The sequence below is a fragment of the Micromonospora kangleipakensis genome (assembly GCF_004217615.1).
Taxonomy (GTDB): Bacteria; Actinomycetota; Actinomycetes; order Mycobacteriales; family Micromonosporaceae; genus Micromonospora; species Micromonospora kangleipakensis.
In genome coordinates this window covers 1,071,204-1,125,435 of record NZ_SHLD01000001.1, presented here as the reverse complement: position 1 = coordinate 1,125,435, position 54,232 = coordinate 1,071,204, and the positions used below count along the sequence as shown (strand labels likewise).

The window sequence follows — 54,232 nt, the reverse complement described above, 5'->3', positions numbered from 1 at the left end:
CGGTGCCGCGCGTACCCCACGACGCCGCGCCGGGGGCCGGTAACGTGACGCCGTGACCACCGAGACCCCCGTACCCGTCGCCAAGCGCGTCCCGACCGAGCGCATCCACCACGGCGACACCGTCGTCGACGAGTACGCCTGGCTCGCCGCCAAGGACGACCCGGAGACGATCGCCCACCTGACCGCGGAGAACGCCTACACCGCGGCGCGCACCGCGCACCTGGAGGCGCTGCGCGCGGAGCTGTTCGAGGAGACCCGCCGGCGCACCCAGGAGACCGACCTGTCGGTTCCCACCCGCAAGGACGGGTACTGGTACTACACCCGCACCGTCGAGGGTCAGCAGTACGGCGTGCACTGCCGCCGGGCCGTCCGCGACGGCGAGACCGCGCCCCCGATCAGCGCCGACGGCGCCCCGCTGGACGGCGAGGAGGTGCTGCTCGACGGCAACCAGCTCGCCGAGGGGCACGACTTCTTCTCGCTCGGCGCGTTCGACGTCAGCCCCGACGGTCGCTGGCTGGCGTACTCGACGGACTTCGCCGGCGACGAGCGGTTCACCCTGCGGGTGAAGGACCTCACCACCGGCGAGGTGCTCGCCGACGAGGTGCCGAACACCTTCTACGGCACCGCCTGGTCCATCGACGCCTCCACGCTCTTCTACGTCACGGTCGACGAGGCGTGGCGGCCGAACCGGGTCTGGCGGCATACCGTCGGCACCGCGTCGGGCGAGGACGTGGTGGTCCACCAGGAGGACGACGAGCGGTTCTGGGTCGGCGTCGAGCTGACCCGCTCCGAGCGGTTCGTGGTCATCGACATCCACAGCAAGATCACCAGCGAGGTACGGGTGATCCCGGCGGCCAACTCCACCGGCGAGCCGGCCATCATCGCCCCCCGCCGGCAGGGCGTCGAGTACTCGGTGGAGCACCACGGGCACCGGTTCCTGATCCTGCACAACGACGGCGCGGAGGACTTCGCACTGGCGTTCACCTCGGCGGACGCGCCCGGCGACTGGACCCCGCTGATCGAGCACACCCCGGGCACCCGGCTGGAGTCGGTCGACGCGTTCGAGACCCACCTGGTCGTCTCGCTGCGCACCAACGGCCTGACCGGGCTGCGGGTGCTGCCGGTCGGCGGCGGCGACGCGTACGACATCGACTTCCCGGAGCCGATCTACAGCGTCGGGCTGGACGCCAACCCGGAGTACCGCACCAGCGAGGTGCGGCTGCGCTACACCTCGCTGGTCACCCCCGACTCGGTCTACGACTACGACCTGGTCACCCGGCAGATGGTGCTGCGCAAGCAGAAGCCGGTGCGGCCCGGGCCGGACGGCCGGCCGTACGACCCGGCCGACTACGAGCAGCACCGGGACTGGGCGCTCGCCGACGACGGCACCCGGGTGCCGATCTCGCTGGTCTGCCGGAAGGGCACCCCGCGCGACGGCTCCGCCCCCGCCGTCATCTACGGCTACGGGTCGTACGAGGCGAGCATGGACCCGTGGTTCTCCATCGCCCGGCTGTCCCTGCTCGACCGGGGCGTGATCTTCGCCGTGGCGCACATCCGCGGCGGCGGCGAGCTGGGCCGGCGCTGGTACGACCAGGGCAAGCTGCTGGCCAAGAAGAACACCTTCACCGACTTCGTGGCCTCCGCCCGGCACCTGGTCAAGGCCGGCTGGACGGCGAGCGACCGGCTGGTCGCCCGGGGCGCGTCGGCCGGCGGCCTGCTGATGGGCGCGGTGGCCAACCTCGCCCCGGACGCGTTCACCGGGATCGTGGCGCAGGTGCCCTTCGTGGACGCGCTCACCTCGATCCTCGACCCGTCGCTGCCGCTGACCGTCACCGAGTGGGAGGAGTGGGGCAACCCGCTCGACGACCCCGACGTGTACGCGTACATGAAGTCGTACACCCCGTACGAGAACGTGGCCCCGGTCGACTACCCGGCGATCCTCGCGGTGACCAGCCTCAACGACACCCGGGTGCTCTACCACGAGCCGGCGAAGTGGATCGCCCGGCTGCGCGCGGTCGCGCCGCAGGGCGACTACCTGCTCAAGACGGAGATGGGCGCCGGCCACGGCGGCCCCAGCGGCCGGTACGACGCCTGGCGCGAGGAGGCGTTCATCAACGCCTGGATCCTGGACCGCCTCGGCCGGGCCTGACGACCGCGGAGGGGCCCGGACCGCGGGCCCCTCCGGTCAGGCCAGCACCGACGCGAGCCGCGCCGGGTCGACGTTGCCGCCGGTGACCACGGCGACGGTACGCCCGGCCGGCAGTTCGTCGCGGTGGGACAACCGGGCCGCCAGGGCGACCGCGCCGCTCGGCTCGGCCACCAGGCGCGCGTCCCGCACCAGCCGACCGGTGGCAGCCAGGATCTCCTCCTCGGTCACCGTGACGATGCCGTCGAGACGGTCCCGCAGGTGGGCGAGGGTCAACGCGGAGAGCTGGGTCCGCAGCCCGTCGGCGACCGTCCGGTAGGTGCGCTCGACGTCCCAGACCACCAGCTCGCCGGCGGCGAGCGACTCCCGGGCGTCGGCGGCGAGCAGCGGCTCCACGCCGATCACGGCGGCCGACGGGCGGAGCGCCTTCACCGCCGTGGCCACACCGGAGGAGAGACCGCCGCCGCCCACCGGCAGCAGCACCACGTCCACGTCCGGCAGGTCCGCGACGATCTCCAGCCCGATGGTGCCCTGCCCGGCGATGATCCGCCGGTCGTCGAAGGGCGGCACCAGTGTGGCCCCGGTGCCGGCGGCGATCCGTTCCGCCTCGGCGAGCCGGCGGGCCGGCGGGACCAGGCGCACCTCGGCGCCGAGGGCACGGATCCGGTCCACCTTGACCCGCGGCGCCCCCTCCGGGACGACCACCGTGCAGGGGACGCCCGCGGCCCGCGCCGCGTAGGCGAGCGCCTGGCCGTGGTTGCCGGACGAGTGGGTCACCACGCCCCGAGCCCGGGTCGCCGGGTCGAGCCGGGCCACCGCGTGCGTCGCCCCGCGCAGCTTGAACGACCCGACGGGTTGCAGGCTCTCCGGCTTGAGCCACAGCTCGCCGTCCCACGGGGTCGGCAGCAGCGGGGTACGCACGACCGTCCCGGCGATGTCGTCGGCGGCCGCCCGGACGTCTTCGATCGAGACCAGCTCCATCGCCCCATCCTGCCCGTCCCGCCCCGGCGCCTAGACTGCCGGGGTGAGCGGGGCCGGGCGGTGAGCGACGAGGAGACGACGGCCGGAGCGGACGTACCGGCCGAAGGGGGTCCGGGTGCGGCCCGGCGCGGAACCGCCTGGGTGATCCTCGGCGTGGTCGCCGCGGCCCTGCTGATCTGCTGCTGCTCGGCCGCCGTCGGCGTGGCCGTTTCCTGGTCTGCGGGCCTCTTCGACGCCCGCTGACCCGCCCCCCGCCGGCCGCTCCGGCCACCGCCCGCCGGCCGGCCCGGACCCGCCCGCGCGCCACGTCGGCGGCCACCGACGCTTCGGCACGGGGCGGCGTCAGCGGGCGGTGGGGCCGGCCCCGACCAGCGCGGCGGCCTCACCGGTGCGCACCATCCGCTGCCAGCGCAGCCGGTTGCCGACCACCGCGGTGACCACCGACTGCACCACCACCAGGTACATCACCTGCCGGTAGACGAGCTGCTGGAGCGGCAGCGTCCACAGTGGGCCGAACCGCTCCCGGTCCAGGCGCAGCGCGTACGCGGCGGTGAAGCCCTGGAGCAGGAGCAGCCCCGCCCAGGCCAGGACCAGCGCCGACCAGGGCAGGAAGAGCAGCCCGTAGAGGGCGAAGATGTCGACCGCCGGGGCGGTCAGCGGCAGCAGGATCTGGAACACGGCCAGGTACGGCAGGCCCCGCCGCCCCAGCCTGCCGCCGGCGCCCCGCTCGCTCAGCGCGTGCCGGTGCTTCCACATCGCCTGCATCGTCCCGTAGCACCAGCGGTAGCGCTGCCGCCAGAGCTGCCGCAGCGACGAGGGCGCCTCGGTCCAGGCGATCGCGCCCTCCTCGTACACCACCCGCCAGCCGGCCCGGAGCACCTTCATCGTCAGGTCGGTGTCCTCGGCGAGGGTGTCGGCGGGGACGCCGCCGACGGCGAGCAGCACCTCCCGGCGGAACGCGCCGATCGCGCCGGGGATGGTCGGCATGCACTCCAGCACGTCGTACATCCGGCGGTCGAGGTTGAAGCCGATCACGTACTCCAGGTGCTGCCAGCGGCCGAGCAGCCGGCGCCGGTTGGCCACCTTGGTGTTGCCGGAGATCGCGCCGACCGTGGGATCGGCGAAGCCCTGCACCAGCCGGTGAACGGTGTCCGGCTGGAAGACGGTGTCCCCGTCGACCAGCACCAGCAGGTCGGCCCGCGCGGCCCGGATGCCGGTGTTCAGCGCCGCCGGCTTGCCGGCGTTGGCCTGCCGGATCACCCGTACCCCGCGCAGCCGCAGCCGCTCGACGATCTCCGCGGTGCCGTCGCTGGAGCCGTCGTCCACCACGATCACCTCCAGCGCCGGGTACGCGCTGGCGAGCAGCGACCGCACGGTGGCGGCGATGTTCGCCGCCTCGTTGTACGCCGGCACGATGACCGAGACCGGGGCGTTCACCTCGGGCCGGCGGTGGCGCGGCCGGCGGACCCGGCGGACGTGCAGCTGGGCGCAGAACACCTGCACCGCCAGCCGGGCGACGCCGAGCACCAGCGCGACGCCGAGCAGCAGGTTCATCGCCCCGGCCAGCCAGCCGGCGCCGCCCTGCGCCCAGCGCAGCGCGGTGCCGCTGAGCCGGGCGCCCGCGGTGGCCGGCACCGTCGAGTCCGGCGCGCCGATCCCCGCGGAGACGGTGGTGAACCGGTAGCCCTCGCGGGTCAGCCGGGGCAGCAGCTGGTCGAGGGCGGCCACGGTCTGGCTGCGGTCGCCGCCGCCGTCGTGCATCAGCACCACCGCCCCCGCCCCGCCCGGCGGGCTGGCGGCCCGGACGATGGCGGGCACCCCGGGCCGCTGCCAGTCCTTCGTGTCCCGGTCGGCGAGCACGCCCACGTGGCCGGTGCCGGCGGCGTCCCGCAGGGCCTGGTACTGCGGCCCGGTCAGCGAGGTGGTGATCGACGAGAACGGCGGCCGGAGCAGGGTCACCTCGCGACCGGTGGCCCCGGCGACCGCGCTGCGGGTCCAGGCAAGTTCGAACCGGGCCCGCCACCTCGACACCGCGGTCAGGTCGGCGTGGGTGAAGGTGTGCGAGCCGATCTCGTGCCCCTCGGCGAGGATCCGACGGACCAGCTCCGGGTGCTCGTCGACCCGCGCACCTACCACGAAGAACGTGGCGTGCGCGTGATTCCGGCGCAGCACGTCGAGCACCTGCGGCGTCCAGCGCGGGTCCGGTCCGTCGTCGAAGGTGAGCGCGACCGTCCGCGCGGGCATCCGCCGGGCCACCGGTGTCGGCCCGTCCAGCCGCAGCACCGGCCCGCCGTCTGATGCCTGGCGGGGGGCCGGCGAGGCGTAGGCGTCCGACGGGCCGGAGCCGCCGCCGACGTTGGTGACCAGCCCGTTGAAGCTCAGCGCCGCGAGCAGGACGAACAGACCGAGCAGGAGCAGCAACCAGTGCGCCCGGGGGTCGGGCCGGGCCACGTGTCTCGCCATCGTCAGGGCTTGCCCGGGGTCCGGCTGGGCTTGGCGGTGCGCCGGTCGGCGCCCTGGCCCGGCGGGCTGGTGGTGGACTGCCGGGGTGCCGGGGCGGTGGCCCTGGGCGTCGCGGTGGTGGCGCCGGCCGGTGTCGGCGACGGCGCCGGCACGGAGGTGCTGGTCGCCGGCGCCGGCTGCGGGCTGGACCCGCCCTCCTGACGCACCTCGCCGGGCGTGTCCACCCCGGCCTCGATCGGAGGGTGCTGCTTCGTCTCCGACCAGCCGGGCAGCGACACGGAGGAGTCGAAGAAGAGGCCGGCGAGGATCAGCCCGAGGCTGGCGAGCAGGCCGAGACCCATCGCCGAGCCGGCGATGACGGTGATCCGGCGACGCCGGCCGGTCCGGTCGACGAAGACCGGCGGCGCGCCGCCCGGCTGGTGCTGCATGCTGGTGATCTCCCGATGTTCCACGTTCGCCGGCCGGTCCGGCCCGGCCCCGGAGGGCCCGCCGGCGGGTCCTCCGCAGGCAACAGCGTGGCCGGGGGCGACAGCGTCACATCAGGTGGTCCGCAGCTCCTCCACCGCCGTGCTGGAGCACAGGAAGACCAGGCCGACCCCGACCGTCACCAGCACCGCGCCCAGGGCGCCGGCGCCGATCCAGGCCAGCTGTTCCAGCGGTACGGCCGGGAAGACGGTCACCTCGGGCACCCATTCGGTCCGGAGGTGCTGCGCCCGGGTCACCGGGTCGGCGCAGAGCTGCTCGCCGGCGTCGCACACCCCGATCATGCCGCCGCCACCTCGGGCCGGTCCGCCGCCGATGCCGCGGCTGAGGAGAAACCCGACGGCGAGCGCCACGCCGACCGCCGGCACCGCCGGGGCGATCGCCTGCCAGGCGATCGACCGGCCGATCGTGGCCCGGGGCACCCCGGTGGCGACGAGCCTCGCGTACGCCCGCCGCCGGGCGACGATCCCCTCGACCAGGGCGACGATCAGCCCGCCGGCGGCGATCGCCATCGCGACGCCGACGGCGAGGTCGACCAGGTCCAAGGTGCGCAGGTAGAAGCCGTTGTTGTCGCCCGACCCGGTGCGCCGGGCGAGTTCGACCCGGGCCAGCATCGACGCCCGCATACCCGCCGCCCCGGCGCCCACGACGACGGCCGCCAGCAGGGCGGCGAAGGTGCGGCTGCCAGCCCACGGATCGGCGGTCAACCGGCGGGACGCCAGCAGCGCGGCGGGGCCACGGCCGTACCGGTGCAGCAGCCGACCCGCCGTGTACGACAGCCAGCCGGTGCCGATCACCACGCCGACCAGCGCGGCCAGGCCGCCCCCGACGAGCAGCAGCGGCGGCAGCAGCAGCGGTGGCTGCCGGTGGCGGTCCTGATACCAGTCCAGCACCGGGTTGAGCGAGGCGAACGCGATCAACCCGGAGACGATCAGCAGGCCCGCCCACGGCCCGGGGGCGCGTTCCCGGACGGCCCGGCGCACCACCCCGAACGGGGTGGCGCTGACCCCCCGCAGCAGCACGGCGCTGACCAGCGCCGCCAGCAGCGGCAGCCCGACCACCAGCGCCACGATGACACCGGTCGGGGGCAGCACGTCGGTGGGCAGGGCCAGCCGGCCCCGCCGGTCCGGCCGGCCCAGCAGCTCCCGGCCGGCGAGGTACGCCCCGAGGCCGACCAGCGCGCCGAACAGGCTGGCGACACCGGTCTCCAGCACGGCGATCCCGGTCACCTGGCCGGGGGTCGCCCCGGCGAGCCGCAGCGCGGCCAGCCGGCGGTCCCGGGCCGGAGCGCCGAGCCGGGCGCACTGGCCGGCCAGCGCCAGCACCGGCACGGTGAGCAGCAGCAGCGCCAGCGCGGTGCCGCCGCGCAGCCCCGGTTCGCGCAGCAGCGCGTTGCTGTACTGCTCGGAGAGGTTCCGACCGTCGCAGCAGACCGGGGTCGGGATGGCCAGCACGGTGAACGCGGCCAGCCCAACGAGGGTGGCGAGCGTGGCGCTCAGCGCGGTCAGCGCCACCCGGGCGGTGTCGGTGCGGGTGCCGGCCAGGGCGAGGCGGGCCAGCGTGTACGGCCTCACCGGTGACCGCCCGCGAGCGGCGCGTCCAGCCCCAGGCCGGTGTGGTCGACCCAGCCGTCCCGGAGCACCACCTCCCGGTCGGCGTACGCGGCGATCCGCGGCTCGTGGGTGACCAGCACGACGGTGGTGCGCTGCTCGCGGGCGAGCCGGACCAGCTGGGTGAGCACCTGCTCGCCGGCGAGCGTGTCCAGCGCGCCGGTCGGCTCGTCCGCGAAGAGCACCCGGGGCTCGGTGACCAACGCTCGGGCGGTGGCGCAGCGCTGCTGCTGGCCGCCGGACATCTCGCCCGGCCGGGCGTCGGCGACCTCGGCCACCCCCAGCCGCTCCAGCCAGGTCAGCGCCGCCGTCCGCGCCTCCCGCCGCCCCGTGCCGGCGAGCAGCAGCGGAAGGGCGACGTTCTCCGCCGCGGTCAGCTCGGCGACGAGCTGGCCGAACTGGAAGAGCACCCCGAACTCCGTGCGGCGCAGCCGGGACCGGGCCGCCTCGGACCAGGTGTCGATCCGCGCGCCCCGCCAGGTGACCTCGCCGGCGTCGGGGCGGAGGATGCCGGCGAGGCAGTGCAGCAGGGTCGACTTGCCGCAGCCGCTCGGGCCGGTCACCGCCACGATCTCTCCCTCGGCCACGGCGAGGGTCACCCCGCCCAGCGCGGGCGTCCTGCCGTACGCCTTGACCACGCCGCGAGCTTCCAGGTGTGTCACGAGTGCACCTCCCGGTGCCAGTCGGCGACCCGGTCCAGGGTGGTGTGCAGCCACCGCAGGTCGGCGTCGAGGTGAGCGATGGCGAAGTCGGCCGCGACGACGTCGTCCAGGGTGGCCGAGGGGGCGGTCTTGACCGCGGTCAACTCACGCAGCCGTGCGGTGTGCGCCCGGCGCTGGGCGGTCAGGTACGCCCGGGCCCGGTCGACGTCGGCGGCCAGGAGCGCGACGACCACCTTGGCGAAGAGCGTGCTGGCCACGTACGGCAGGGGTGGCTCGACGGTGCTGAGCCAGTGCTCCAGCGCGGCCCGCCCCTCGTCGGTGAGCGCGTACGCGGTGCGGTCCGGACCGCCGTCGCGCTCCTGCCCGGCGGGGACCACCAGCCCGTCGCGCTGGAGCCGGGCGAGGGTGGCGTAGACCTGCCCGAAGGCGAGCGGCCGGGCCTGGGGCAGCCGCGCGTCGTGGGCCCGCTTCAGCTCGTACCCGTGCCGCGCCCCACCCGCCAGCAACCCCAACAGAACGTGCTGAGTGGACACCTCCGCCACTATTCGCTCAGCGAATACCCCCGTCAAGCCCTGCCCCGCGCGATCTTGCAGTTGGTGCCCCGACATACCGGGCAGGTACCGCAAATCGTGGGCCCTAACTGCAAGATCGCGCGGGTGGGGCGGGGCGGGGGCGGCGGGTGGGGGTCAGGGGTGCCAGGCGGGGTTGCGGCCGGTGCGGGCTAGGAGGCGGTCCAGGGGGGTGGCTTCGGGGGTGGTGGGGTGGGGTTCGGCGAAGGCGCCCATCTGCTGGCCGGTGTCGCCCATCCGGTCCATGAAGCCGTGCAGCGCGGCGAGGACCTGCGGCTCGACGTCCAGGCGCTGGCCGGTGGCCCGGGCCAGGTCCCAGGCGTGCACCGTCAGGTCGGTCAGGGCCATCTCGCCGACCGTCTCCTGCGGCAGGCCCATGCCGGGCGAGACGCCCTCGAGCGCGGCCGGGTCGGCCCACGCCTCGATCAGCCGCCCGGTCTCCGCCGCGAACCGGTCCCGCCAGCCCTCGGTCAGGTGGTCGGTCTTCGCCGACCAGTCGACCTCCCGTCTCCGCGCGAGCGCCTGGAAGTTGACCACCACGTCGTACAGGTGGTTGAGCAGGTCGCGCACCGCGTAGTCGGGGCACGGGGTGGGCCGGGAGAGCTGGTCGTCTGAGATGCCGCGGACCACCGCCACCGTCCGGGGTGCGGCGGCGGCCAGCAGGTCACTAGTCTTCGTGCTCATAGGGCCAGCGTATGAAGGTGGTCTTGAAGAAATGCGACAGCGACCGCGGCGGGACAGTCGGGGCATCCTCGACCCCGGCCGGCTGCTGCGGCAGGTCCGCTTCCGCCGCCGGCTGGCCGCACCGGCGCTGCACGCTTACGTCGAGCACTACTGGCTCATCGACTGGGAGCTGACCGAGCCCTTCGAACAGCGGGTGGTGCCGCACCCGGCGGTCAATGTGGTCTTCCACGGCCAGGAAAACGGCCCGGAGACCGCCGAGGTGGCCGGCCCCGCCAGCGAGCTCTTCGCCATCACCCTGCACGGCGTCGGCCGGGCCAGCGGCGTCCAGTTCCGGCCGGGGGGCTTCCGGCCCTTCTGGCGGCGTCCGGTCGCCGAACTGACCGGCCGGCGGCGGCCGCTCGCCGGCACCGGCCTGCCCGTTCCGGGCCCGGTCTGCCCCGGCGGTGACGATGACCGGTGCCGGCGGCTGGACGCCCTGCTCACCGGCTGGGGGCCTGCGCCGGATCCGCTCACCGCCGAGGCGACCGCGCTGGTGGAGGAGATCCGCGCCGACCGGAGCATCCTGCGCGTCGACGACTTCGCACGCCGGCACGGGGTCTCCACCCGGCGGCTCCAGCGACTCTTCCTCGACCACGTCGGGGTCGGTCCGAAGTGGGTGATCCGGCGGTACCGGCTCCAGGAGGCGATCGAGCAGGCCGCCGGCGGGCCGCTCGACTGGGCGGGGCTGGCCACCGACCTCGGCTACGCCGACCAGGCCCACCTGGTCCGCGAGTTCACCGCCGTCACCGGCATCTCACCCGCCGCGTACGCCCGCTCACTGAGCTGACCGGCCCGGGGCGGCGGTCAGCGGCGGCGGAGGGCGACCACGGCGACGTCGTCGTTGATCTCCGGCGGGACCAGCTCGACCAGGAGCCGCTGGCAGAACTGGTCCAGGTCGTCGTCCACCCGGACGGCGACCGCGCCCAGCGCGGCCATCCCCTCGTCGATGGTGGCGTCCCGCCGCTCGATCAGGCCGTCGGTGTAGAGGACCAGCGTCGCGCCGGCCGGCAGCACGAACTCCAGGTCCGGCGGGCGGGGCGCGCGGACCCCGAGCAGCGGGGCGGACTGCTCGACGAACTCCACCCGGCCGTCCATGCTGATCAGCGCCGGCAGGTGCCCCGCGCTGGCCAGCCGGATCAGGCCGCTCCCCGGGTGCAGCAGCAGCACGCAGATGGTGGCCAGCTCGTTCGGCAGCAGGGTAAGCATCAGCTCGTTGACCCGGTCCAGGATCACCCCCGGCTGGTGCCCCTCCACCGCGTACGCCCGCACCGCGTGCCGCAGCTCGGCCATCACGGTCGCGGCGTGCAGCGAGTGACCGGCAACGTCGCCGATCGCCATCAGCAGGTGCCCGTCGAGCATCACCAGCTCGTAGAAGTCGCCGCCCACCTCGGTCTGGGCGCTGGCCGGCTCGTACCGGACCGCCAGGTCCAGGCCGGCGACCTCGGGCAGCCGGCGGGGCAGCAGGCTGCGCTGGAGGGTGACCGCGATCCGGTGCTCCTCGTCGAAGGAGCGCTGCGCCTCGACCGCCGAGGCGACCGCCTGGGCGAGCTGTACCAGCACCGGCGTCCGTACGGTCTGGGTCGCGGTCGGCACCACCACGTAGAGCGGGGCCCGGTCCTCGCGCAGCTTGGCGGCGGCCACGGTGACCGTGCCGCCGGCCGGCCAGCCGATCAGGTCCCAGGCGGCGGGCTCGTCGACCCGGACCGTGGTGCCGATCGGCACCCCGGTGTCGTCGACCATCCACGGGACGATGCGCGGCTCGGCGTCCGGCCCGGCCGCCACGCCCGCCAGGCAGTCGCCGTCGAAGGTCTCCGCGACCACGGCCGCCGGGCTCTTGAAGATCTGCGCCGCGCCGGCCGCCGCCGCCTCCAGCAGCCCGACGAAGTTCGGGGCGGCGTGCATCTGCACCGTGGCGTCGGCGAGCGCGGCCAGCCGCTCGGCGAGCAGCTCGGCCCGCTGCCGCGCCTGGTAGTAGCGGAGCACCGCGTGCGCGGTGGCCACCAGCTCCTCCGGCTCGACCGGCTCGGCCAGGTAGGCGTCGGCGCCCCGGGTCAGCCCCTGCGCCCGGTCCACCACGTCGACCGCGTGCGCGGAGACGTGGATGACCGGCATCGCCGGGTGACGGTCCTTGATCCGTTCGCAGACCTCGAAGCCGCTCAGGTCCGGCAGCCGGACGTCGAGCACCACCAGGTCCACCCGATCGGTCTCCACCCGGGCCAGCGCCTCGGCGCCGTTCTCCGCCTCGATCGTCGCGAACCCGGCCCGGGTCAGCCAGCTGACCAGCAAATAGCGCTTGGCACGACTGTCGTCGACCACGAGCACGGTCGTCGCGCCGCCCTCCACCGTCACGCTCCGCCCACGGGCAGGGTGACGGTGAAGGTGCTGCCGCGGCCCGGCTCGCTGGACAGCTCCAACGTCCCACCGAGCAGCATCACCAGCCGGCGCGCGTACGGCAGGCCGAGGCCGGTGCCACCGACCCGGGTCGCCCCCGGCACCTGGTAGAACTCCTCGAAGACCCGCTCGTGCAGCTCCGGCGGGATGCCGACGCCGGTGTCCGAGACCGACAGCGACCAGCGGTCGTCCCGCCGCTCCGCGCGCAGCCGCACCTCGCCCCGCTCGGTGAACTTCAGCCCGTTGTGCAGCAGGTTGCGCAGCACCTGGGCGAGCAGCACCTCGTCGGAGCGGACGGTGGCCGGGTGCAGCGGCTCCTCCACCACCAGCTCGACCTCCGGTCGGGTGGCGAGCGCCCGCAGCGTGCCCCGGAGCTGCCCGTAGACCGCCCGCAGGTCCACGTCGGCCCAGTTCGGCTCGATCCGGCCGGACTCGGCCTTGGCCAGGTCGAGCAGCTCGTTGACCAGCCCGAGCAGGTCCGCCGCCGAGGAGCGGATCAGCCCCACCTGGCGGGCCTGCTCGGCGGTGAGCGGGTCGGAGGCGGAGTCGGCCAGCAGCCGGGACAGCCCGATGATCGCGGTGACCGGGGCGCGCAGCTCGTGGCTGACGTTGGCCAGGAACCTGCTCTTCGACTCGCTGGCCGCGCGCAGCTGGGCGGACTTCTCGTCCAGCTCGGCGTAGAGGGCCACCACTCCGCGGTTGGTCTCCTCCAGCTCCTCGGTGAGCTGGTTGTAGAGCGCCATCACGCCGCGGTTGGTCTCCTGGAGCTCGGAGTTGAGGACCTCCAGCTCGTCGCGCTGGCTGCGTACCTCGTCCAGGGCGGCGATCAGCTGCCCGTTCTGCTCGGCCAGCTCGTCCAGGGCGGTGCCCGGAGCGGTGCTGCCCAGCTCCGCGCGGAGCTCGGCCAGCCGTTCGGGGGTCAGCGCCGGGGAGTTGGCGGGGACACGTCGGGACATCCTCACGACCGTATCCCCCTCGTCCGCCACGACGCCCAGCATGTCCACCAGCCGCGCCACCGCGCCGGACTGCGGTTGGTAGCTGCCGTTCGGCAGGGGGCGCACCGGGGCGAGATCCACGTACAGCACGTGCCGCCCGGTGACGACATCGAACCCGATCAAGAAGGTGACATCCGCCCCGTCTGCGGTCCGCAGCAGGTCCCGGGCGACCTCGCTGAGCGCGGTGGCGATCCGGACCTGGTCCTGGTGTTCCAGGCCGACCGCCGCGGCGACCTCCCGACCGCGCTGCCGGACGACGAAGATGTCCTGTTCGACCCGCAGCGCCATCTGGAGCAGCGGGGGCGTGCCGACCGGCCCGGTCACGACCAGCCCCGGGCCACCAGGACGGAGGCGTCGTCGTGGCGGGTGCCGGCGTCCCGGAGCAGGGTGGCGGCAGTCACCAGGGGAGACTGCCCGAGCAGGCCGGGGTAGTCGGCGAGGTCCCAGCGGTCGACCACGCCGTCGCTGTGCATCACCAGCGTCGCGCCGGCCCCGAACGGGTACTCGTACTCCCGCACGGCGGGACGGTGGTGGCCGGCGATGCCGGGCAGCGAGACCAGCCCGCGACGCCGCTCGCCCTCCACCGCAATCATGGCTGAGATGTTGCCGAGGCCGGCGTACCGGAGCAAGCCCACGGCCGGATCCAGCTCGGCCACGGCCAGCGCGGCCCCCCGGGTGTGCCCGATGGCCCGGTGCAGGTGCTGCACCACCGTGGCCGGCGGGGCGGCCGGCGCGTCCCGGAACGCGGCGAGCGCCGCCTCCGTGGCGGCCGCCGCCAGCGGCCCGTGCCCGAGGCCGTCGCAGACCAGCACCTGGCGGCGCCCCTCGGCGATCCGGACGCCGTACCCGTCGCCGCTGACCTGCTCGCCGATGATCGGCCGGACCAGCCCGCCCGCCCAGGACGGCTCCGGCGCCGGGCCGGACCAGACCTGCACGGCGAGGACGGTGCCCCGACCGGGCCGCGAGTAGCCGTCGTACCAGGTCGCCTGCCGGGCGATCGCGCCCAGGCCGATGCCGAGCGTGCCGGTGGTGGAGTGCCCGTCCCGCGAGGAGACGGTCAGGTCGGCCATGCCGGGCCCGGAGTCGATCGCCACCAGCTCCACCCCGGCCCGCCCGGCCCGGCGCACCGGGCGGAGCAGCAGCACCCCCTCCTGGGCGTGCTTCACCAGGTTGCTGGTCAGCTCGGCGGCGACGATGGCCAGGTCGGCGACGCGGCGCTCACCCAGCTCCAGCTGCATGCCGAGGCGCTCGGCCGCCCGGCGTACGCCGCTGCCCGCGCCGCTGCTCTCCACCCGGAACCAGAGACCGTGGTCGGCGACCACGTCCCCGATCATCGGGACCACTTGACGACGGTGATCCGGGTGCCCTCGCCGACGGCGGTGACGACATCGAAGTGGTCCACGAGGCGGCGGGCCCCGCTCAGCCCGAGGCCGAGGCCGCCGCCGGTGGTGTACCCGTCGGTCAGCGCCATGTCGAGGTCCGGGATCCCCGGCCCGGAGTCGATGAAGACGATCTGCACCCCGCGGCGGCGGCCGTCCTCGACGCCTGCCACGTCGGCGGTGCCACCCCCGCCGTAGATCAGGGTGTTGCGCGCCAGCTCGCTGGCGGCGGTGACGAGCTTGGTCTGGTCGACCAGCGAGAGCTTGGCGGCCACCGCGACCGTACGCACCAGCTGCCGCACCCGGACGACGTCGTCGTCGCTGCGGATCGCCTGGGTCTGCGGCACCCCCAGGTCGACACCGGCGGTCATGTCGTGGCCGTCGTCTCGGCGTCCTCGTCGCCGTCGACCATGACCCACTCGTCGACGCGGGCGGCCGCGATCAGCTCCATGCCGCGCTCGACGTTCAGCGCGGTCCGGATGCCGTTGAGCGACAGACCCAGCTCGACCAGCGTGATGGCGACGGCGGGACGCATCCCGACCACCACCGTCTCGGCGTCCAGCACCTTGGAGATGGACGCGATGGTGGAGAGCATCCGGCCGACGAACGAGTCGACGATGTCCAGCGCCGTGATGTCGATGATCACGCCGTGGCAGCCGGTGGCGACGATCCGCTCGGCCAGGTCCTCCTGGAGCATCACGGCCGTCTGGTCGGACATGTCGACCTGGATGGAGACCAGCAGGATGTCGCCGATCTTGAGGACCGGGACCCGCTCCATCAGGCCTCCCGGCGCTGGTGGCGGCGGGCGTTGTCCACGCCGGCCAGTCGCAGCACGTGGCGCAGGGCGTCGGCGAGGCTCGCCTTGGTGGCGATGTCGCCGAACTCGATGCCGAGGGCGACGATCGTCTGGGCGATCTGCGGCCGGATGCCGGAGATGATGCAGTCGGCGCCCATCAGCCGGGCGGCCACCACGGTCTTGAGGATGTGCTGGGCGACCTGGGTGTCGACCGCCGGGACGCCGGTGATGTCGATGATCGCGTACGGCGAGCCGGTGTCGACCAGGGTCTGGAGCAGCCGCTCCATCACCACCTGGGCGCGGGCCGAGTCGAGCGTGCCGACCAGCGGGACGGCGACCACGCCCTCCCAGATCTTGACCACCGGGGTGGAGAGTTCGAGCAGCTGCTCGGCCTGGTCGGCGATCAGGCTCTCCCGGGTGCGGACGTAGCTCTCGAAGGTGAAGAGCCCCATCTGGTCGATCAGGGCGGAGAACGCCACGAAGTCGCGGAGACGGGCCGCGTCCTGGCCCTCCTCGATCAGCTCGAGCAGGACGTCCTTCACCGAGAAGACGCTGATCGCGGTCTCGGTGGCGCTGAAACCCTGCCGGGCCCGGCCCCGGGACAGCTCGGCGAGCACGGCGCGCAGCTCGCCGCCCGGCTCGGACGCGAGGTCGGTGAGGCCGTTCTCGGCGGCGTCGATCATGCTACGGTGCAGCTCCTGCACCTGGCGGGTGAGCTCGGCCTGGCTGAGGCGGCCGCGCAGCGACGCGCCGACGACTTCCGCCCAACGTCGGATCAGCCGCTCTTCGTTTTCCCTGAGCAGACGGGCGAGCCGACCACTTTCCTCGGCGCTCAACGCCATGCTGACCTCCCTGGACTGGCGAACCGGCCGGACTCTATCACCGGAGCTGGCCAGGCTACTTGCCGCACGACAAAGAATGATCGCCGGCACCCGTAACGGCTCCCGTTCTGCGTATCCCCCGCTCGGTGGGATACCGTTCCACCGAACACAGGAGGTCGACGAATGTCCCTGACGGTGCACACGGAACAGCGCGGCGACGTGGTCGTCGTGTCGGTCGCGGGCGAGCTGGACATGGCGACGGCACCGCAGCTGCAGGACCAGATCACGGATCTGCTGGACAAGGGACGCAGCCGCCTCGTCTTCGACCTGGCGAACGTGTCGTTCTGCGACTCCACCGGGCTGTCGGTGTTCGTCCGCGCCAAGAACAGCTGCGACGAGGCCGGCGGCGTGGTCCGGCTGGCCGCCCCGCAGCGCGGGGTGCTGCGCATCCTCGAGGTCAGCGGCCTGGTCGAGGTGCTGCACACCTACCCGACGGTGGAGCAGGCCGTCGCGGGCGACCCCACGCCGGCCTCCTCCTGACCCACGCTCCTCAGCGCTCGTCCTCGATGTAGCGGGGACGGGCGATCACCATGCCCGCCGTCGTCTGCACGACGAGCGCCACCAGGAGGAATCCGATCGGCGCGGTCCAGCCGCCGGTCGCCTCGTAGAGGATGCCGACCAGCAGCGGGCCGAGCGCGGCGATCACGTACCCGGTGCTCTGCGCGAACGCGGAGAGCGCCACGGTGCCCTCGGCGGTACGGGCGCGCAGCCCGATGGTGGTGAGGATCATCGGGAAGGCGCCCTGGCCGAGGGCGAGCAGCAGCACCCAGAGCGGCGCGAGGCCGTGCGGGGCGAGCGCCAGGCCGACGTAGGACGCGGTGGACGCGGCGGTCAGCGAGAGCACCAGCGGCCGTAGCGTGCGCAGCCGGCCGGCCAGGGTCGGCATCACCAGCGCGACCGGCACGCCGAGCGCGGTCACCCCGGCGAGCAGCAGCCCGGCGGCCTCGGGGCGGTAGCCGGCGTCCCGGAAGAGCTGCGCCAGCCAGCCCATGATCGCGTACCCGCTGAGCGACTGCGCCCCGAAGTAGACCGCCATCGCCCAGCCCAGCCGGGTGCGCCCGGGCCGGATCCGGGCCGGAGTGGCGACGGCGGCCGTCGGGGTCGCCGCCCGCCGGGCGGCGCGGGCCCGCAGCGCCAGCGGCACCCACGGGACCACGGCCACCGCGGCCAGCCCGGCCCAGACGCCCAGCCCGGCCCGCCAGGAGCCGAAGGCGTGCGCGACCGGCACGGCGGACGCGGCGGCCACCGTCGTGCCGATGGTCAGCGCCATCGTGTACGCCCCGGTGACCAGCCCGGTGCGGTGCGGGAAGTGCTGCTTGACCAGCATCGGCAGCAGGATGTTCGCCACCGCGATGCCGGCCAGCGCCAGCGCGCTGGTGAGCACGAAGACCGCGGCGGAGTCGGTCGCCACCCGGAGGACCTGCCCGACGCTGAGCGCGAGCATGGCCACGACCAGGACCCGGGCCGGCGCGTACCGGCGGACCAGCCACGGGGTGAGCGCGCCGAGACCGGCGAAGGCGATCGTGGGCAGGGTGGTGACGAAGCCGGCCATCGCGCCGGAGAGGGCCAGACCGCCGCGTACCTCGTCGAGCAGGGCGCCGAGGCTGGTCACCGCGGCGCGCAGGTTGAGCGCGACCAGCAGCATGCCGACCAGCACCAGCGCGCCCCCGGAGGCCGGGGAGGGCGTCCCGGCCGGCGCGGCGGCCGGCGCGGAGCCGGGCGTCACGTCGGCGATGGGCGTCGCCACCGCGACGGGCGGCTCCGCGACGGCGGCGGTCGTCCGGTCGGCGGCGGGGGCCTCGGTGCGGCTGGGTGGCGGGGTCATGACCTCGAACCTACAATCATGGGATGAATTTCGGCAGCAGGTGTAACCGGTGACACCGTCGGTCGATTCCGTCGTCGTGCCGCCGCGCGGCCAGCGGGTGCGGGAGACCATCGCGCAGCTCCGGGAGCGCATCCTCGGCGGCGAGTGGCCGGTGGGCGGCCGGATCCCGACCGAGCCGCAGCTGGTCGCCGCGCTCGGGGTGGGGCGGAACACGGTCCGCGAGGCCGTTCGCGCCCTGGTCCACGCCGGCGTGCTGGAGTGCCGTCAGGGCTCCGGGACGTACGTGGTGTCGACCGACGAGCTGGCCCCGGTGGTGGCCCGACGACTCACCGACGACCGGATGGCCGAGGTGGTCGAGGTGCGCCGCGCCTTCGAGGTGGAGGCGGCCCGGCTCGCCGCGCTGCGGCGTACGCCGGAGGACCTGGCGGCGCTCGACGCCGCGCTCGCCACCCGGGAGGCCGCGTGGCGCTCCGGCCGGGTGGACGAGTTCGTCGAGGCCGACGCGGCGCTGCACACCGTGGTGGTCGCCGCCGCGCACAACGCCATGCTCGCCGAGCTGTACGCCTCGGTCGGCGCCGCGCTGCGCAGCACCGTCGCGCAGGCCATGGGCGGTGCGCTGGAGCCCGAGCGGTACGTCGACCACGGTCGACTCGTGGCCGCCATCCGGGACGGGGATCCGGCGCGCGCGGCGATCGAGGCCGGCGCTTTTCTGGAGTCACCCTCGGGGGCATAGGTTGTCCGGGACCCAGAATCGGACAGCACGGGAGTACGGATGCTCAAGGGCTTCAAAGACTTCATCATGCGCGGAAACGTCGTCGACCTGGCAGTCGGCATCGTCATCGGCGCCGCGTTCACCGGCGTGGTCACATCGTTCACGAACTCGTTCCTGAAGCCAATCATCAAACTCATGGGCGGGGGCAAGGATCAGTTCGCCGGCACTTGGAGAATCGGTGACGGAAACTTCGTCACCTGGGCCGACTTCCTCAACGCACTGATCACCTTCCTACTCACCGCCGCGGTGCTGTACTTCCTGGTGGTCTACCCGATGAACCGGCTGGCCGAGCGCCGTCGGCGTGGCGAGGAGCCGCCGCCGAAGGCGCCGAGCGAGGAGATCAAGCTGCTCACCGAGATCCGGGACGCCCTGGTCGCGGGCGGTCACGCCACGCCCGGGCAGCAGCGCGGGGCGCTGGACGACGTGCTGGGGCGACGGAACGGGCCGCCGGTCGCCCGCTGACGTACCGCATGCACACCGGCCCCTGTGGGAATCCCGCAGGGGCCGTCCCATGTCGTACAGGTGTTCGATAGAGTCCCGCCATGGAACAGCGCAGGCACTGGTGGAACGGGAAGTGGGGGCGGCTGGCCCGGCGGGACGTCTTCCTCCGGGTGGACGGCGACCGCTGGCACGTCGAGCAGCGGGCCGGCGGCGCCGAGGGGGTCTCCCAGTTCTACGAGTACGCCAGCGTCGAGGAGGCCGAGGAGACCGTCCGGGCGCTGCTGGAGGGGCCGGACGGCTGGCGCGAGCTCTCCCCCCGCCCGCCGAGCGGCTGGACCCCGTCCGTTTAGCGCAGGCGCGGCCCGGGAACCGCGCCTGAATGAACCAGCAGGGTACGCAGCAGCAGGCCACCATCTCCCGGGTCACCACCGGCATGCGGGTGGTCGACTCGACCGGCGTCGAGGTCGGCACGGTGGATCTCGTCCAACGCGGCGACCCGACCGCGGTGACCGTCCAGGCGCCCACCGCCGACCCGGGCAGCAGCCTCGACGAGCTGATCGAGTCGGCGGCGGTGGAGGAGCCGGACGTGCCCGCCGACCTGGCCGCCCGGCTGCTCCGCAGCGGTTACCTGAAGGTCTCCACCGAGCTGGCCCGGACGGGCGCGGTCTACGTGCTCGCCGACCGGATCGCCACCGTCACCGACGACCAGGTACGCCTCGACGTCCCCGCCACGGAGCTGCCCGCGGAGGAGTGAGGCGGGCCGGCGCAACCTCCGCGGGCACGCTACGGAGCTGATGTGGTCGATGAATCACCGCGAATCCCCTACCGTGGGCGGGATGTGGATGGTGATCGGAGAGCAGCGCGGCACGCCGGCGGGTCCCGAGGAGCGGACGGCCCAGTTCACCCACATGGCCGAGGTGACCCGGCAGAGTCCCGGCTTCGTCCGGGGCTGGTGGGGCGCGGACGACGACGACCCGGCGGTCACCCACGTCCTCGTCATCCTCGACACCCGAGAGAACGCCCGGGCGTTGCGCCGGATGGTCGAGGAGAACGTCACCGGGGTCCGCCTGCGGACCGCAGCGGTCGGCGTCGAGGCGGCCGCCACGTCCTGACCCGGCCGGAACGGGGCGGGCCCCGGTCGCGTCACACCGGGGAGCGCCGCATCCGGCGGCGGGGCGAATGGGGACCCGGATGAGGAGAACAGCCGTGTCGCTGACCGTGGCGCTGGCCCTGTCGGCGCTGGCGGGTTGCGACGCCGGGAAGCCGGCGACCGGGGCCGACGGCACTCCCTCGGCGTCGCCGACCGGGGGCACGGCCCTGCCGTACGCGTCCCGGGTGCTGCCATACCGGCTCTACACCCACTGCGGCATCGACGAGGCCCGGATCGACGGGCACTGGTACGAGGCGGTCGATCCGCTCTCTGACGGCAACGGCAACCCGCCGCCCGGGTGGGGCAACCCGTTCCAGGCCGGCGAGGTGCACCTCGTCTCGCCCACCGAGGCGGAGTTCCGCGACCCGGCCGGGCACGTCGTACGCCTCCGGCTGCGCGCCGGCGCCACCGCCCCGAAGCGGATCTGCTCCTGACCGCCCGCGCTCACCGGGCCGGCCCGACCCGCTCCACCTCCGGGGCGTCGGCCGCACCGGGCTCGGGTCGGGGGTCGGAGACGGCCCGGCGGCGGCGGAACAGCAGCAGCATCAGCCAGCCGGCGACCAGCCCCCAGAACGCGCCGCCCACCCCGAGCAGGCTGACCCCGGAGGCGGTCACCACGAACGTCACCACGGCCGCCTCCCGTGCCTCCGGTGCGGTGACGGCGGCGGAGACCGCGCCGGCCAGCGCGCCGAGCAGCGCGAGCCCGGCCACCGCCTCCACCAGGATCGGCGGCGAGAGCAGCACCAGGGCGGTGGCCACGCCGGCTCCCAGGCCGAGCAGCGCCAGGCCGATCCCGGCGGTGACCGAGGCGATCCAGCGGCGGTCCGGATCCGGATGGGCGTCCGGGCCGGCGGCCAGCGCGGCGGTGATCGCGGCGAGGTTCACCGCGTGGCCGCCGGCCGGCGCGCCGAGCGCGCTGGCCAGGCCGGTCACCCGAAGGGCGGAGCCGAGCGGCGCCCGGTAGCCGTAGCCGGCGAGCACCGCCATCCCGGGGACGTTCTGCGCGGCCATGGTGACCAGGAAGAGCGGCAGCGCGAGGCCGACCACCGCCGGGAGCGTCCAGGCCGGCGTGGTCACCTCGACGGTGGGTGCCAGGTGCGGCCGGCCGGTCCCGGCGGCGGGGGCGGTGAACGCGATGGCCACCGCCGCCACCGCCAGTGCGGCCGGCACCGCCCAGCGGCGGGCGAACCGGTGCAGGACGAGCCAGGTGAGCACCACCGGACCGGCCAGCCGGGGCACCTCCACCAGCGCCCGCACCGGCGCGGTGCAGAGCGGCAGGAGCACCCCGGCGAGCATCGCGCTGGCGATCGGGCCCGGGATCGCGGCGACCGCCCGGCCGAGCGCGGGGATCAGCCCGGCCGCCGCGATCAGGAGGCCGGCGACCAGGAACGCGCCGACCGCCGCCGGCCAGCCGCCGGGCACCGGGCCGGTCGCGACCAGCAGCGCTGCGCCCGGGGTGGACCAGGCGACAGCCATCGGCAGTCGGTGCCGGAGCCCGAGCCAGACCGCGCAGAGGCCGGCGGCCACGCAGAGCACCAGCAGCCCGGAGGCGGCCTGCGCGTCGTCGGCGCCGACCGCCCGCAGCCCGGCGAGGACCACGGTGAACGAACTGGCGAAGCCGACCAGGGCCGTCACGACGCCGGCCAGCACCGGTTGCAGTCGGCCCGCCACCCGCTCCCCCTCCACCGGCCGTTCCGTTTACGGAACGGCGACGTGTAGCACCATAGCGGCATGGCGTCGCCCCCACCAGCTCGTGATCCCGCACCCGGCGCGGTCGGCCTGCGGGTCCGCGCCCTGCGCGAGGAGCGGGGGATGTCGCTCTCCACCCTGGCCCGGCGGGCCGGCGTCGGGAAGGCCACCCTCTCCGGCCTGGAGAACGGCACCCGCAACCCGACCCTGGAGACCCTGTACGCGGTCACCGCGCAGCTCGGCGTGCCGCTCACCGCCGTGCTCTCCGGGCCCACCGAGACGCCGACCGTACGCGGCGCGGCGGTGAGCGCCACCCTGCTGGAGGTCTTCACCGACAGCGACGCGACGTACGAGCTGTACCGGATGCGAGTCGCGCCCGGCCCGGGCCAGCTCTCCCCCGCCCACCAGGCCGGGGTCACCGAGCACGTCACCGTCTTCGCCGGCATGCTGCGCGCCGGGCCGGTGGACGCCCCGCTGACCGCGACGGCCGGCGGGCACCTGCGCTGGGCCTCCGACGTGCCGCACAGCTACGCCGCCGTCGGCGACGAGGAGGTGTGGGCGAGCCTGCTGCTGCGCTACCCGCGTGGCTGACCGGTCAGCCGCGCGGCGCGGCCATCGGCAGCCGGTGTCGTACGGCCCAGAGCGCCGCCTCCGTCCGCGACGCCGAGCCGGTCTTGCGGAGCAGGTTCGAGACGTGCACGGTGACCGTCCGCACCGAGATGCCGAGCGCCCGGGCGGCCTGCTTGTTGGACATCCCGGCGACCAGGCAGCCGAGCACCTCGATCTCCCGACCGGTCAGCTCGGCGTCCGGCGGCGCCGCCGGCCGCGGCACCAGGTGCTCCGGCAGCGGCTCGTGGACCAGGCCGTCCGGCCCGGACCCGGCGTGCGCGGCGAGCAGCTCGGTCAGCACGTACGGGTTGCCGCCGGTGCGCCGCCAGACCGCGGCCGCCACCGCCTCGGCGGGGCGCGTCCCGTCGTACACCTGGGTCAGCACCTCGGCCACCTCGGCGGCGGTGAGGGGCGCGAGGTGCTGGCGCACGGCGCCGCGTACCCCGCAGAGGCGGGCCAGCGCGCGGACCGTGAGGTCCGGCGCCACCGCGTCGGCCGGCGGGCGGCTCGCCACCACCAGCAGGGCCGGCAGCTCCGGGGCGGCGGCCAGCTCGCCGAGCAGGTTGAGGCTGGCCGGGTCGAGGGCGTGCAGGTCCTCCACCACCAGCACCGCCGGGCCGGCCCCGACCAGCAGCCGGACCGTGCGGACGGCGAGCCGGAGCAGCGTGCCCGGGGCGTACCGCTCGCGCGGCGCGGTGGGCTGCTGGGCGAGCCAGGCCAGCGCGTCCGGCGGCAGGTCCAGGCCGCTGGTGTCCCGGCCGCTGAGCACGGCCGCCAACCAGTCGTACGGGGCGGGGCCGTGCACCCGCGCGGCACCGGTGAGGACCACCGCCGGCCGCGGGGTGAAGCCCTCCAGGGCGGCCGCGACCAGCAGGCTCTTGCCCACTCCGGCGGCCCCGGTGATCACCGTGACGGTGGGCGCCGGCCGGTGGCCGGAGGCCACGGCGGCCCAGGCCCGGTCGAGCTCGGCCAGCTCGCCGGCGCGCCCGACCATGGACACCGGCATCATTTCTCACACCCTACGCAGTAGTGCGTAGAGACGGCGGCAGGGTCTTCTTGGCAAGCTTGACCCATGACGCTCATCCTCCGCTCGGCCATCCTCAACGACGTCGGCCTCGTCCGGACCAACAACGAGGACTCCGCCCTCGCCGGTGACCGCCTGGTGGCGGTGGCCGACGGCATGGGCGGGCTCCCCGCCGGCGAGGTGGCGAGCGAGATCGTCATCCGGATCCTGGACGAGCTGACCCCGCCGACCGTCCCCGACGAGGCCGCCGACGCGCTGCGGGCCGTGGTGAGCACCGCCAACCAGCGGATCCGGGCCGCCATCACGGTGGACCCGGCCCGCGACGGCATGGGCACCACGCTGACCGCCGCCCTGCTCGCCGGGGACACCCTGGTCCTCGCCCAGGTCGGCGACTCCCGCTGCTACCTGCTGCGGGACGGGGAGCTGACCCAGCTCACCCGGGACGACACCTTCGTCCAGGCGCTGGTCGACCAGGGCGCCCTCGCCCCCGACCAGGCCCGGCACCACCCGCAGCGGTCCCTGGTCACCCGGGCCGTGCAGGGCTCGGACGCGCCCCCGGCGATCGGGGTGCTCACCGTCTTCCCCGGCGACCGGCTGCTGCTCTGCAGCGACGGCCTCTCCGACTACGTCGAGGACCCGGCGATCGCCGCGGCGCTCGGCACCTACGGCGACCGCCAGCAGTGCGGCGAGCAGCTGGTCAAGCTCGCCCACCAGGCCGGCGCGCCGGACAACGTCACCGTGGTCGTCTCCGACGTCGCCGACGCCTGACCGTTCCCCGGACGGCGAAAGCGGTTGCGCCGGCCACCGGCCCGCGTTGGGATGAGGAGTGATCATCCGTCGGTTGGCCGCCGAGGGACGCCTGGCCACCAGCTTCCCGCTCCAGGCGTACGCCTTCGAGGCGTCGCCGCTGGCCGCGTCCCGGGTGGCGGAGTTCCGCGACTACCTCCCCTACAACGCCGGCAATCGGACGCTGGTCGCCGACGAGGACGGCACGGCGGTCGCCGCCGCCTCGGCGATCCCGATGCGGCAGAACCTCCGGGGCGCCGTCCTGCCGATGGCCGGCGTCGCGGGGGTGGCGACGCACCCCCTGGCCCGCCGGCGCGGCCACGTCCGGGCGCTGCTGCACCAGCTCCTCGACGAGATGCGCGACGAGGGGCATCCGCTCACCGCGCTGTACCCGTTCCGGGCGTCGTTCTACGAGCGCTTCGGCTACGTCGGGCTGCCCCGGGCCCGTACCGCGACGTTCTCCCCGGCCGACCTCGGGCCGCTGCTCCGCGCCGAGCTGCCCGGCGAGGTGGTCTGGGAGCGGGTCGGGGCGGCCTACCCGACCTGGCGCGCGTTCACCGAGCGCTGCCTGCACGAGCGGCACGGCTTCGCGGTCTTCCCCGACTTCCGGGCCGTCGGGCTGCGCGACCGGGACGACCGCTGGCTGCTCACCGCCGTGGTCGACGGCAGCACGGTCGGCGCGGTGACCTACCGGATCGACGACCACGGTGGCGAGCTGCTCGCCGACGACCTGCTCGCCACCGACCCGTACGCCCGGGCGCTGCTGCTGCAGTTCTTCGCCCGGCACGTCGACCAGGTCGAGCGGGTCCGGGTCCAGCTCCCCGCCGACGAGCTGCCCGAGCTGTGGCTCACCGACCTGGCCGTGCACGTCGAGGCGCGGGTGTCCCGGCCCGGGTCGCCCGCGCCGATGGCCCGCCTGCTCTCCCTGGACGCGCTGACCGGCCTGCCGACCGGAGCCGGCCGGGTCCGGGTCGACCTGGTCGGCGACCGATGGCTGGCCGGGTCGCACCTGCTCGACGGCGCCACCGGTCGGCTGGAGCTGCGGCCCGTCGGCTCCGCCGGGGGCGCCGTCCCGGCCGCGACGCTCACCGCCGCCGGGCTCTCCGCCCTCGCGTACGGGGTGCTCGACCCGGCCGAGGTCGACATCCGGGACCTCGGTGACGTGCCGGCGGACGCGGCGGCCGAGCTGCGCCGCATCTTCCCCCGGCAGGTGCCGTACCTCTTCGCCGACTTCTGACGGTTCCACCGCGGCGCCGTCAGGGTACGGTCCTGCGAATGCCGGAGTGGTTGCAAGCGGGGTTGTGGGGTCTGCTGGCCGGTTCGGCCCTGCTGATCGGGGCGGTCGCCGGGTTCTTCGCCCGGGTGCCCCGGAAGGTCATCGCGTCGGTCATGGCGTTCGGCGCCGGGGTGCTGCTCAGCGCGGTCTCGTTCGAGCTGATCGCCGAGGCGCACGAGCAGGGTGGCCTGCTGGCCACCGTGGTCGGCGCGGCGGCCGGCGCGCTGGCGTACACCGGAGCGAACGTCCTGCTGGCCCGGCGCGGGGCCCGGCACCGCAAGCGCTCCGGCGACGTGCAGCCCTCCGAACAGGAGCAGCCCGGCTCGGGTACGGCCATCGCGGTCGGCGCGCTGCTGGACGGCGTACCGGAGTCGGTGGTGATCGGCGCGAGCCTGCTCACCGGCGGCCCGGTCAGCCTGGTCACCGTGATCGCGGTCTTCCTGAGCAACGTGCCGGAGGGCCTGTCCAGCGCCGCCGGCATGCGCCTGGCGGGCCGTTCCCGGCGGTACGTCTTCCTGCTCTGGACGGCGATCGCCCTGGTCAGCGGGGCGGCGGCGCTGGCCGGCTACACGCTGCTCGGCGGCGCTCGGCCGGAGGTGCTGGCGACCATCACCGCGCTGGCGGGTGGCGCGATCCTCGCGATGATCACCGACACCATGGTCCCCGAGGCGTTCGAGGACGCTCACCTCCTGGTTGGCCTGATCACCGTCCTCGGCTTCCTGACCGCCTTCGCCCTCTCCCACACCTGACCCCGGGGTCCGGACCTGACCTCGCGACTCCCGCTTCGCCGACAACCGGTGTGACCGGACCGGGCAGGACCTGGGCGGCGCGGCGCTGCGGGTGCTCAGCCAGTACGAGAACCAGCGGCAACGGCGCCAACCCGGCGCGGCCGGCACCCCGGGCGGCGGCAGCGGATCGAGAACTCGACCCTGCGCCGCAACCCCAGCGACGGCTTCGAGGCGAAGGGCCACCCCGGCATCTTCTTCCTCGGCGCCCGCCTGTCCTGACCCCGCGGCCTCAGTAGGGGTTGCCGTGGCCCGGGGTGCGGGCCTTGCGGAGGCCGCCGGGGCGGCCGGGGAGGTCCGGATCCGCCGACATGGGCGGGGCGGCGGTGTGCGCGGTCCCCGCCATGCCGGCGAAGAGCTCCTTGAGCGCGGTCAGGGCGTCCATCCTCGGCGTCCAGCCCAGCTCGGTCTCGGCACGGTGGCTGGACATCAGCGGCGCGTTCAAACCCAGCTCCACCCAGCCGGCGTCGACGGGTTGCAGCCGTGCCCACCAGGTCAGCGCCGCCGCGACCCGCAGCACCGGCGCGGCGACCGGCACCGTCCAGCCGTGGAAGTGCCGGGCCACCAGCTCCGGGGTCAGCACCGGGTCCGCGGCGACGTTGAAGGCGCCGCGCGCCTCACCCAGCAGAGCCTTCGCGTACGCGTCGGCGACGTCGTCGGCGTGCACCGCCTGCATCCGCAGCCGGCGGTTGGTCGGGACCAGCGGGATCCGGCCGTACCGCAGGAGGCGGACGGGCGCCAACGGCCCGAGGAAGTAGCGGGTGATCTCGGTGCCGGCGTCCCGCTGGAAGGTCAGCCCCGGGCGCAACCGGACCACCCGCAGCTCCGGGTGCTCCCGCTCGACCGTGTCCAGCAGCGCCTCCACCTCGGCCTTGTCCCGGCTGTACGACGACCCGGGCACCCCGGTCGCCGGCCAGCGCTCGCTGACCGGGTGGTCCTTCGGGCCCGGCGCGTACGTGCCGACCGAGGAGGCGTACACCAGGGCGGGAACGCCGGCCCGGACGACCGCGTCGATGACGGCGCGGCTGCCGCCGACGTTGGTCCGGTGCAGGGTGCGCTGGTCGTGGCTGGGCTGGATCTGCCAGGCCAGGTGCACCACCGCTCCCGCCCCGGCGAAGATCGCCGCGAGCTGCTCAGTGGCGCCGGGCGCCCCGACGTCGCAGGAGTGCCACTCCACCCGGTCGTACGGCTCACCGACGTCGAGCCCCGGCAGTCGGCGGGCCACCCCGGCCAGCTCCAGCCCGGACTCCTGACGCAGCCGGCGCAGCAAGGCCGTCCCGACGTTGCCGCTGGCCCCGGCGATCACGATCCGCATACCGGCTGCCGTACCCGCTGAACCGGACTCCAACCCCGGGCCGGTCACGGCCGGGGCGAGTGGCGTACCCAGCTCTTCTCCTGCCGCCGGCGCCCCTGCATGGCGGCCAGGCAACGCGGGCAGATGAACCCGACCGGGTCGGCCTCGGTGAGCACGTCGGTCGAGGCGTAGTCGAACGGCACGTGCGGGAAGCGACGCAGCCGGGTACGACTGAGCGGCAGCCCGCAGACCGTCTGGTTCTGCCCCGGCAGCCAGGCGTGCACCTCGCCGCCGGGCTGCCGTACGCCGTCCACGCCGACCACCTCGCTCGACGCGGCCACCGCGGGCGTGCTGCTCATCCTCACGCCGGACACCGTTCCCCCGGTGGGCCGCCCCATGCTCCCTTTCACCAGATCGCCGACCTGGCGGTCTCCCGGCGGGTCGGACACCCCCACCTGGCCGACCTGGTGTGGATCACCCTTGGCGGGTGGCAGCCGGGGCGGCTCAGGCGCGGCGGGTCAGCAGGGCGCCGATCAGGCAGGCGAAGGCGGCCACGTTGGTGACGGTGCGGGCCAGGTTCCACCGCACCCAGGTCACCTCGAAGCGCTCGCGGACCGCCGCGAGGTCGGCGATCCGGTCCACCGGCCCGGCCGCGTCCAACTGGTCGTTGAGCGGCACGTTGCAGCGCATGGTGATCATCAGCGTGGCCAGGTAGAACGCCAGCGCCGCACCGGCCCAGGCCAACACCCGGCCGCCGACCGTGAGGTGCAGCGCGACCGCGAGGGCGGGCAGCAGCACCGCCCCGAGGAAGGCGGCCAGGAACCAGCCATTCAGGATCCGCCGGTTGATCCACTGCATGGTGCCGACGAAGCTCCGGTCGTCGGTCCCGGCCAGACCCGGCATCACCGAGCACGAGTACGCGAAGAAGAGTCCCGCCATCAGCCCGGTCGCCAGCGTCGCCCCGGCCAGCACGGCCGTACGCAGCAATGTCATGGCCCCAGCCTGGTCGGCCACGGCGCTGCGGGCCATCGTCGAGCGGCTCGCCCGCATGCGCGGGCGTCTCGGCGTCGGGTGTCGGACATCGACGGGCGGCGGGAAGCCGGAAGGCTCGCGCGAGCGGGTTCCGGTAGCCTGAGCGGGCGGGCCGCTAGCTCAATGGCAGAGCTGTGGACTTTTAATCCATAGGTTCAGGGTTCGAGTCCCTGGCGGCCCACTCCACACCGCCCCCGAGGTCTCAAGGGTAGATCCGCAGGTTGGCGTGCCGCAACGCCTTCTGCACGTCCTGTGGCTCGAAGCCGTTGCTCATCAGCGTGGTGGCAAAGAAGTGCCGCAGGCACCTGTCACGATGGTCCGCCTGGTGGCGAGGGCGGCGCGGATGGGCGCCGCCGGGCGCGGGTCGTGTCGGCGACCGCGACTGCGGTGAGGACTGCGGTTGCGGCGAGGGCGGCCATCAGCGGCGGTACGAGGAGCATCACCGGGGCCATGGCGGCCAGCACGAGCAGTCCGATCGGCCGATCCCGGGACACCCGGCCGAACACGGCGTACTCGAAGTGGGCACGTCCGGCCAGGAACAGCGCGGGTCCGCCGAGGATGACGGCGATCCAGCCCGGTGGGGTGTGTCCGAGCGGATGGGTGATGACGAATTTGTCGCCGACGGAGGTGACGACGATGCCGGCCACCATGACCATGTGGGCGTATGTCGCCGAGAGGGTGAGGCGGAGTGGGTCGGGGGATGCTTCGATGGCCGCGGCCAGTACCTCCCCGGCGCGGTAGATGTAGATCCGCCAGATCAGTACGGTGGTGGCGATCGAGACCACGAACGCTGCGGTCTGGTCCGCCGCGAAGTCGCTGCGACCGAGGGTCAACGCGGTGACCAGGATCAACTCGCCGAGTGCGATGATGAAGAACTGGCGGTAGCGCTCGGCCAGGTGCTCGGGCACGACCTGCCACTCCGACCTGGGCGAGCGGCCCAGCCCCGGCGTGGGCCAGCCGAGTGCGAATCCCGCGTAGTCCACGGCCACCGCCAGCGCCCACAGCACCCCACGCGCCGTACCGTGCGCGATCGCCCCCGCGATCCACGGCACTGCGGACACACCGAACCAGAACAGCGACCGTCCGATTCTGCGCTTCAGTTCGCGGCCCCGCAGGGCGAGCAGGAGGAAGAAGCCGCGGCCGATCTGGATGGCGACGTACGCGCCTGCGAAGATCAGGCCCCGCTTGCCGAACGCCTGGGGCGCCGCGGCGGCCATCACCAGACTGCCGCCCAAGGTCGCGAGGACCAGCAGCTGTATCGCCGGCCGCTGCGGGTCGTACCTGTCGGTTACCGCCGCCGTGATGGACCAGACCCACCACATGGCCAGCAGCAGCACCAGCGTCTGGAAGGCGCCGCGCCAGCTGAGATCATCGGCCAGCCCTTGGGAGAGCTGGGTGAGCGCGACGACAAACGCCAGGTCGAAGAACAGTTCCAGGAACGTCGCCCGCTGTGGCACCTCCGGTCTCCGCAGGAGCTCGCCCGCCTCACCCGCCATCCGCTCGCCCGTTCTGTCGGCTCCGCGCCAGCATTAAGGCAGTCGTACCACGCCATCGCGCCCCAGATGGCGACAAGAGCAAGGCGCCGGTCGGTGCGCTCGTAGCCGCTGTTGTCAAGCCTGCGCTCGAGCTGATAATCCGGCCGCCGGCCGGACTTGCCGATCCGGGGACGGGCCACCCCGGCGGCACCGATAATCCTCGAGGATGCAGCGCCGGGGGCCGTACGCCCGGCGGCCGGCGTGCAACGCGGCCCCGGCGTCGCCCGCGCGACCGGGTGTGACGGGCGGCGGGAGGCCGGGCATGACGACCGGAGACAGCACCGAGCTGGTGCGCCGGCCGAACGGGTCGACCCGGGCGACCCTGCTGGAGCTGCTCTTCGACGTCGTCTTCGTGGCCGCCCTGGCGCTGACCTCGATGCTGATCGCCGAGCGGGACTCGTGGGCCGGCGTCGGGCCGGTCGTGCTCATGCTGATGGCCATCTGGTGGACCTGGTCGATCACCTCGACCACCACCGACTTCTACGACCCCGACCAGCGTCCGATCCAGGTCATCCTGATGGTGACCATGCTCGGTGCCGTGTTGATGGCAGCGGCGCTGGCCTCCGACGCGCACGCGCTGATCTTCGCCGCCGGATACGTGACCCCGCACGTGGTGCGGGGTCTGGTGCTGGTGAGCGTGTTGCACCAGCACCGGCATCCGGCCGAGGAGCGTGCGGCGCGCTTCCTTGTCTGGTTCCTGGTCTCCGGCGTCTTCTGGGTCGTCGGGGCGCTGCTGCCGGACGCGCCGCGATGGACGCTCTGGACCGTCGCGGTGGCGATCGACTACGTCGCGGCTGCGGCGCGCTACCCCACACCCCGGCTCGGCCGGGTACCGGTCGGACAGTACGAGAAGACGACCGAGCACCTGGGCGAGCGGTACCAGCAGTTCGTCATCCTGGCGCTCGGCGACATCATCCTGGTACCGGCCCTGGAGATCAACGCCGCGGACTTCACCCGCGCACGGCTGGCCGCCTTCCTGGCCGCCTTCGTCACCATGCTGCTGCTCTGGCAGATCTACGTCCTGGGGGCCGGTTCCATCGTGCGGATGTCGTCGGCGCAGCTGCTCCGGCGGGCGACACGGCTGGCACCGTACACCCACCTGGTGATGTTGGCCGGCATCGTCTGCACCGCCGCCGGTTTCGACCTGGTCATCGACCGGTCCACCGGCGACACACCGGCGCGCTGGACCGCCCTGATCCTCGGCGGGCCCGCGCTGTTCCTGCTCGGGCGCACCCTGTTCACCTACCGGATCGCCGGCATGCTCCCGTGGCACCGGGTGCTCTGGCTGCTGGTGCTGGCGGCTGCGGCACCGTTGGTGGGCGGCTGGCCCCCGGTGCTGGTCACCACCCTCGTCGTGCTGGTGTTGGCCGGGGTGGTGGTCGGGGACGCCATGGGCGGGCGGTTGACCCGGGCCATGCTGCGGGGGCGCCCCGGCTGACCGCGGAGGTGGGCGGCGAGACGCTGGCAGCAGCGCCGACGCCCGTGTCGGTGTTGCTCGTGGCCAGCGAGCTGCGCGAGCTTGAAGACCGGCGGGTCCCTCTTCGGCAGCCGGTGCACGTAGGTTTCCAGGGTGTTGGCGTGCCTCAGCGCCTGCTGTACGTCCTGTGGCTCGACGCCGTTGCGGGAAACCCGAGGTGGGCGGGGTGATCGGATGAACCTGGAGTTCACCGGCGAGATGTGGTTCTGGAAAGGCCCGGCGCCGTGGCATTTCATCACGGTTCCGGAAGAGGAGTGCGGTGAACTGGCCGCGATGTCCGCGTTGGTGACCTACGGCTGGGGCATGGTTCCGGTCCGGGCGCAGATCGGGGGGACCGGGTGGGAGACGTCGCTGTTTCCGAAAGACGGGCGGTACATCGTGCCGGTGCGGGCGTCGGTGCGGAAGGCCGAAGGGCTTGAGGTGGGAGACATGGTGACGGTCCGCCTGGCCGTCGACATCTGACCAGCCGACGCCGGCATCGGCGCACCAGGGCTGACCAGCTCGACCGGCGGCTGAACCCGGCCGGCGACAGGGACGGTCAGTGGCGGATGCCGACGCCGCGCCTGATGTGCAGCACCCTGCGCGACACCGCTGACCCGCCGTGTCGTGTCCTTGATCCGGCTGCGCGCCCCGTTCACCTGATAGGACGGTGGTGCCACCGAGCGTCGAGGAGGTATCGCATGACCAGCAAGCGCGAGACCGTGGAGGTGGATCCGGTCGTGTTCCGCGCCGTCTACGACTCGCCCGCCTCGCTGCCGGGCCGGCACCGCTGGACGACGCCGGAGCCGGACGTACGCCGGCTGGAGAAGCTGCTCGGGATGCCGGCGCGCACTATCGGCGCGCCGCTCTGGGTCAGCGGCGACGAGCCGGACTGCCCGAAGTGCGGCCGGCGGGCCAACTGGTACGACATCGTCGCGTCGGCGCTGCACGGCGTGCACGACCGGGCGATGATCGCCCGGGTGATCCTCGGCGAGCGCAAGTACGTCAACACCGAGGTGCCGGACGCGATCCCCGGGGTGTACTGCGCCGACTGCCGCACCCCCATCGAGGGGCTGCGCAGCTTCAAGTGCCACAACTGGGCGTACGCCTTCGAGGCGCTGGAGGCGGTGGTCGAGCGGATGTCCGGGCTGACCGCCCAGCCGGGCCAGCGCCAGCCCGCCGAGCCTGCTGCCACCGACTGAGCGGAACCCCTGGACGAAGGTCAGGTGAAGGGCCGGACCTTCGCGCACTGCGTGCCCACCCGTCGATTCCTACTGTGCCGTGGAGGTGAACGGAGTATGAACATTTGGTGAGGTGATTCATGACTGACACCGTTATGACCGATGTTCCCGACATCAGCGTCGAGTGGTACCGCGACATCGTCGACTTCGCCGACGGCACGCCCCAGCCGGTCCACTGGTTCGCCAACCACTTCACCGAGGGGGCGGTCCTGCTGCTCGGCGTACTGCTGCTGCTCGCCGCGGCGACCCGGCTGCTCGGCGGTGACATCCGGGGGCGGGCGCTCGCCCTCGCCGCCCCGGTGTCGGTGCTCATGGCGTACGGCGGCAGCGAGGGGCTCAAGGACCTGGTCGCCGAGGACCGCCCCTGCCGCAGCCCGGCCGACCTGGTGATCGTGGCCGCCCACTGCCCGCCGGCGGGCGACTGGTCCTTCCCGAGCAACCACGCCACCATCGCCGGCGCACTGGCCGCCGCAACCCTGCTGCTGCACCGGCGGATCGGGCTGGTCGCCGCCCCGCTGGCGCTGCTCGCCGCGCTCTCCCGCACGTTCATCGGCGTGCACTACCCGCACGACGTGGCCGCCGGCCTGCTCCTCGGTGCCCTGTTCGGCACCCTGTTCACCCCGCTCGCGGCCCGCCCACTCGCCGAGGCCCTGCACTGGCGCGTCCGCCGCGCGGCCCGCCGCCCCCTGACCCACCCCGCCCGCCGCTGACGCCGCACCCCGCCGCCGCCTCGTTCATCACGGACGAACCGGGCACCACAACTCCTTGATCGAACGGGCGGTCAGGGGGTGAGGAGGAGCGTCAGGGGGGTGGCGATGATCAGGAACGGGCCGAAGGGGAGGTGGCTGGACCAGCGGACCCGGCGAGTCGCCAGCAGGGTGAGGGCGACCAGCGCGGAGAGGGCGAAGGCGAGCACCAGCCCGGCCAGCAGGACCGGCCAGCCGTACCAGCCGAGCAGCGCCCCCACGCTCAGCGCCAGCTTGGCGTCGCCGAGCCCGAACCCGCGCCGACCCAGCAGCAGGGTGGTCGCCGCGAACCCGAGCGCGAGGCCCGACCCGGCGAGCGTGGCGCGCAGCCATGGCGCCGGTCCGGGCCCGGTCAGCGCGGCCAGCCCGAGCAGCGCCCAGGTGCCGGCCGCCGCCGGGTAGCTGAGCCGGTCGGGCAGCCGGTGCACGGCCGCGTCGACCAGGGCCAGCGGCACCGCCCAGGCCAGCCACCAGGCCGTCGCGGCCAGCTCGGCGACCGAACCGCCGGCCAGCGCGAGCACCGCCAGCGCCGCGACCAGGGCCAGCTCGACCGCGCCCGGCGCCGCCCCGACCCGCGCACGGCAGCCCGGGCAGCGGGCCGCCGGCCCGAGCGCCGGCACCGGCCGGTCCAGGCCGATCGGCGCGCCGCAGCCGTCGCACCCGGTCCGGTCCGCGGACCCCGGCGGTACGGCGTACCGGGCCACCGCCAGCCGCAGCGGCGGTACGACCGCCAGGGCGGCCAGCAGGCGTACGGCCGGACGGGCGCTCGGCGCGGAAGCCTCCCCGGTGGCCGCCCGGTCGGCGGTCCGGAGCCCTCGACCGGTCATCGCGGGCCCCGCCGGACGGTCGCGGTGTGTTCCACTTCGGAGCACGGAGAGTGAAATTCTGCCGATCGGCGAGTGGCGGATGGCGCGGAAAGTGGCGTGCCGGTCGAGCGGACCCGGGTTGACGGCAGCGCCCGGCCGGCGACCGGCGCGACCCCTTCGACGGCCCGAAGGGCGGCGGGACGGATCGGACCAGAGGCACCGATGCCACCCAATCCACCGGCCGGCCGCCCGCCCGCCGGCCACCCGACCGCCGGACCGGTCGGTCCGTGCCGACCGACGGCCGCCGCCGGACCGGGCCGTCGCGTCACCCTCCGGACACCCACCCGTCATCACCACCCGTCATCACTGAGCGTGATCAAATGAATTGCCTCTGTTGCATCGGCGAGCGTCAGCCTATGCTCGCCCCTTGGGTACGACGCAACCCCCAAGCAATTGGCGTCGGAGGCCGACCGGAGACATCAGGTTTCGAATTTGTAAAAGATCCGTACAGATAAATGCAGCGGCAGCGACTTCAGGCCCGGCAGAGCACATCCGGGCGCGCTTCCGCCTGCCCGGAGCACGCCCGCCAGGCGGCTCCGGGCCGCCACCGAGGAGGGCCCGGCGTTGCGTACACGGCAATCCCGCCGATGGACATCCTGCCTGCTCAGCCTTGCCGTGCTGGGTACGAGCGCCGGCTGCGGCGCCGACCGGGAGACGGCGACCCGCCCCCCGGCGGACCACGACGCCACCCCGGTCGCCCATTCGGACGCCGCCGACGAGGCGGCGGGAAAGGCGGCCCTCGCCGCCTATTCCGGCTATCTCGAGGCGTCCCGGGCGGCGAGTGCGCACAGCGATCCGACGCATCCGGCATTGGCCCGATTCGTGGCGGATCCGCTGCTGACCCGGGTACGACTGGCAATTCGTGAGGCGAAGGAGCACGGCGCGATGCGTACCGGCACACTCGTTTCCAATCCCACCGTCGTTTCGGTCAGCCTGGCCGCCGACCCACCCACGGTGGAGATCCAGGACTGCCTGGACGCGACCGGCTACCGGCTGGTCTACGCCAAGGACCGGCGGGTGGTGCCGGGCTCCGGCGGGGGCCGCTACCTGGCGACCGCCACCGCGACCCGCTACCCCGACGGCCGGTGGCTGGTCAACCTCGGCGCCGCGCACCAGGACCAGCCGTGCTGACCTGGGGAGGAGGGGGCGTCCCGGCCCGGCCGATCGAGGCCGGGACCCCCCGCCGGCTGCTCGCCGCAGCCGGGCTGACGCTGCTGCTGGCGCTGACCGGCGCGCCCGCCTCCGCCGCCGGGCCCGGCGATCCGGGCGCCGAATGCCCGCCCGGGCAGACCGACTGCAACGTCTGGGACGACGACCCCGGCGTGCCGGGTGGGCCGGGCGGGCCGGGCGGCGGCGGGGACACCGGCGGTGGCGGCTCCGGCGGCACGGCGAAGTGCCGGTGGAACGGCCGGGTGATCCCCTGCTACGACGACATCCTGGGCTGGTTCAACACCGGCGACGGCTGCTACTACAAGGTCGCCGAGCCGCAGCCCCCCGCCCCCGACGGCAAGCAGTGGTACGTCCAGACCTGCAACGGCGGCGACCTCGGCGCGCAGACCGTGGTGCTGCGGGACGGCCCGCCGCCCGGCTACGGCGCCCCGCCGGACCCGGAGGAGCTGGCCCGGCGGGCGCTCGCCTCGATCTCGCTGCTCCCGCCCCGGATCGCGGTCGCTCCCCGGCGCAGCAAGGGGCCGGGCCTGGTCGGGCTGCCGGTCTGGATGTGGGCCGGCGGCGGCGCCAGCTACTTCGGCCCGCTGAGCGCGTCCGCCTCCGACCGCGGGCTCACCGTCCGCCTCACGGCCAGGGTGGACCGGATCGTCTGGAACATGGGCGACGGCACCCGGGTCACCTGCACCAGGCCGGGCACCCCCTACCAGGCGGACGGTCCCCGGGCCGGCCTGACCTCCCCGGACTGCGGCTACGACCAGGGCTACCGCCGGGCCGACACCTACCAGGTCAGCGCCACCACGTACTGGACGGTGCACTGGGAGGCGGGCGACGGCGACCCGAGCGGCGACATCCCCCAGCAGCGGAACAGCGGCACGGTCCCGGTGGAAATCGACGAACTTCAGGTGGTGACGCGGTGAGTCTGGTGACGCGGAACGGGACCCCGGTGGACGCCCCGGTGGCGCCCCCCAAGGTGGTCCGGCAGCGGCGGGTACGGCCCGGCCTGCTCGGCCTGGCGGTCCTGCTGATCGCCCTCGGCGGGCTGGGCGCGGCCTTCGCGGTCACCTCGGTCCGGGCGACCGGCAGCTACCTGGCGGTGGCCCGGCCGGTCGAGGTGGGCCGGCAGCTCAGCGCCGCCGACCTGGTCGCGGTGCAGGTCTCCGGTGGCCAGGGCCTGGCGCCGGTGCCGGCCCGCCGGCTGAACGAGGTGGTGGGCCTGCGGGCCGCCGTGTCGCTGACCCCCGGCACCCTGTTGACCCGGGCCCAGCTCACCGACGACCCGCTGCTCGGCCCCGGCCAGCAGCAGATCGCGCTCGGCCTGGAGCCGAGCCAGGTGCCGGCCCGCAAGCTGCACCCCGGGGACAAGGTGCTCCTGGTCAGCACCCCGGACTCCAACGCCGAGGGTCCGGCGCGCAGCGGCGGCACCCGGTTCGAGGCCACCGTGATCGACACCGCCACCCCGGAGAACGACGACGTGGTGGTCTACCTGGCCCTCGCCGTACGCGACGTGCCCGCCGTGGTGGTGCTGGCCGCCGACGACCGGATCGCGGTCGTGCTCACCGAGGCGGCCTGATGGCGATCATCGCCCTGGTCTCGGCGAAGGGGTCGCCCGGCGTCACCACCTCGGCCCTCGCCGCCGCGCTGAGCTGGCACCGGCGGCTCGTGCTGGCGGAGTGCGACCCGGCGGGCGGCTCGATCCTCGCCGGCTACCTCGGCGGGGCGCTCGACGGCCCCCGGGGCATCGGCGAACTCGCCGTCGGGGAGCTGCGCGACGGCAACCTGGACACCGCCTTCTGGTCCCAGCTGGTCGACCTGGACGCGCCGAAGCGGGAGCGGCTGCTGCTGCCCGGCGTGGTCGACCCGGCCCAGGCCGGCAGCGTCACCCCGCTGTGGCAGCGGTTCGCCGACTCCTTCGCCGGGCTGGAGAAGGGCCTGCCCCCGTACGACGTGCTGGTCGACTGTGGACGGCTCCAGGTCGCCGGTCCACCGTGGCCGGTGCTCCGGGCCGCCGCGGTGGTGCTGCTGGTCACCCGGGCCCAGCTGCCCGACCTCTCCGCCACCCGGGCCACCATCCGCGCCGTCGAGCGGGACCTCGCCGAGCACCGGGTGCCGCCGGGCACCCTGCGCCTGCTGGTGGTCGGGGACGGGCATGGCACCAGCGAGATCAGCAAGGCGCTGCGGCTGCCGGTGATCGCCCGCCTGCCACACGACCCGCGTACCGCGGAGGTGCTCAGCCTCGGCGGCACCGTACGCGCCGGACGGCCGTTGATGCGCGCGGCCGGCGCGCTGGAGGTACCGATCCGGGCGCTGCTGGAACGTCGACGGGCCCGGCTGGCCTGGCCGGTCACCCAGGGGGCGCCGCAGGCGCCGGTCCCGCAGGAGGCCCACGGTGCGGTTTGAGCCGGTCTCCCACGACCCGCGCGGGCAGCAGCCGGGGGCCACCTCCACGGCACCGCCGCTCCCCCCGCCGAACGGTCGGCACCACCACCCCGCGCCGCCCCCGGTCGCGGTCGGCCCGCCACACCGGGTGGCGCCGCCGCCCCGCCCCCGGGTCGACTTCGCGGTGGTCCGCGAGCTGCGCCGGGAGCTGAGCGAACGGCTCACCCTCTGGCAGCGCGGCCGGGAGTTCGACGCGGACGCCGAGGAGGTCGAGCGCGCCCGGCTCGCCGTCGCGGTGGTCTCCGCGTACGCCGACTCGGTGCGCCGGGCCGGCACCCCGATGCCGGCCGACGCCGAACGGCTCCTGCTCGACCAGGTGACCGCCGAGCTGGTCGGTCTCGGCCGGCTCCAGACGCTGCTGGTCGACGACACGATCGAGGAGGTGCACATCCTCGGCTGCGACCAGGTGCGGATCACCCGGCACGGCGGCGGGGTGGACTGGGTCGAGCCGATCGCCGACAGCGACGACGAGCTGGTGGAGATCCTCCAGGCGGCGGCCCGCCGGGCCGGCGCGACCGAGCGTTCCCTGTCGACCTCGAAGCCGACGCTCGACCTGCAACTGCCCGACGGCAGCCGGCTCGCCGCGGTCTTCCTGGTCAGCCACCGCCCGTACGCGGTGATCCGCAAGCACAACACGCTGGACGTCAGCCTGGAGGAGATCGCCGGCAGCCGGCCCGACCTGGACGAGATGATCGATCCACTGCTGCGCGACTTCCTCCGCGCCTCGATGCGGGCCGGGCTGAACATCATGGTCGCCGGGCTGGCCGGGGCCGGGAAGACCACCGTCATCCGGGCGCTGATGGACGAGATTCCGGCCGACGAGCCGTACGTGCTGCTGGAGGAGAGCCGGGAGCTGCTGCCGGCCCGCCGGGGGCAGAAGCACCGGGCGGTGATGAGCTTCGAGTCCCGGGAGGGGCACGGCGAGCGCGGCCTGGACGGGCGGCCGGCCGGCGAGGTGAGCATCGCCGACCTGATCCCGGTCTCGCTGCGGATGGGCGTGCTGCGGATCATCGTCGGCGAGGTCCGGTCCCGGGAGATCGTGCCGATGCTCCAGGCGATGACCACCAGCCGCGGGTCGATGTGCACCATCCACGCCCGTACGCCGGCCGGGGTGAGCGAGCGGATCATCGAGCTGGCGCTGGCCCACGGCCGGGAGATGACGGTCGACCAGGCCCGCCGGATGGCCGGCAACGCGCTGGACCTGATCGTCTACGTCACCGTCGAGGACGAGACCGCGATCGGCGGCCGCAAGCACCGGTTCGTCTCCCACGTGGAGGAGGTGATCGGGGTGAGCGAGGGCAACCGGATCACCACCACCTCGGTCTTCGGACCGGGCCCGGACGGCCGGGCGGTCCCCCGTCACCTGCCCGAGCGGATCCGCGACCAGCTCCTGCGGGTGGGCTACGACGCCCGGCTGCTGACCCGCTTCATCGAGGCCGGCACCGGAGCCTGGCGGCGCCACCGGCACACCCGACTCGACCGGCGGTCGACCTCATGACGACTCTCCAGCTGATCGCGCTGGTCTCCGGGGCGGCGTGCGTAGCCGGTCTGGTGCTGGCCGTGGTCGCCCTGGTCGGCACCACCCGACCAGCCGGGACGACACCCGGCGCGGGCCGGGGGCTGCGTCGACTCTGGACGGGTTCCGGGGCGAGCCGGCGGGAGCAGCGCAACCACCAGCTGCTCTTCGGCGGCGCGGTGCTGGCCGGCGCGCTTGCCTTCCTGTCCACCGGGCTGCCGGTGGTGGGTCTGCTGGTGGCCCTGGCGGTGCCCGGCGTGCCGTGGCTCTTCGCGGTCGGTCGGGCCGAGCAGCGGGCCATCGCCCGGATCGAGGCGGTCGGCGAATGGACCCGCCGGCTCAAGGACATCTCCGGCACCGGGCAGGGCCTCCAGCAGGCCATCATCGGCACCATCGCCACGGCGCCCGACGAGATCCAGGAGGAGGTACGCGCCCTCGCCGCCCGGCTCCAGGCCGGCTGGCTGGCCCGGGCCGCCCTGCTCGCCTTCGCCGACGAGATCGGCGACCCGGTCTGCGACCAGGTGGTGGCCGCGCTGATCCTGCACCTGACCGACCGTGGCGAGCGCCTCGGTGACGTGCTCGGCTCGATCGCCTCGGCCGCCTCCGCCGAGGTGGCCACCCGGCGGGAGATCGAGGCGAAGCGCACCCAGCCCCGGTTCGCGGTCCGCTTCCTCACCGGGATGACCCTGGCCACCCTCGCGTACGGGCTGGTCAACCGCGAGTACGTGCAGCCGTACGGGACGGTGGTCGGCCAGCTGGTGATGGCGGTGCTCGGCACCGCGTTCGTCGGGTTGCTGGTCTGGGTGCGCTCAATGAGCCAGCCGCCCCGCCCGGCGCGCTTCCTGCCCGCCCCCGACCTGGAGCAGGCGATCGCGTGAACGCGAGGAGTGAGCTTGCGAGCCCCGCAGTCGCGAACGAAAGGCGGCTCCCATGATTCTGAACTGGCAGCTCACCATCGCCGTGGTCGGCGGGGCGGTCGTCGGCCTCGGCCTCTTCCTCGTGGTACGCGAGGCGCTGCCGGCCACCCCGGCGCTCGGCCCGGCGCTGCGCCGGCTGCACCAGCCGCCCGGCCAGGCCCCGGTGGCCGGCAGCGGGCCGCACTGGTTGGGCGGATTCTCCCGCTGGCTGCGTCCGCCGCACCGGCAGCTCGCGCTGATCGACCGGACGCCCGAGCAGTACGCCCTGTCGGTGCTGCTCTCCGCGCTGGTCGGCTTCGCCACCCCGGCACTGGCGTCGGCCGCGCTCTTCGCGGGCGGGGTGTCGGTCCCGGTGGTCGTACCGGTGCTGGGCAGCCTGGGGATGGCGCTGGTCGCCGGCCTGCTCGCGCACCGCGCGGTGCTGACGAAGGCGGACGCCGCGCGGGACGAGTTCCGCCAGGCGGTCTGCACCTACCTCGACCTGGTGGCGTTGCAGCTCTCCGCCGCGCACGGCCCGGTACAGTCGCTGGAGCGGGCGGCGGCGGTCTGCGACGGCTGGGTCTTCGACCGGATCCGCGAGTCGCTGCGGATCGCCCAGTTGCAGATGCACTCGCCCTGGGACGAGCTCCAGGAGCTGGCCGACCGGATCGGCATCCCGGAGCTCGGCGACGTCGGCGCGATCATGCGCTCCTCGGGCAGCGAGGGGGCGCAGGTGCACGAGACCCTGCGCAGCCGGGCCGACTCGCTGCGCGACCAGATCCGCACCGACAACCTGGCCCGGGCCGAGGGGGTGACCAGCCGGCTGGACATCCCCGGCTCGCTGCTGGTCTTCGTCCTGCTCGGCTTCGCCGTCTATCCGTTCCTCGCCCGCCTGTGAACCGAACCGAGAAGGAGAACGCCATGTACTTCTACACCTGTCTGCATGCCGCGGTGGCGACCCGGCTGGCCGAGCTGCGCCGCGACACCGAGCGGGGCGACAGCCCGGTGCCGACCGCCGTGATCATCTTCGGGCTGGTCGCGGTCGCCATGGCGGTCACCGCGCTCGCCCTGACCAAGGCGAACAACTGGATGAACGCCATCCCGAACAACACCGCGCCGTGATGGACCGCCCCGCTCGTACGGACCGGAGCCGGTCGGCAGCCGCCGATCGGCCCGCCGGCCCCCGCGGACCGGGGCGGCTCTGCGACGCCATCCGGCGGCGGCTCGCCGAGGGCGGGGCGGACCGGGGCGCGAACCCGGTGGAGCTGGCGGTGCTGATGCCGGTGATCCTGGTGCTGCTCTTCGCCTCGATCCAGCTCGCCGTCTGGTTCGTCGCCCGCTCCACCGCGCTGAACGCGGCGCAGAGCGGAGTGAACGCCCAACGGGTCGTCCAGGCGCCGCCCGGCGCCGGGGAGGCCCGGGCCACCCGTTTCCTGCGGGCGGCCGGTGACTGGCTGGTCGGCTGGGAGGCCGCCGGCCCGACCTGCGTCGCCGGCGCCACCGAGGTCACCTGCACGGTCAGCGGCCGGTCCCTGTCGGTCATCCCGGGGGTCAGCTTCCCGGTCCGGCAGACCGCCCACGGCACCATCGAACGCTGGACGACGGGGTGAGGCGGATGGTCGACCGGCCCGATCGGGGTTCCGTCTCGATCGAGGTGGCGGTGCTCGCCCCGGCCTTCATCGCGCTGATGGTGCTGGCCGGGGTGGCGGGCCGGACCGCGGTCGCCGACGAGGCGGTGGAGTCGGCCGCGCACGACGCCGCCCGGGCCGCCTCGATCGCCCGGGACGCCCGCACAGGCCGGGCCGCCGCCGTCGAGGCGGCCCGGCGACAGCTCGACTGGCGGGGCCTGAACTGCTCGGGCGAGCCGGCGCTGTCGCTCAGCGGCTCGGTGGGAAGGACGCGGACCACCTTCGAGCGGGCGTACCGCAGCGCGCCGGGCGTGCCGGCGACCGTCACGGTCACGGTGAGCTGCACCGTCTCCTTCGCCGACCTGCGCGCCCCCGGGGTGCCGGGCGGCAAGGCCGTCGCCGCCACCTTCACCTCGCCGCTGGACACCTACCGGAGCCGCCGATGACCGGGTGGACGGTCCGGGAGAGCGGCCGGGTCAGCCTCTTCCTCGCCGCTGCGATGACCGGCGTGCTCGTCATCATCGGGCTCGCCTACGACGGGGCCGGGCAGTTGCGCTCGTTGCAGCGCGCGGACGACCTCGCCGCGGAGGCGGCCCGCAGCGGCGGCCAGATGATCGACCGGGCGCGGGCGATCGAGGGCGGCCCGAAGGAGATCGACGAGGCGAGCGCCCGGACCGCCGTCGCGGACTACCTCGCCGCCGCGCGCGGCGTGCGCGGCCACGAGGTCAGCTTCCCGGTGGTCGACGGCGAGAAGCAGATCCAGGTACGCGTCCGCATCACCTACCGCCGGGACCTGCTCGGCCTGTTCGGCTTCGACAACACCGTCACCGTCACCGGTGAGGCCACCGCGCGGGCGCTCACCGGGGCGCCGTAGGAAGGAAGGCAGCCATGGCCGCACCGCAACGGTCCGCCGTACGGCGGACCGGCCAGGTCCTCACCGGGCTCGGCTCCCTCGTCGTGCTCTGCGCGGTGCTGGCCGGCGCGCCGATCGCGCTGCTCGCCTTCGCCGGTAACCCGCTCCCCGACCACCTGCCCACCCTCGCCGAGATCGGTACGACGCTGACCAGCCGGGACGACGGGCAGCTCTTCCTGCGGGCGCTGGCGGTGGTCGGCTGGTTCGGCTGGGCGACGTTCGCCTTCTCCGTCCTGCTGGAGCTGGGGGCGCAGACGCTGCACCGGCCGGCGCCCCGGCTGCCCGGGATGCGCCGGCAGCAGCGGGCGGCCGCAGCGCTGGTCGGCTCGGTGGCGCTGATCCTCGCCGCGACCCCGGTCGCCGCGAGCGCCGCCACCCTGGCCGCCCCGCCGGTCGCCACCGCGTCGGCCTTCCCGACCGCGTCGACGGCCGCCAGCTCGGCCGCGCCGACCACGTCCGCCACCGGCGGGCTGCTGCCGGGGCGGGCCGCGCCGCCGGTGTACCGGGTGGCGAAGGGCGACTACCTGGGCGAGGTGGCCGAACGCTACCTCGACGACTTCGACCGCTACCGGGAGGTTGCCCGGCTCAACCGGCTCGCCGATCCGGACCGGATCCGCGCCGGTCAGCTGCTGAAACTGCCCGCCAGCGCGGTCGACGAGGGCGCCCGTACGCACGCCACCGGCCGCCTGGTGGTCCGTCCGGCGACGCCCACCCGCCCCGCCCCGGCCTCCCGTACGCCGACCGCTCCGCAGCCGTCCGACGTGACGCCGCAGCAACCCGCGCCGGATGTCGACGGGCCGGTGGGACAGCCGCCCGCGATGGCCGCCGGTGCGTCCCGGGCGATCACCGACGAGGGCATCAACCGGCCGCTGGCGATCTCGGCGGTGCTGGCGGTGGCGAGCATCGTCGGCGCGCAGATCGGCGCGGTGCTCGGCCTGCGGCGGCGGCCGGTGGTCCGGACCGCCGGGCGGGCGCTCTCCAGCGGCCGGCACCGCAAGGACTGACCGACCGGGCCGACCGGGCCCGACCGCCGCCGGTCCGGCGCTCGCGGGCAGGCGGGCGTTCCGGCGACCGGCGACGGTCCGGCGGTCGGCGTCAGGGCAGTCGGGTCTGCAGGACCCCGTTGACCACCCGGGTCGGCAGGACCTGCTGGTCGTTCCCGGACGGCCCGTGCACCACCTCGCCACCGTTGAGCCGGAACGTGCTGCCGTGCCACGGGCAGACCACGCAGGCGTGGCCGTCGATCTCCTGCACCTCGCCCTGGCCGAGCGGGCCGCTCTGGTGCGGGCAGCGTTCCAGCATCACGGTGACGTCGTCGCCGTGCCGGTAGAGGATCACCGAGACGTCGTCCACCTCCCGGGTGAGCAGCTCCCGCTGCGGCAGGGTGGCCAGGTCGGCCAGCGGGTGCCAGCCGTCGCTGATCAGGTGCAGCTCGGAGACGCTCTGGGTGACCTGCGCCCCCTGCTTGTACGCCAGGTGCCCGCCCAGGTACGCCCCGGTGCTCGCCGCGGAGAGCCCCAGGTACGCCAGCGCCCGGCCCAGCCCGTGCCGCCCGTTCAGCCGGGCGGCCAGCGAGCCGGCGTAGAGGGCCACCCCGACGGCGTTGGAGGCGGCGTGCACCAGGCCGACCCGGCGCTGGTCGCGGGTCAGCGAGGCCCAGTCGTTGAGCCCGGCCAGGGCGGCAGGCACCGCGCTGGCCGTGCCGAGCCCGACCAGCGCGGTGGCGGCCCGGCGCTGCCCGGGCAGCAGGTCGACCACGGCGGCGGAGATCCAGGCTCCGACCGGCACCTGCACCATCGCCGGGTGCAGCGGGTGCCCGAGCCAGACGCCGTGCAGCGCGTCCCGGACCCGCTGCGGGCGCAGGGTGGCTTGGACGACGCGCTGCAACCGGTCGCCCACCCGGTCCAGCGCGGAGGCCTGTTCGAGTTTCGTCAGCAGTTCACGCACCCGGTCCGACTTCCCGGCAGGAGCCGCCCCAAACCGGGCGGCGGCGGCGAATCACCCGTCCGGTAACCGGACCACCCGCCCGCCTTCTCAGGAGACAGCGCGATCCTGCTGGCGCAGCCGGAGCGCGGGTGGGTCAGGCGGGTCAGGCGGACCAGCGGTCGGTGTGCAGCGCGGCGGTGAGCGGGCGGCCGGCGCGCCAGCCGTGGCGGACCAGGTCGGGGACGGTCTCCAGGTGGGTGACCGGGCCGAGGCAGAGCCAGGCGACCGGGCGGACGCCGGCCGGGATGCCGAGCAGCTCGGCCAGGAACGGCTCCCGGTAGAAGGAGACCCAACCGACGCCGAGCTCTTCGGCGGTGGCGGCCAGCCAGAGGTTCTGGATGGCCAGGCAGACCGAGTAGAGGCCGGCGTCCGCGATGGCGTGCCGGCCGAGCACGGCCGGGCCGCCCCGCGCGGGGTCGTACGTGACGACGACCGAGAGCGTGGACTCCAGCACCCCGTCGATCTTGATCCGGGCGAACCGTTCGGCGGCCGGACCGTCCAGGGTGGCGGCGAAGGTGTCCCGCTCGACCTGCACGTGCCGGTGGAAGCGGCGGCGGGTCTCCGGGTCGCGTACCAGGATGAAGTCCCAGGGCTGGGTGTGGCCGACGCTCGGCGCGGCGTGCGCCGCGGTGAGGATGCGGTCCAGGGTGTCGTCCGGCACCGGCGCTCCGGTGAACTCGGCGCGCACGTCCCGACGGCGGTGGATGACGTCGTACAGATCCAAGGCAGGCTCCCGCTGCGCTCGGCCCGACCCCGAAGGGCGGGCAGGCTGACGCGAGGCCGGTCTTCGGACTCCCGGATCGACGCCTGGCCGTCCGCCTTCCCAGCCGTACGGCCAGTGGCTGCGCGTGACGCGCGTGGACGGTGGCTCCCCGGTCACCGCGGCGGGCCCGTGCCGGATTCGCACCGGCTTCCCGATTCTCCCCGCTCGCGCGGGGCACCTCACATGATCGTGCCGCCGCTGATGTTAGCGCCCGCCCCGAACCGCAGGGCCGGCCCGGGGAGCGGGAAATCCGGTCGCGCCGGGCCCGGTCCGCGACCATCGTGACCGAGGTGTACGCGCACGCTTCCCGCCCCCTGCCGGTCCACCCGGCCGTCCGGCTCACCGCGGCGCTCGGCCGCCCGGAGGCCGTACCGCCGCCGTTGCTGATGCTGCTCGGGATGGTCTCCACGCAGGTCGGCGCGGCGGTGGCCAAGCAGCTCTTCGCCTCGACCAGCCCGGGCGGCACCACCGCCCTGCGGCTCGGCCTCGGCGCGCTCGTCCTGCTCGCGGCGAGCCGGCCCACGCTGCGGCTCGGCTGGCGGGCGGTCGGTCTGGTCGGGGCGTTCGGGGTGGCCATGGCGGCGATGAACCTCGCCTTCTACGCCGCCCTGCAGCGGGTGCCGCTCGGGGTGGCGGTCACCGTCGGCTTCGCCGGTCCGCTGCTGGTGTCGCTGCTGGGCAGCCGCCGGTTCACCGACGTGCTCTGGGCGGCGCTGGCCGGCACGGGCGTGCTGCTGCTCGCCGGACTGGGCGGGGTCGGCGTGGACGCCGTCGGCCTGCTGCTCTGCGCGCTGATCGCGGTCGGCTGGGCCGGGTACGTGCTGCTCGGCAAGGCGATGAGCGGGCACGTGCCGGGCACCCGGGGGCTGGCGCTGGGGATGGCCGTGGGCGCGGTCTGCGTACTGCCGTTCGGGGTGGCGTCGGGCGGCGCGGAGCTGCTCGACCCCCGGATCCTCGCGCTCGGGCTCGGGGTGGCGCTGCTGTCGTCGGTGCTGCCGTACTCGGCGGAGCTGGCCGCCCTGCGCCGGCTGCCGGCGCGGGTCTTCGCGGTCCTGCTCAGCCTGGAACCGGCGGTGGCGGCGCTGGTCGGCGCGCTGCTCCTGGGCGAGCTGCTGGCCTGGCCGCAGCTGCTCGGGGTGGGCTGCGTGGTGGGCGCCGCCCTCGGCGCCACCCTGGCCCGCCGCGCCTGACCGCCGGCGCGGACCGCCGGGAGCCGCCGCCGCGCCGGTCATCGGGCGCGCGCCCAGGACAGGAACCGCTCGGTCAGATTCGCCGGCGCGGCGTGGCCGTTGAGTTGGGACAACTGCGCGCCGGCCTCGGCCATCAGGGTGCCGAGGTAGACCAGCAGCGCGGTCCGGTCGTCGCGGTACTCGACCAGTAGGGAGAGTCGCGCCGGCTGGCAGGGCCACTCCGCGCCGCAGCCCCGGCAGCGCCACAGCGGGCGCATCGGCAGGTGCGGCCGGGACGGGCGGCTCACCTCCGGCCGCCGGCGCGCCGCCATCCGCCGGCCCGCCAGCGCTGCGCCGGAGTGAGGTTGCCCGCGCGACCCGGGTCGCTCGTCGGAAAGACCTCGGTCGGCCGGGTCGCCCAGCTCGGCCGCTCGTTCAGCGGCGTCCTCGGTCGAGGTACGGGGATCGACCTCTCGGGCTGGTGTCGCCAGAACCGGAAACGCACGGTGGGCTCCCTTCGGAAGAGGTTCGAGGGGGCCGCCCCCGACGTCGTTGGCGGGGCGGCCCCGGCGCTGACGCCGACCGCCGGGCTCCTCGCCTCCACCGGTCGCGCCGTCCTGCGCAACACGCTCCCTCCGGTGATCGGACAGATACACCGCGTAGCTATATGGTCGGTGGATATTCGAGACATCCGATGGAGGGGCCGTGAACGACGCGCTGCGGGTGGCGCTCGGCGAGACCGGGCACACGACCGAATCGCTCGCCGAGCGAGTGGGCGTGGACCCGAAGACCGTGGGGCGGTGGCTCAGCGAGGGCCGGATCCCCCATCCCCGGCATCGGGTGTCAGCGGCGGAGGTGCTGGGCCGGGACGTCGGGGACATTTGGCCGGACACTTCAAGACGTCGTGAGCCGGTTTGGTTCCGTCCATGGCAGGAGATCGAGCGCGAGGCGGTGTCGCTGCGGTCGTTTGAATCCCTCGTTCTGCCGGGCCTACTTCAGACCGAGGCCTATGCCAGAGCTGTTCTCATCGGTGCCGGCATGCTGCCGAGGGCCGACATCGACCGACACATCGCGGCTCGGCTCGCCCGTCAGGGCATCCTCAGACGAGAGGATCCGCCGCAGTTCACGGCCGTCATCGACGAGGGAGTTCTCCGCCGGCCCGTCGGTGGTCCGGAGACGATGCGCGAGCAACTCCACGCCCTGGTTGCCGCCTGCGCCGAACCGCACGTCCGGATCCACGTCGTGCCGTCCTCGGTCGGGCCTACGCCGGCCTGAACGGCCCCTTCGTGATCGCTGCCTGCCCGGACCACCGGCTCGCCGGCTACCTCGACAACCAGCTCCAGGGACAAGTGGTTAGCGACGTCGATGAGATCGCGGCGATAATGGCCGCGTGGGAGAACGTGCGCGGCGAGGCGTCGTCCCACTGGCAGTCGGTCGACCTCATCACGGAAGTGGCGGAGACATGGAGCTGACGGGCGCCCGGTGGCGCAAGAGCAGCCGCAGCAGCGGCAACGGCGGCAACTGCGTCGAGGTCGCCGACAACCTCCCCGACCTGGTCGCGGTCCGCGACTCCAAGAACCCGACCGGCCCGGCCCTCACCTTCACCCCGGCCGCGTGGCGAGCCTTCGTCGCCGAGCTGCGTGAGCGCGCCTGAGACTGGCGGACACCAGCGATTCATTCACGTCATCAGCTTCGTAGCGGGCGCGAGCCTTGACCTGACCCGTCGAGGGCAGCACGGCGCCGACTGAAACCTGGCGTGCCGGTGCCGTCGGCGGGCATGCTGACCCGATGGGCGTACGCGTGGAGCACGACGCGCCGGTGACCACGGTGATCCTGGACCGGCCGGCGGCCCGGAACGCCGTCGACGGACCGACCGCCCGGGCGCTCGCCGACGCGTTCCGCGCCTTCGAGGCCGACTCGGACGCGGCGGTCGCCGTGCTCTGGGGCGCCGGCGGCACGTTCTGCTCGGGCGCCGACCTGAAGGCCATCGGTACGCCGAGCGGCAACCGGGTCGAGCCGGAGGGCGACGGTCCGATGGGCCCCACCAGGATGCGCCTGTCCAAGCCGGTGCTCGCCGCGATCTCCGGGTACGCCGTGGCCGGCGGGCTGGAGCTGGCGCTCTGGTGCGACCTGCGGATCGCCGAGTCCGACGCGGTGCTCGGGGTGTTCTGCCGGCGCTGGGGCGTCCCGCTGATCGACGGTGGCACGGTCCGGCTGCCCCGGCTGATCGGCGAGAGCCGGGCGATGGACCTGATCCTCACCGGCCGCCCGGTGCCAGCCGAGGAGGCGTACGCGATGGGGTTGGTCAACCGGCTGGTCGCGCCGGGTGCGGCCCGGGCGGAGGCCGAGCGGCTGGCCGCCGAGATCGCCCGGCACCCGCAGACCTGCCTGCGCAACGACCGGGCCGCGCTGCTCGCCAACGCCGGCCTGCCGGAGCCGGAGGCGATGGCGACCGAACTGGCCTTCGGCATGGAGTCCCTGATCATCGACGCGATGCCGGGCGCCGCCCGCTTCACCGCCGGCGCCGGCCGGCACGGCGAGCCGCCGGAGTAGGTCCTGGTAGGAAGCGGCGGCGAGTCACTTCAACTGGCGGAGGGCGTCCTCGATGGCGCGGTGGAAGGTCGGGTACGCGTAGATCATGTGCCGGAGCTGGCTCAGCGGCACCGCCGCGTGCACCGCCACCACCAGCGCCGACAGCACCTCGCCGCCGGCCGGGCCGGCCGAGGTCGCGCCGATCAGCACGCCCTGGTCGGCGTCGGCGATCAGCTTGATGAAGCCCTCGTTGCCGGCCTTGTGGATCCAGCCCCGGGCCGAGGACGACAGCTCGGTGAAGCCGACCTGGAGGTTGATGCCGCGCTCGCGGGCCTGCTTCTCGGTGAGCCCGACCGCGCCGATCTCGGGGTCGGTGAAGGTGACCCGGGGCAGCGCCCGGTAGTCGGCGCGCGGGACGCTGCCCGGCGCGGCGGTCGCCCCGCCGGCGCTCATCGCGCCGCCGACCGCGCTGGCCATCCCGGCCGCGCCGCCGACGACGCTCGCGGTGCCGCTGGCGTCCGGGCCGCCCTTGGTACGCCGCATGTGGTCGAGGACGTCGGCGACGACGATGGCCGCCTGGTACATGGCGATGTGGGTGAACGCGCCCTCACCCGTCAGGTCGCCGACCGCCCAGATGCCGTCGGCCGCGTGCATCCGCTCGTCCACCGGCAGGTAGCGCTGGGACGCGTCGACGTCGACGGTCTCCAACCCCAGCTCGTCCAGGTGCGCCTTGCGGCCGGTCACCACCAACAGCCGCTCGGCGGTGAACTCCGCGCCGCCGCCCCCGTGCACGGTGAAGCTCTGCCCGTCGTGGCTGACCCGCTCCGCCTTCACCCCGGTGGCGATGATCACCCCGTCGGCTTGCAGCGCCGCCGCGGCCACCTCCGACGCCTCCGGCTCCTCGACGGCGAGCACCCGGTCCGCCGCCTCGACCACGGTCACCCGCACGCCGAACCGGGCGAAGACCTGGGCCAGTTCCAGGCCGATCGCGCCACCGCCCAGGATGAGGAGCGACTCCGGCAGCTCCTCCACCTCGATGGCCTGGTGGTTCGTCCAGTACGGTGTGTCCGCCAGCCCGTCGATCGGCGGGATCGAGGGCCGGGTGCCGGTGCCGAGCACCACCCCGTACCGGGCCTGGAACACCTGGTCGCCGATGCGGACCCGGCCGGGCCCGTCGAGCCGGCCACTGCCCCGGACGAACCGGCCGCCCTTGCCGACGAAGCGGTCCACCGCCACCTTGTCGTCCCAGGTGTCGGTGGCCTCCTCCCGGATCCGCTTCGCCACCGGCGCCCAGTCGGGCTGGACCTGCGCCGCGCCGGCCAGCTCGTTGACCCGGCGCGCCTCGGCGAGCGCGTTCGCCGCCCGGATCATCATCTTGCTCGGGACGCAGCCCCAGTACGGGCACTCCCCGCCGACCAGGTCCCGCTCGATCCCGACGACGTCGAGACCGGCCTCGGCGAGTCGTTCGGCCACCTCCTCGCCGCCGACCCCGAGTCCGACCACGACCACGTCCACCAGTTCCGGCTCCGCCATTCCGCCAGCATTCCGCACCCGCGGAGGGCGGACCACCGCACCCGCCGGAATTCCCGCGCCCGTAACACCTCGGACCCCCTACCGTGGCCGGATGCACCCACGCTTCGCCCCGGTCCGGGACTGCTTCCAGGACCTCTTCGTCAGCGGCCGGGAGACCGGCGCGGCGCTGACCGTCTGGTACGACGGCGCGCCGGTGGTCGACCTGCTCGGCGGTTCGGGATGGCGGCCGGACACCCTGGTCAACGTCTACTCGGTCGGCAAGCCGGTAGCCGCGCTCTGCCTGCTGATGCTGGTCGACCGGGGCCGGGTAGACCTGGACGACCCGGTGGCGGCGCACTGGCCGGGATTCCGCACCCCGGCGACGGTCCGGCAGGTGCTCAGCCACACCGCCGGGCTGCCGGTGTTCCCGGTCCCCCGACCGGGGGAGGCGATCGGCGACTGGACGCTGCTCTGCGCGGACCTGGCCGCCGCCGAGCCGGAGTGGGCGCCGGGCACCGTCGCGGGCGAGCACGCCTGGACGTACGGGCACCTGGTGGGCGAGCTGGTCCGCCGGGTGGACGGCCGGTCGGTGGGTCGGTTCCTGGCCGAGGAGATCGCCGGGCCGTGGGGCCTCGACCTGGGCTTCGGCCTCGACGCGGCGGACCGGCGGCGCTGCGCGGAGCTGTCGTACGGCGATCCGGGATGGCCGACCCGGATGCTGGGCGAGCCGGGGTCGCTGCGCGCCCGCGCGCTGGGCAACCCGGCCGGCGGCCTGGACCTCGCGGTGGTGAACAGCCCGCTCTGGCGGGGCGCGGAGGTGCCGGCGGTGAACCTGCACGCCACCGCCGCCGGCCTGGCCCGCCTCTACGCGGGCCTGCTGGCCGGCGGCACCCTGGACGGGGTACGCCTGTTCAGCCCGGAGTTGGTCGCCGAGGCGACCCGGGTCCAGTACGACGGCCCGGACCTGGTGCTGGACCGGCGGGCGTACTGGACGTTGGGCATGCAGTGGGAGCCGGACGGGAGCTGGGGCATGGGCGGGATCGGTGGCAGCAGCGCCTGGGCCGACCCCGAGCGCGGCTACACCTTCGCCTACGTGACCGCCCGGCTGGCCGAGCACGACCGGGTGGACGAGCTGGTCGAGGCCCTGCACTCCTGCCTCTGACCGTTCACTCCGGCTGACCGCGGTTCAGCGCACGGCGACCGGGGTCCGGGCCGGTCCGGGGATCACCACCGGCGTGCCGGTGGGGGTGAGCAGGGCCCGCGCGGCCACCGCCATCCGGTGCCGCTGCGGTACGAGGGCGCGCCGCACGAAGACGTCGTACCCCTGGGCGGCCACCTCGTCGAGGATCCCGCCGTAGAGCGCGTACGCGGTGCGCATGCAGGCCTGCGAGGCGGGGGCGAGGAGGGTGATCCCCGGCGCGGCGGCCGCGTAGTGGGCCTGGGCACGGGTCACCTCGTACTCGATCAGCTCCCGGATCCTCGGCGTGGTGCGGCCCTTCGCCTTCGCCGCGAGCAGGTCGTCGCGGGTGACGTCGAACTTGGCCAGGTCCTCGTCGGGCAGGTACGTCCGGCCCCGGTCCAGGTCCTCGGCGACGTCCCGGATGAAGTTGGTGAGCTGAAAGGCTAAGCCGAGCTGCCGGGCCGGTTCGCGGGCGGCCGCCAGGTCGGAGCTGCCGAGGATCGGCAGCATCATGGTGCCGATGACGGCGGCCGACCCCTCCATGTAGTCGAGCAGGTCGTCGTAGCTCGGGTACGACATGACCGTCAGGTCCATCGCCATGCTCTTCAGAAACGACGCGAAGTCGGCCCGGTCCAGGTCGAAGACGGCGATGGTGTGCAACACGGCGGGGAGCAGCGGGTCGTCGACCGGCTCGCCGTACAGCCCGGCGACGAAGCGGGCCGACCACTCGTCCAGCCGGGCGGCGCGCTCGGCGGGCGGCAGCTCCTCGGTCCGGTCGACGATCTCGTCGGCGTACCGCGTGAATCCGTACAGGGCGTGCACATGCCGCCGTTTCCAGGCGGGGAGCAGACGGGTGGCGAGATAGTAGGTACGCCCGTGTCGTCTGTGCAGCTCCTGGCAGCGGGCATAGGCGGCGGTGAGATCGGTGTCCACCGGCCCTCCTCGAAGTTCGACGCAGCAATCGACGCAACTCGTAACCTTAGGGTACGCTCGCCGACATGGCCAACGAGGCAGTTGCGGCTAGCGTGCGCCGCGTCGCACCGGCACAGCCGGGAGCGACGGACGATCCGGTCCGCAGCGTGCTGGCCGCGTTCACCAGGGACCTGATCAAGGGGGTCGACGACACGCTGGCGGCGTTCCTGGCCGCCGAGGTCGACTCGCTCACCGAGATCGACGCAGCCATGGGTGGTTTCGCCGAGACGGCGCGCGATTGCGTGCTGGCCGGCGGCAAGCGGGTCCGCCCGACCTTCGCCTACTGGGGCTGGCGCGGGGTGGTCGGCGGGGACGGTCCGCTGCCGGCGGTGCTGCCGGCGCTCGCCGCCCTGGAGCTGCTGCACACGTTCGCGCTGGTGCACGACGACGTGATGGACGCCTCCGACACCCGACGAGGCCTGCCCACCGCGCACCGGGCCGCCGCCGCCCGGCACCGGGCGGCCGGCCACGTGGGCGACCCGGACCGGTTCGGCGAGACGGTCGCCGTGCTCATCGGCGACCTCTGCATGGTCTGGGCCGACCGGCTGCTGGCGCACGCCGCCGTGCCGCCGACCCGGCTGCTGGACGTCCGGCGCTGCTACGACCAGATGCGGATCGAGACCGTCGCCGGGCAGTACCTCGACGTCCTCGGCGAGAACGACGCGGCGAACTGGTCGGTGGACCGGGCGCTGCGGGTGGCCCGCTACAAGACGGCCAGCTACACCGTGCAGCAACCGCTGCTCTTCGGCGCCTGCCTGGCCGGCGTCGCCGCCGACGCGCCGCTGATCGCCGCGTACACCCGCTACGGCCTGGCCGTCGGCGAGGCGTTCCAGCTCCGCGACGACCTGCTCGGCGTCTACGGCGACCCGGCCGCCACCGGCAAGCCGGCCGGTGACGACCTGCGCACCGGCAAGCCGACCGCGCTGCTCATGCTGGCCCGGCAGCTCGCCACC

The 54,232-nt window shown here is 74.4% G+C and carries 61 protein-coding genes, 1 tRNA gene, 1 pseudogene and 1 riboswitch (1 of these 64 running past the window's edge); of the genes and pseudogenes, 37 read left to right on the top strand and 26 right to left on the bottom strand.

Annotated elements, in window-relative coordinates; all coding sequences use genetic code 11:
* The first annotated feature begins 52 nt into the window (after positions 1–52).
* Entirely contained in the window at positions 53–2,149 is a 2,097-nt protein-coding gene (locus EV384_RS05500) for a S9 family peptidase (protein ID WP_130330727.1), read from the top strand.
* A gap of 36 nt (positions 2,150–2,185) precedes the next feature.
* Here the strand turns inward: EV384_RS05500 and EV384_RS05495 are convergent, their stop codons facing one another.
* Positions 2,186–3,127, bottom strand: coding sequence for a threonine ammonia-lyase (locus tag EV384_RS05495; RefSeq protein WP_130330725.1), 942 nt, complete (start codon positions 3,125–3,127; stop codon positions 2,186–2,188).
* Between the two features lie 60 nt (positions 3,128–3,187).
* Here EV384_RS05495 and EV384_RS05490 point away from each other — a divergent pair, with 60 nt between their 5' ends.
* Entirely contained in the window at positions 3,188–3,370 is a 183-nt protein-coding gene (locus EV384_RS05490) for a hypothetical protein (protein ID WP_130330723.1), read from the top strand.
* A 99-nt stretch (positions 3,371–3,469) separates the two neighbouring features.
* Here EV384_RS05490 and EV384_RS05485 read toward each other — a convergent pair whose 3' ends face one another.
* The 6 genes from EV384_RS05485 to EV384_RS05460 all read right to left on the bottom strand — a co-directional run bounded on the left by EV384_RS05485 (position 3,470) and on the right by EV384_RS05460 (position 9,598).
* Complete coding sequence (locus EV384_RS05485; RefSeq protein ID WP_130330721.1) at positions 3,470–5,590, bottom strand: bifunctional polysaccharide deacetylase/glycosyltransferase family 2 protein; 2,121 nt, start codon at positions 5,588–5,590, stop codon at positions 3,470–3,472.
* A 2-nt stretch (positions 5,591–5,592) separates the two neighbouring features.
* Positions 5,593–6,018 (bottom strand): hypothetical protein, encoded by a 426-nt coding sequence (locus tag EV384_RS05480; protein ID WP_130330719.1) that lies wholly within the window; start codon positions 6,016–6,018, stop codon positions 5,593–5,595.
* Between the two features lie 111 nt (positions 6,019–6,129).
* Entirely contained in the window at positions 6,130–7,647 is a 1,518-nt protein-coding gene (locus EV384_RS05475; protein WP_130330718.1) for an FtsX-like permease family protein, read from the bottom strand.
* Positions 7,644–8,345: an ABC transporter ATP-binding protein gene (locus EV384_RS05470; RefSeq protein WP_130330716.1), complete on the bottom strand. Its 702-nt coding sequence runs from the start codon at positions 8,343–8,345 to the stop codon at positions 7,644–7,646. Before EV384_RS05470 ends, EV384_RS05475 begins: the two co-directional genes overlap by 4 nt.
* Entirely contained in the window at positions 8,342–8,878 is a 537-nt protein-coding gene (locus tag EV384_RS05465) for a PadR family transcriptional regulator (RefSeq protein ID WP_130330714.1), read from the bottom strand. Before EV384_RS05465 ends, EV384_RS05470 begins: the two co-directional genes overlap by 4 nt.
* A gap of 153 nt (positions 8,879–9,031) precedes the next feature.
* On the bottom strand, positions 9,032–9,598 hold the full coding sequence (locus tag EV384_RS05460) for a TIGR03086 family metal-binding protein (RefSeq protein WP_130330712.1): 567 nt from the start codon (positions 9,596–9,598) through the stop codon (positions 9,032–9,034).
* A 31-nt stretch (positions 9,599–9,629) separates the two neighbouring features.
* On the opposite strand from EV384_RS05460, the gene EV384_RS05455 reads away from it, so the two are divergent.
* A complete protein-coding gene (locus EV384_RS05455; protein ID WP_130330710.1) occupies positions 9,630–10,424 on the top strand; it encodes a helix-turn-helix domain-containing protein in 795 nt (264 codons plus the stop codon).
* Between the two features lie 17 nt (positions 10,425–10,441).
* Here the strand turns inward: EV384_RS05455 and EV384_RS05450 are convergent, their stop codons facing one another.
* The 6 genes from EV384_RS05450 to EV384_RS05425 are packed head-to-tail and all read right to left on the bottom strand — an operon-like array spanning position 10,442 to position 16,040.
* Positions 10,442–11,980, bottom strand: a complete 1,539-nt coding sequence (locus EV384_RS05450; RefSeq protein WP_130330708.1) for a SpoIIE family protein phosphatase — start codon at positions 11,978–11,980, stop codon at positions 10,442–10,444.
* 2 nt (positions 11,981–11,982) lie between these two features.
* The gene (locus EV384_RS05445; protein ID WP_130340261.1) at positions 11,983–13,311 is read right to left on the bottom strand and encodes a sensor histidine kinase; all 1,329 of its coding nucleotides are present in this window, start codon (positions 13,309–13,311) and stop codon (positions 11,983–11,985) included.
* 32 nt (positions 13,312–13,343) lie between these two features.
* On the bottom strand, positions 13,344–14,357 hold the full coding sequence (locus EV384_RS05440; RefSeq protein ID WP_130340263.1) for a SpoIIE family protein phosphatase: 1,014 nt from the start codon (positions 14,355–14,357) through the stop codon (positions 13,344–13,346).
* Positions 14,354–14,773 carry an ATP-binding protein gene (locus EV384_RS05435; RefSeq protein WP_130330706.1) on the bottom strand — a complete coding sequence of 140 codons (420 nt, stop codon included), beginning with the start codon at positions 14,771–14,773 and terminating at the stop codon, positions 14,354–14,356. Before EV384_RS05435 ends, EV384_RS05440 begins: the two co-directional genes overlap by 4 nt.
* Positions 14,770–15,180, bottom strand: coding sequence for an STAS domain-containing protein (locus EV384_RS05430; protein ID WP_130330704.1), 411 nt, complete (start codon positions 15,178–15,180; stop codon positions 14,770–14,772). Before EV384_RS05430 ends, EV384_RS05435 begins: the two co-directional genes overlap by 4 nt.
* Positions 15,180–16,040: an STAS domain-containing protein gene (locus tag EV384_RS05425; RefSeq protein ID WP_130330702.1), complete on the bottom strand. Its 861-nt coding sequence runs from the start codon at positions 16,038–16,040 to the stop codon at positions 15,180–15,182. Before EV384_RS05425 ends, EV384_RS05430 begins: the two co-directional genes overlap by 1 nt.
* 162 nt (positions 16,041–16,202) lie before the next feature.
* Here EV384_RS05425 and EV384_RS05420 point away from each other — a divergent pair, with 162 nt between their 5' ends.
* Complete coding sequence (locus tag EV384_RS05420; protein WP_088976933.1) at positions 16,203–16,559, top strand: STAS domain-containing protein; 357 nt, start codon at positions 16,203–16,205, stop codon at positions 16,557–16,559.
* A 10-nt stretch (positions 16,560–16,569) separates the two neighbouring features.
* Here the strand turns inward: EV384_RS05420 and EV384_RS05415 are convergent, their stop codons facing one another.
* Positions 16,570–17,904, bottom strand: coding sequence for an MFS transporter (locus EV384_RS05415; protein WP_242623951.1), 1,335 nt, complete (start codon positions 17,902–17,904; stop codon positions 16,570–16,572).
* Positions 17,905–17,953: 49 nt separating this feature from the next.
* On the opposite strand from EV384_RS05415, the gene EV384_RS05410 reads away from it, so the two are divergent.
* The 6 genes from EV384_RS05410 to EV384_RS05385 all read left to right on the top strand — a co-directional run bounded on the left by EV384_RS05410 (position 17,954) and on the right by EV384_RS05385 (position 20,701).
* Positions 17,954–18,637 (top strand): FadR/GntR family transcriptional regulator, encoded by a 684-nt coding sequence (locus EV384_RS05410; protein ID WP_130330700.1) that lies wholly within the window; start codon positions 17,954–17,956, stop codon positions 18,635–18,637.
* A 39-nt stretch (positions 18,638–18,676) separates the two neighbouring features.
* The gene (gene mscL / locus EV384_RS05405) at positions 18,677–19,138 is read left to right on the top strand and encodes a large conductance mechanosensitive channel protein MscL (RefSeq protein ID WP_130330698.1); all 462 of its coding nucleotides are present in this window, start codon (positions 18,677–18,679) and stop codon (positions 19,136–19,138) included.
* 80 nt (positions 19,139–19,218) lie between these two features.
* Positions 19,219–19,467, top strand: a complete 249-nt coding sequence (locus EV384_RS05400) for a hypothetical protein (RefSeq protein WP_130330696.1) — start codon at positions 19,219–19,221, stop codon at positions 19,465–19,467.
* 29 nt (positions 19,468–19,496) lie between these two features.
* The gene (locus tag EV384_RS05395) at positions 19,497–19,871 is read left to right on the top strand and encodes a hypothetical protein (protein WP_130330694.1); all 375 of its coding nucleotides are present in this window, start codon (positions 19,497–19,499) and stop codon (positions 19,869–19,871) included.
* Positions 19,872–19,953: 82 nt separating this feature from the next.
* Positions 19,954–20,229, top strand: coding sequence for a hypothetical protein (locus EV384_RS05390; RefSeq protein WP_130330692.1), 276 nt, complete (start codon positions 19,954–19,956; stop codon positions 20,227–20,229).
* A gap of 94 nt (positions 20,230–20,323) precedes the next feature.
* Positions 20,324–20,701 carry a hypothetical protein gene (locus EV384_RS05385; protein WP_207232240.1) on the top strand — a complete coding sequence of 126 codons (378 nt, stop codon included), beginning with the start codon at positions 20,324–20,326 and terminating at the stop codon, positions 20,699–20,701.
* A 10-nt stretch (positions 20,702–20,711) separates the two neighbouring features.
* Here the strand turns inward: EV384_RS05385 and EV384_RS05380 are convergent, their stop codons facing one another.
* Positions 20,712–21,953 (bottom strand): benzoate/H(+) symporter BenE family transporter, encoded by a 1,242-nt coding sequence (locus tag EV384_RS05380; protein ID WP_242623950.1) that lies wholly within the window; start codon positions 21,951–21,953, stop codon positions 20,712–20,714.
* Positions 21,954–21,998: 45 nt separating this feature from the next.
* Here EV384_RS05380 and EV384_RS05375 point away from each other — a divergent pair, with 45 nt between their 5' ends.
* Complete coding sequence (locus EV384_RS05375) at positions 21,999–22,547, top strand: helix-turn-helix domain-containing protein (RefSeq protein WP_130330688.1); 549 nt, start codon at positions 21,999–22,001, stop codon at positions 22,545–22,547.
* 4 nt (positions 22,548–22,551) lie between these two features.
* Here the strand turns inward: EV384_RS05375 and EV384_RS05370 are convergent, their stop codons facing one another.
* Positions 22,552–23,574, bottom strand: a complete 1,023-nt coding sequence (locus EV384_RS05370) for a helix-turn-helix transcriptional regulator (RefSeq protein ID WP_130330686.1) — start codon at positions 23,572–23,574, stop codon at positions 22,552–22,554.
* A gap of 63 nt (positions 23,575–23,637) precedes the next feature.
* On the opposite strand from EV384_RS05370, the gene EV384_RS05365 reads away from it, so the two are divergent.
* The 3 genes from EV384_RS05365 to EV384_RS05355 are packed head-to-tail and all read left to right on the top strand — an operon-like array spanning position 23,638 to position 26,400.
* Complete coding sequence (locus tag EV384_RS05365; protein ID WP_130330684.1) at positions 23,638–24,357, top strand: PP2C family protein-serine/threonine phosphatase; 720 nt, start codon at positions 23,638–23,640, stop codon at positions 24,355–24,357.
* Between the two features lie 58 nt (positions 24,358–24,415).
* The gene (locus EV384_RS05360) at positions 24,416–25,612 is read left to right on the top strand and encodes a GNAT family N-acetyltransferase (RefSeq protein WP_130330682.1); all 1,197 of its coding nucleotides are present in this window, start codon (positions 24,416–24,418) and stop codon (positions 25,610–25,612) included.
* Between the two features lie 38 nt (positions 25,613–25,650).
* A complete protein-coding gene (locus EV384_RS05355) occupies positions 25,651–26,400 on the top strand; it encodes a ZIP family metal transporter (RefSeq protein WP_130330680.1) in 750 nt (249 codons plus the stop codon).
* A 268-nt stretch (positions 26,401–26,668) separates the two neighbouring features.
* Here EV384_RS05355 and EV384_RS05345 read toward each other — a convergent pair whose 3' ends face one another.
* From EV384_RS05345 to EV384_RS05335, 3 genes are all read right to left on the bottom strand, one after another.
* A complete protein-coding gene (locus tag EV384_RS05345; RefSeq protein ID WP_130330678.1) occupies positions 26,669–27,751 on the bottom strand; it encodes an NAD-dependent epimerase/dehydratase family protein in 1,083 nt (360 codons plus the stop codon).
* Positions 27,752–27,795: 44 nt separating this feature from the next.
* Positions 27,796–28,089 carry a hypothetical protein gene (locus EV384_RS05340; RefSeq protein WP_242623949.1) on the bottom strand — a complete coding sequence of 98 codons (294 nt, stop codon included), beginning with the start codon at positions 28,087–28,089 and terminating at the stop codon, positions 27,796–27,798.
* A 145-nt stretch (positions 28,090–28,234) separates the two neighbouring features.
* Positions 28,235–28,723 carry an anthrone oxygenase family protein gene (locus EV384_RS05335; RefSeq protein ID WP_130330674.1) on the bottom strand — a complete coding sequence of 163 codons (489 nt, stop codon included), beginning with the start codon at positions 28,721–28,723 and terminating at the stop codon, positions 28,235–28,237.
* Positions 28,724–28,871: 148 nt separating this feature from the next.
* On the opposite strand from EV384_RS05335, the gene EV384_RS05330 reads away from it, so the two are divergent.
* Positions 28,872–28,943: transfer RNA gene (locus EV384_RS05330), tRNA-Lys, on the top strand.
* 127 nt (positions 28,944–29,070) lie between these two features.
* Here the strand turns inward: EV384_RS05330 and EV384_RS05320 are convergent.
* Positions 29,071–30,219: a low temperature requirement protein A gene (locus EV384_RS05320; protein ID WP_242623948.1), complete on the bottom strand. Its 1,149-nt coding sequence runs from the start codon at positions 30,217–30,219 to the stop codon at positions 29,071–29,073.
* A 340-nt stretch (positions 30,220–30,559) separates the two neighbouring features.
* Between EV384_RS05320 and EV384_RS05315 the strand changes: the two genes are divergently transcribed.
* The 4 genes from EV384_RS05315 to EV384_RS05300 all read left to right on the top strand — a co-directional run bounded on the left by EV384_RS05315 (position 30,560) and on the right by EV384_RS05300 (position 33,704).
* The gene (locus EV384_RS05315; protein ID WP_165439877.1) at positions 30,560–31,735 is read left to right on the top strand and encodes a low temperature requirement protein A; all 1,176 of its coding nucleotides are present in this window, start codon (positions 30,560–30,562) and stop codon (positions 31,733–31,735) included.
* A gap of 213 nt (positions 31,736–31,948) precedes the next feature.
* Positions 31,949–32,236, top strand: coding sequence for a DUF1905 domain-containing protein (locus EV384_RS05310; protein WP_130330668.1), 288 nt, complete (start codon positions 31,949–31,951; stop codon positions 32,234–32,236).
* A 218-nt stretch (positions 32,237–32,454) separates the two neighbouring features.
* Complete coding sequence (locus EV384_RS05305) at positions 32,455–32,955, top strand: hypothetical protein (RefSeq protein WP_130330666.1); 501 nt, start codon at positions 32,455–32,457, stop codon at positions 32,953–32,955.
* A 119-nt stretch (positions 32,956–33,074) separates the two neighbouring features.
* Entirely contained in the window at positions 33,075–33,704 is a 630-nt protein-coding gene (locus EV384_RS05300; RefSeq protein WP_130330664.1) for a phosphatase PAP2 family protein, read from the top strand.
* A gap of 71 nt (positions 33,705–33,775) precedes the next feature.
* On the opposite strand, the gene EV384_RS05295 is transcribed toward EV384_RS05300, so the two are convergent.
* Positions 33,776–34,567: a prepilin peptidase gene (locus EV384_RS05295; RefSeq protein WP_130330662.1), complete on the bottom strand. Its 792-nt coding sequence runs from the start codon at positions 34,565–34,567 to the stop codon at positions 33,776–33,778.
* Between the two features lie 603 nt (positions 34,568–35,170).
* Here EV384_RS05295 and EV384_RS05290 point away from each other — a divergent pair.
* Genes EV384_RS05290 through EV384_RS05235 form a run of 12 tightly spaced genes read left to right on the top strand, consistent with a single transcriptional unit; the run spans position 35,171 to position 44,169 of the window.
* Positions 35,171–35,737 carry a hypothetical protein gene (locus EV384_RS05290; protein WP_130330660.1) on the top strand — a complete coding sequence of 189 codons (567 nt, stop codon included), beginning with the start codon at positions 35,171–35,173 and terminating at the stop codon, positions 35,735–35,737.
* Positions 35,731–36,693, top strand: a complete 963-nt coding sequence (locus EV384_RS05285) for a hypothetical protein (RefSeq protein ID WP_130330658.1) — start codon at positions 35,731–35,733, stop codon at positions 36,691–36,693. Before EV384_RS05290 ends, EV384_RS05285 begins: the two co-directional genes overlap by 7 nt.
* Positions 36,690–37,346, top strand: a complete 657-nt coding sequence (locus EV384_RS05280) for an SAF domain-containing protein (protein ID WP_130330656.1) — start codon at positions 36,690–36,692, stop codon at positions 37,344–37,346. Before EV384_RS05285 ends, EV384_RS05280 begins: the two co-directional genes overlap by 4 nt.
* The gene (locus tag EV384_RS05275; protein WP_130330654.1) at positions 37,346–38,173 is read left to right on the top strand and encodes a CpaE/TadZ family protein; all 828 of its coding nucleotides are present in this window, start codon (positions 37,346–37,348) and stop codon (positions 38,171–38,173) included. Before EV384_RS05280 ends, EV384_RS05275 begins: the two co-directional genes overlap by 1 nt.
* A complete protein-coding gene (locus EV384_RS05270; RefSeq protein WP_130330652.1) occupies positions 38,163–39,710 on the top strand; it encodes a TadA family conjugal transfer-associated ATPase in 1,548 nt (515 codons plus the stop codon). Before EV384_RS05275 ends, EV384_RS05270 begins: the two co-directional genes overlap by 11 nt.
* The gene (locus tag EV384_RS05265) at positions 39,662–40,606 is read left to right on the top strand and encodes a type II secretion system F family protein (protein ID WP_207232557.1); all 945 of its coding nucleotides are present in this window, start codon (positions 39,662–39,664) and stop codon (positions 40,604–40,606) included. The genes EV384_RS05270 and EV384_RS05265 overlap by 49 nt, the downstream gene beginning before the upstream one ends.
* Positions 40,607–40,661: 55 nt before the next feature.
* Positions 40,662–41,522 carry a type II secretion system F family protein gene (locus EV384_RS05260; protein ID WP_165440146.1) on the top strand — a complete coding sequence of 287 codons (861 nt, stop codon included), beginning with the start codon at positions 40,662–40,664 and terminating at the stop codon, positions 41,520–41,522.
* A 23-nt stretch (positions 41,523–41,545) separates the two neighbouring features.
* Positions 41,546–41,746 carry a hypothetical protein gene (locus EV384_RS05255; protein WP_130330646.1) on the top strand — a complete coding sequence of 67 codons (201 nt, stop codon included), beginning with the start codon at positions 41,546–41,548 and terminating at the stop codon, positions 41,744–41,746.
* Positions 41,746–42,234 carry a TadE/TadG family type IV pilus assembly protein gene (locus EV384_RS05250; RefSeq protein ID WP_130330644.1) on the top strand — a complete coding sequence of 163 codons (489 nt, stop codon included), beginning with the start codon at positions 41,746–41,748 and terminating at the stop codon, positions 42,232–42,234. Before EV384_RS05255 ends, EV384_RS05250 begins: the two co-directional genes overlap by 1 nt.
* Positions 42,235–42,239: 5 nt before the next feature.
* Positions 42,240–42,698: a TadE/TadG family type IV pilus assembly protein gene (locus EV384_RS05245; protein WP_130330642.1), complete on the top strand. Its 459-nt coding sequence runs from the start codon at positions 42,240–42,242 to the stop codon at positions 42,696–42,698.
* Positions 42,695–43,126: a hypothetical protein gene (locus tag EV384_RS05240; protein WP_130330640.1), complete on the top strand. Its 432-nt coding sequence runs from the start codon at positions 42,695–42,697 to the stop codon at positions 43,124–43,126. Before EV384_RS05245 ends, EV384_RS05240 begins: the two co-directional genes overlap by 4 nt.
* A gap of 14 nt (positions 43,127–43,140) precedes the next feature.
* On the top strand, positions 43,141–44,169 hold the full coding sequence (locus EV384_RS05235) for a LysM peptidoglycan-binding domain-containing protein (protein ID WP_130330638.1): 1,029 nt from the start codon (positions 43,141–43,143) through the stop codon (positions 44,167–44,169).
* Positions 44,170–44,260: 91 nt separating this feature from the next.
* Here EV384_RS05235 and EV384_RS05230 read toward each other — a convergent pair whose 3' ends face one another.
* Together EV384_RS05230 and bluB are read right to left on the bottom strand one after the other, a co-directional pair.
* Positions 44,261–45,112, bottom strand: a complete 852-nt coding sequence (locus EV384_RS05230; RefSeq protein ID WP_130330636.1) for a Rieske (2Fe-2S) protein — start codon at positions 45,110–45,112, stop codon at positions 44,261–44,263.
* Between the two features lie 142 nt (positions 45,113–45,254).
* On the bottom strand, positions 45,255–45,875 hold the full coding sequence (gene bluB, locus EV384_RS05225) for a 5,6-dimethylbenzimidazole synthase (protein ID WP_130330634.1): 621 nt from the start codon (positions 45,873–45,875) through the stop codon (positions 45,255–45,257).
* A gap of 37 nt (positions 45,876–45,912) precedes the next feature.
* Positions 45,913–46,111, bottom strand: a riboswitch (cobalamin riboswitch).
* A 93-nt stretch (positions 46,112–46,204) separates the two neighbouring features.
* Between bluB and EV384_RS05220 the strand changes: the two genes are divergently transcribed.
* A complete protein-coding gene (locus EV384_RS05220) occupies positions 46,205–47,104 on the top strand; it encodes an EamA family transporter (RefSeq protein WP_242623947.1) in 900 nt (299 codons plus the stop codon).
* Between the two features lie 38 nt (positions 47,105–47,142).
* Here EV384_RS05220 and EV384_RS05215 read toward each other — a convergent pair whose 3' ends face one another.
* A complete protein-coding gene (locus tag EV384_RS05215) occupies positions 47,143–47,415 on the bottom strand; it encodes a flavin reductase (protein ID WP_130330632.1) in 273 nt (90 codons plus the stop codon).
* 373 nt (positions 47,416–47,788) lie between these two features.
* Between EV384_RS05215 and EV384_RS05210 the strand changes: the two are divergent.
* From EV384_RS05210 to EV384_RS05200, 3 genes and pseudogenes are all read left to right on the top strand, one after another.
* Positions 47,789–48,555, top strand: a pseudogene (locus EV384_RS05210) (helix-turn-helix domain-containing protein).
* Entirely contained in the window at positions 48,546–48,737 is a 192-nt protein-coding gene (locus EV384_RS05205) for a DUF397 domain-containing protein (protein ID WP_130330630.1), read from the top strand. Before EV384_RS05210 ends, EV384_RS05205 begins: the two are co-directional and overlap by 10 nt.
* Before the next feature lie 134 nt (positions 48,738–48,871).
* Positions 48,872–49,636 carry a crotonase/enoyl-CoA hydratase family protein gene (locus EV384_RS05200; protein WP_130330628.1) on the top strand — a complete coding sequence of 255 codons (765 nt, stop codon included), beginning with the start codon at positions 48,872–48,874 and terminating at the stop codon, positions 49,634–49,636.
* 24 nt (positions 49,637–49,660) lie between these two features.
* Here the strand turns inward: EV384_RS05200 and EV384_RS05195 are convergent, their stop codons facing one another.
* A complete protein-coding gene (locus EV384_RS05195; protein WP_130330626.1) occupies positions 49,661–51,148 on the bottom strand; it encodes a dihydrolipoyl dehydrogenase family protein in 1,488 nt (495 codons plus the stop codon).
* Between the two features lie 91 nt (positions 51,149–51,239).
* On the opposite strand from EV384_RS05195, the gene EV384_RS05190 reads away from it, so the two are divergent.
* Positions 51,240–52,289: a serine hydrolase domain-containing protein gene (locus EV384_RS05190; RefSeq protein WP_130330624.1), complete on the top strand. Its 1,050-nt coding sequence runs from the start codon at positions 51,240–51,242 to the stop codon at positions 52,287–52,289.
* 24 nt (positions 52,290–52,313) lie between these two features.
* Here the strand turns inward: EV384_RS05190 and EV384_RS05185 are convergent, their stop codons facing one another.
* On the bottom strand, positions 52,314–53,240 hold the full coding sequence (locus tag EV384_RS05185; protein ID WP_130330622.1) for a phytoene/squalene synthase family protein: 927 nt from the start codon (positions 53,238–53,240) through the stop codon (positions 52,314–52,316).
* A 65-nt stretch (positions 53,241–53,305) separates the two neighbouring features.
* Between EV384_RS05185 and EV384_RS05180 the strand changes: the two genes are divergently transcribed.
* Positions 53,306–54,232 carry the 5' portion of a polyprenyl synthetase family protein gene (locus tag EV384_RS05180; RefSeq protein WP_130330620.1) on the top strand. 228 nt of this gene lie beyond the right edge of the window, so only the first 927 of its 1,155 coding nucleotides appear in the window; its start codon is at positions 53,306–53,308; its stop codon lies off the right edge, out of view.

Coding starts and splice junctions, on each gene's coding strand:
- EV384_RS05340 (WP_242623949.1), bottom strand. CDS start 28,089: ATGAGCAGCACGCCCGCGGTGGCCGCGTCGAGCGAGGTGGTCGGCGTG.
- EV384_RS05390 (WP_130330692.1), top strand. CDS start 19,954: ATGTGGATGGTGATCGGAGAGCAGCGCGGCACGCCGGCGGGTCCCGAG.
- EV384_RS05415 (WP_242623951.1), bottom strand. CDS start 17,904: ATGACCCCGCCACCCAGCCGCACCGAGGCCCCCGCCGCCGACCGGACG.
- EV384_RS05200 (WP_130330628.1), top strand. CDS start 48,872: ATGGGCGTACGCGTGGAGCACGACGCGCCGGTGACCACGGTGATCCTG.
- EV384_RS05190 (WP_130330624.1), top strand. CDS start 51,240: ATGCACCCACGCTTCGCCCCGGTCCGGGACTGCTTCCAGGACCTCTTC.
- EV384_RS05315 (WP_165439877.1), top strand. CDS start 30,560: ATGACGACCGGAGACAGCACCGAGCTGGTGCGCCGGCCGAACGGGTCG.
- EV384_RS05365 (WP_130330684.1), top strand. CDS start 23,638: ATGACGCTCATCCTCCGCTCGGCCATCCTCAACGACGTCGGCCTCGTC.
- EV384_RS05310 (WP_130330668.1), top strand. CDS start 31,949: ATGAACCTGGAGTTCACCGGCGAGATGTGGTTCTGGAAAGGCCCGGCG.
- EV384_RS05375 (WP_130330688.1), top strand. CDS start 21,999: ATGGCGTCGCCCCCACCAGCTCGTGATCCCGCACCCGGCGCGGTCGGC.
- EV384_RS05300 (WP_130330664.1), top strand. CDS start 33,075: ATGACTGACACCGTTATGACCGATGTTCCCGACATCAGCGTCGAGTGG.
- EV384_RS05345 (WP_130330678.1), bottom strand. CDS start 27,751: ATGCGGATCGTGATCGCCGGGGCCAGCGGCAACGTCGGGACGGCCTTG.
- EV384_RS05425 (WP_130330702.1), bottom strand. CDS start 16,040: ATGGCGTTGAGCGCCGAGGAAAGTGGTCGGCTCGCCCGTCTGCTCAGG.
- EV384_RS05275 (WP_130330654.1), top strand. CDS start 37,346: ATGGCGATCATCGCCCTGGTCTCGGCGAAGGGGTCGCCCGGCGTCACC.
- EV384_RS05455 (WP_130330710.1), top strand. CDS start 9,630: ATGCGACAGCGACCGCGGCGGGACAGTCGGGGCATCCTCGACCCCGGC.
- EV384_RS05430 (WP_130330704.1), bottom strand. CDS start 15,180: ATGGAGCGGGTCCCGGTCCTCAAGATCGGCGACATCCTGCTGGTCTCC.
- EV384_RS05305 (WP_130330666.1), top strand. CDS start 32,455: ATGACCAGCAAGCGCGAGACCGTGGAGGTGGATCCGGTCGTGTTCCGC.
- EV384_RS05215 (WP_130330632.1), bottom strand. CDS start 47,415: ATGGCGGCGCGCCGGCGGCCGGAGGTGAGCCGCCCGTCCCGGCCGCAC.
- EV384_RS05445 (WP_130340261.1), bottom strand. CDS start 13,311: ATGGCGCTGCGGGTCGAACAGGACATCTTCGTCGTCCGGCAGCGCGGT.
- EV384_RS05240 (WP_130330640.1), top strand. CDS start 42,695: ATGACCGGGTGGACGGTCCGGGAGAGCGGCCGGGTCAGCCTCTTCCTC.
- EV384_RS05335 (WP_130330674.1), bottom strand. CDS start 28,723: ATGACATTGCTGCGTACGGCCGTGCTGGCCGGGGCGACGCTGGCGACC.
- EV384_RS05395 (WP_130330694.1), top strand. CDS start 19,497: ATGAACCAGCAGGGTACGCAGCAGCAGGCCACCATCTCCCGGGTCACC.
- mscL (WP_130330698.1), top strand. CDS start 18,677: ATGCTCAAGGGCTTCAAAGACTTCATCATGCGCGGAAACGTCGTCGAC.
- EV384_RS05255 (WP_130330646.1), top strand. CDS start 41,546: ATGTACTTCTACACCTGTCTGCATGCCGCGGTGGCGACCCGGCTGGCC.
- EV384_RS05250 (WP_130330644.1), top strand. CDS start 41,746: ATGGACCGCCCCGCTCGTACGGACCGGAGCCGGTCGGCAGCCGCCGAT.
- EV384_RS05195 (WP_130330626.1), bottom strand. CDS start 51,148: ATGGCGGAGCCGGAACTGGTGGACGTGGTCGTGGTCGGACTCGGGGTC.
- EV384_RS05295 (WP_130330662.1), bottom strand. CDS start 34,567: ATGACCGGTCGAGGGCTCCGGACCGCCGACCGGGCGGCCACCGGGGAG.
- EV384_RS05420 (WP_088976933.1), top strand. CDS start 16,203: ATGTCCCTGACGGTGCACACGGAACAGCGCGGCGACGTGGTCGTCGTG.
- EV384_RS05370 (WP_130330686.1), bottom strand. CDS start 23,574: ATGATGCCGGTGTCCATGGTCGGGCGCGCCGGCGAGCTGGCCGAGCTC.
- EV384_RS05245 (WP_130330642.1), top strand. CDS start 42,240: ATGGTCGACCGGCCCGATCGGGGTTCCGTCTCGATCGAGGTGGCGGTG.
- EV384_RS05485 (WP_130330721.1), bottom strand. CDS start 5,590: ATGGCGAGACACGTGGCCCGGCCCGACCCCCGGGCGCACTGGTTGCTG.
- EV384_RS05235 (WP_130330638.1), top strand. CDS start 43,141: ATGGCCGCACCGCAACGGTCCGCCGTACGGCGGACCGGCCAGGTCCTC.
- EV384_RS05440 (WP_130340263.1), bottom strand. CDS start 14,357: ATGATCGGGGACGTGGTCGCCGACCACGGTCTCTGGTTCCGGGTGGAG.
- EV384_RS05495 (WP_130330725.1), bottom strand. CDS start 3,127: ATGGAGCTGGTCTCGATCGAAGACGTCCGGGCGGCCGCCGACGACATC.
- EV384_RS05400 (WP_130330696.1), top strand. CDS start 19,219: ATGGAACAGCGCAGGCACTGGTGGAACGGGAAGTGGGGGCGGCTGGCC.
- EV384_RS05460 (WP_130330712.1), bottom strand. CDS start 9,598: ATGAGCACGAAGACTAGTGACCTGCTGGCCGCCGCCGCACCCCGGACG.
- EV384_RS05435 (WP_130330706.1), bottom strand. CDS start 14,773: ATGACCGCCGGTGTCGACCTGGGGGTGCCGCAGACCCAGGCGATCCGC.
- EV384_RS05205 (WP_130330630.1), top strand. CDS start 48,546: ATGGAGCTGACGGGCGCCCGGTGGCGCAAGAGCAGCCGCAGCAGCGGC.
- EV384_RS05355 (WP_130330680.1), top strand. CDS start 25,651: ATGCCGGAGTGGTTGCAAGCGGGGTTGTGGGGTCTGCTGGCCGGTTCG.
- EV384_RS05480 (WP_130330719.1), bottom strand. CDS start 6,018: ATGCAGCACCAGCCGGGCGGCGCGCCGCCGGTCTTCGTCGACCGGACC.